The sequence below is a fragment of the Natrinema versiforme JCM 10478 genome, from assembly GCF_000337195.1.
Lineage (GTDB): Archaea > Halobacteriota > Halobacteria > Halobacteriales > Natrialbaceae > Natrinema > Natrinema versiforme.
Genome location: NZ_AOID01000029.1, coordinates 111,874 through 167,438, shown reverse-complemented (window position 1 = coordinate 167,438; position 55,565 = coordinate 111,874). Strand labels below are relative to the sequence as shown.

General features: G+C 65.3%; 58 protein-coding genes (2 of these 58 only partly in view). 32 read left to right on the top strand and 26 right to left on the bottom strand.

Annotated elements, in window-relative coordinates:
* The 7 genes from C489_RS10585 to C489_RS10555 all read right to left on the bottom strand — a co-directional run.
* Positions 1–865: the 5' portion of a phosphate ABC transporter substrate-binding protein PstS family protein gene (locus tag C489_RS10585; RefSeq protein ID WP_006431242.1), read on the bottom strand. It extends 104 nt beyond the left edge of the window; the window shows 865 of its 969 coding nt (coding positions 1–865); the start codon lies at positions 863–865; its stop codon lies off the left edge, out of view.
* A 465-nt stretch (positions 866–1,330) separates the two neighbouring features.
* Positions 1,331–2,341: a phosphate ABC transporter substrate-binding protein PstS family protein gene (locus C489_RS10580; protein ID WP_006431241.1), complete on the bottom strand. Its 1,011-nt coding sequence runs from the start codon at positions 2,339–2,341 to the stop codon at positions 1,331–1,333.
* A 231-nt stretch (positions 2,342–2,572) separates the two neighbouring features.
* The gene (gene phoU / locus C489_RS10575; protein ID WP_006431240.1) at positions 2,573–3,292 is read right to left on the bottom strand and encodes a phosphate signaling complex protein PhoU; all 720 of its coding nucleotides are present in this window, start codon (positions 3,290–3,292) and stop codon (positions 2,573–2,575) included.
* Positions 3,292–4,224: a phosphate ABC transporter ATP-binding protein PstB gene (gene pstB / locus C489_RS10570; protein WP_006431239.1), complete on the bottom strand. Its 933-nt coding sequence runs from the start codon at positions 4,222–4,224 to the stop codon at positions 3,292–3,294. The genes phoU and pstB overlap by 1 nt, the downstream gene beginning before the upstream one ends.
* On the bottom strand, positions 4,221–5,792 hold the full coding sequence (pstA, locus tag C489_RS10565) for a phosphate ABC transporter permease PstA (RefSeq protein ID WP_006431238.1): 1,572 nt from the start codon (positions 5,790–5,792) through the stop codon (positions 4,221–4,223). Before pstA ends, pstB begins: the two co-directional genes overlap by 4 nt.
* On the bottom strand, positions 5,789–6,856 hold the full coding sequence (gene pstC, locus C489_RS10560; protein WP_049890776.1) for a phosphate ABC transporter permease subunit PstC: 1,068 nt from the start codon (positions 6,854–6,856) through the stop codon (positions 5,789–5,791). Before pstC ends, pstA begins: the two co-directional genes overlap by 4 nt.
* A gap of 46 nt (positions 6,857–6,902) precedes the next feature.
* On the bottom strand, positions 6,903–7,961 hold the full coding sequence (locus tag C489_RS10555) for a substrate-binding domain-containing protein (protein ID WP_006431236.1): 1,059 nt from the start codon (positions 7,959–7,961) through the stop codon (positions 6,903–6,905).
* 514 nt (positions 7,962–8,475) lie between these two features.
* On the opposite strand from C489_RS10555, the gene C489_RS10550 reads away from it, so the two are divergent.
* The 5 genes from C489_RS10550 to C489_RS10530 all read left to right on the top strand — a co-directional run bounded on the left by C489_RS10550 (position 8,476) and on the right by C489_RS10530 (position 14,970).
* Positions 8,476–9,471: a PhoU domain-containing protein gene (locus C489_RS10550; RefSeq protein ID WP_006431235.1), complete on the top strand. Its 996-nt coding sequence runs from the start codon at positions 8,476–8,478 to the stop codon at positions 9,469–9,471.
* 632 nt (positions 9,472–10,103) lie between these two features.
* Positions 10,104–11,378, top strand: a complete 1,275-nt coding sequence (locus C489_RS10545; protein WP_006431234.1) for a Single-stranded DNA binding protein — start codon at positions 10,104–10,106, stop codon at positions 11,376–11,378.
* The gene (locus tag C489_RS10540) at positions 11,375–13,183 is read left to right on the top strand and encodes a hypothetical protein (RefSeq protein ID WP_006431233.1); all 1,809 of its coding nucleotides are present in this window, start codon (positions 11,375–11,377) and stop codon (positions 13,181–13,183) included. Before C489_RS10545 ends, C489_RS10540 begins: the two co-directional genes overlap by 4 nt.
* A 10-nt stretch (positions 13,184–13,193) precedes the next feature.
* Entirely contained in the window at positions 13,194–14,033 is an 840-nt protein-coding gene (locus tag C489_RS10535) for a metallophosphoesterase (protein ID WP_006431232.1), read from the top strand.
* Between the two features lie 109 nt (positions 14,034–14,142).
* A complete protein-coding gene (locus tag C489_RS10530) occupies positions 14,143–14,970 on the top strand; it encodes a hypothetical protein (protein WP_049890782.1) in 828 nt (275 codons plus the stop codon).
* A gap of 83 nt (positions 14,971–15,053) precedes the next feature.
* On the opposite strand, the gene C489_RS10525 is transcribed toward C489_RS10530, so the two are convergent.
* On the bottom strand, positions 15,054–15,359 hold the full coding sequence (locus C489_RS10525; protein ID WP_006431230.1) for a hypothetical protein: 306 nt from the start codon (positions 15,357–15,359) through the stop codon (positions 15,054–15,056).
* Between the two features lie 187 nt (positions 15,360–15,546).
* Here C489_RS10525 and C489_RS10520 point away from each other — a divergent pair, with 187 nt between their 5' ends.
* Positions 15,547–15,777, top strand: coding sequence for a hypothetical protein (locus tag C489_RS10520; RefSeq protein ID WP_006431229.1), 231 nt, complete (start codon positions 15,547–15,549; stop codon positions 15,775–15,777).
* A gap of 135 nt (positions 15,778–15,912) precedes the next feature.
* Here the strand turns inward: C489_RS10520 and glnA are convergent, their stop codons facing one another.
* Together glnA and C489_RS10510 are read right to left on the bottom strand one after the other, a co-directional pair.
* On the bottom strand, positions 15,913–17,265 hold the full coding sequence (gene glnA / locus C489_RS10515) for a type I glutamate--ammonia ligase (protein ID WP_006431228.1): 1,353 nt from the start codon (positions 17,263–17,265) through the stop codon (positions 15,913–15,915).
* 240 nt (positions 17,266–17,505) lie between these two features.
* The gene (locus C489_RS10510; RefSeq protein WP_006431227.1) at positions 17,506–17,859 is read right to left on the bottom strand and encodes a hypothetical protein; all 354 of its coding nucleotides are present in this window, start codon (positions 17,857–17,859) and stop codon (positions 17,506–17,508) included.
* A gap of 210 nt (positions 17,860–18,069) precedes the next feature.
* Here C489_RS10510 and C489_RS10505 point away from each other — a divergent pair, with 210 nt between their 5' ends.
* From C489_RS10505 to C489_RS10495, 3 genes are all read left to right on the top strand, one after another.
* Entirely contained in the window at positions 18,070–18,420 is a 351-nt protein-coding gene (locus C489_RS10505; protein WP_006431226.1) for a thioredoxin family protein, read from the top strand.
* 67 nt (positions 18,421–18,487) lie between these two features.
* Positions 18,488–19,996, top strand: coding sequence for a ribonuclease H-like domain-containing protein (locus tag C489_RS10500; protein ID WP_006431225.1), 1,509 nt, complete (start codon positions 18,488–18,490; stop codon positions 19,994–19,996).
* A 1-nt stretch (position 19,997) separates the two neighbouring features.
* Complete coding sequence (locus tag C489_RS10495) at positions 19,998–22,544, top strand: DEAD/DEAH box helicase (protein ID WP_006431224.1); 2,547 nt, start codon at positions 19,998–20,000, stop codon at positions 22,542–22,544.
* A gap of 5 nt (positions 22,545–22,549) precedes the next feature.
* On the opposite strand, the gene C489_RS10490 is transcribed toward C489_RS10495, so the two are convergent.
* From C489_RS10490 to C489_RS10475, 4 genes are all read right to left on the bottom strand, one after another.
* On the bottom strand, positions 22,550–22,954 hold the full coding sequence (locus C489_RS10490) for a hypothetical protein (protein ID WP_006431223.1): 405 nt from the start codon (positions 22,952–22,954) through the stop codon (positions 22,550–22,552).
* A 91-nt stretch (positions 22,955–23,045) separates the two neighbouring features.
* Positions 23,046–23,486 (bottom strand): hypothetical protein, encoded by a 441-nt coding sequence (locus tag C489_RS10485; protein WP_006431222.1) that lies wholly within the window; start codon positions 23,484–23,486, stop codon positions 23,046–23,048.
* A 350-nt stretch (positions 23,487–23,836) separates the two neighbouring features.
* A complete protein-coding gene (locus C489_RS10480) occupies positions 23,837–24,064 on the bottom strand; it encodes a hypothetical protein (RefSeq protein WP_006431221.1) in 228 nt (75 codons plus the stop codon).
* Positions 24,065–24,519: 455 nt separating this feature from the next.
* Entirely contained in the window at positions 24,520–25,485 is a 966-nt protein-coding gene (locus C489_RS10475; protein ID WP_006431220.1) for a PGF-CTERM sorting domain-containing protein, read from the bottom strand.
* A gap of 398 nt (positions 25,486–25,883) precedes the next feature.
* Here C489_RS10475 and C489_RS10470 point away from each other — a divergent pair, with 398 nt between their 5' ends.
* Complete coding sequence (locus tag C489_RS10470) at positions 25,884–27,281, top strand: APC family permease (protein ID WP_006431219.1); 1,398 nt, start codon at positions 25,884–25,886, stop codon at positions 27,279–27,281.
* Positions 27,282–27,361: 80 nt separating this feature from the next.
* On the opposite strand, the gene C489_RS10465 is transcribed toward C489_RS10470, so the two are convergent.
* Complete coding sequence (locus C489_RS10465; RefSeq protein ID WP_006431218.1) at positions 27,362–27,853, bottom strand: Lrp/AsnC family transcriptional regulator; 492 nt, start codon at positions 27,851–27,853, stop codon at positions 27,362–27,364.
* A 200-nt stretch (positions 27,854–28,053) separates the two neighbouring features.
* Here C489_RS10465 and C489_RS10460 point away from each other — a divergent pair, with 200 nt between their 5' ends.
* Together C489_RS10460 and C489_RS10455 are read left to right on the top strand one after the other, a co-directional pair.
* Positions 28,054–29,388 carry an aspartate aminotransferase family protein gene (locus C489_RS10460; RefSeq protein ID WP_006431217.1) on the top strand — a complete coding sequence of 445 codons (1,335 nt, stop codon included), beginning with the start codon at positions 28,054–28,056 and terminating at the stop codon, positions 29,386–29,388.
* Between the two features lie 225 nt (positions 29,389–29,613).
* Positions 29,614–30,957 (top strand): acetyl-CoA carboxylase biotin carboxylase subunit, encoded by a 1,344-nt coding sequence (locus C489_RS10455; RefSeq protein WP_049890775.1) that lies wholly within the window; start codon positions 29,614–29,616, stop codon positions 30,955–30,957.
* A gap of 54 nt (positions 30,958–31,011) precedes the next feature.
* Here the strand turns inward: C489_RS10455 and C489_RS10450 are convergent, their stop codons facing one another.
* The 5 genes from C489_RS10450 to C489_RS10430 form a co-directional block, all read right to left on the bottom strand.
* A complete protein-coding gene (locus C489_RS10450) occupies positions 31,012–31,773 on the bottom strand; it encodes a LamB/YcsF family protein (protein WP_006431215.1) in 762 nt (253 codons plus the stop codon).
* Positions 31,774–31,976: 203 nt separating this feature from the next.
* Positions 31,977–32,219, bottom strand: a complete 243-nt coding sequence (locus tag C489_RS10445) for an acetyl-CoA carboxylase (RefSeq protein WP_049890774.1) — start codon at positions 32,217–32,219, stop codon at positions 31,977–31,979.
* Between the two features lie 80 nt (positions 32,220–32,299).
* Entirely contained in the window at positions 32,300–33,277 is a 978-nt protein-coding gene (locus C489_RS10440) for a 5-oxoprolinase subunit C family protein (RefSeq protein WP_006431213.1), read from the bottom strand.
* Positions 33,274–34,176: a 5-oxoprolinase subunit B family protein gene (locus C489_RS10435; RefSeq protein ID WP_006431212.1), complete on the bottom strand. Its 903-nt coding sequence runs from the start codon at positions 34,174–34,176 to the stop codon at positions 33,274–33,276. The genes C489_RS10440 and C489_RS10435 overlap by 4 nt, the downstream gene beginning before the upstream one ends.
* Before the next feature lie 247 nt (positions 34,177–34,423).
* Entirely contained in the window at positions 34,424–34,621 is a 198-nt protein-coding gene (locus C489_RS10430; RefSeq protein ID WP_006431211.1) for a hypothetical protein, read from the bottom strand.
* Between the two features lie 201 nt (positions 34,622–34,822).
* Here C489_RS10430 and C489_RS10425 point away from each other — a divergent pair, with 201 nt between their 5' ends.
* Entirely contained in the window at positions 34,823–35,206 is a 384-nt protein-coding gene (locus C489_RS10425) for a DUF5789 family protein (protein ID WP_006431210.1), read from the top strand.
* A 104-nt stretch (positions 35,207–35,310) separates the two neighbouring features.
* Positions 35,311–35,922, top strand: a complete 612-nt coding sequence (locus tag C489_RS10420; protein WP_006431209.1) for a translation initiation factor IF-2 subunit beta — start codon at positions 35,311–35,313, stop codon at positions 35,920–35,922.
* Positions 35,923–36,062: 140 nt separating this feature from the next.
* On the opposite strand, the gene C489_RS10415 is transcribed toward C489_RS10420, so the two are convergent.
* Positions 36,063–36,590 (bottom strand): helix-turn-helix transcriptional regulator, encoded by a 528-nt coding sequence (locus tag C489_RS10415; RefSeq protein ID WP_006431208.1) that lies wholly within the window; start codon positions 36,588–36,590, stop codon positions 36,063–36,065.
* Positions 36,591–36,701: 111 nt separating this feature from the next.
* Between C489_RS10415 and C489_RS10410 the strand changes: the two genes are divergently transcribed.
* From C489_RS10410 to C489_RS10370, 9 genes are all read left to right on the top strand, one after another.
* Positions 36,702–37,337 carry an HAD family hydrolase gene (locus tag C489_RS10410; protein WP_006431207.1) on the top strand — a complete coding sequence of 212 codons (636 nt, stop codon included), beginning with the start codon at positions 36,702–36,704 and terminating at the stop codon, positions 37,335–37,337.
* Positions 37,338–37,380: 43 nt separating this feature from the next.
* Positions 37,381–38,319, top strand: a complete 939-nt coding sequence (gene cbiB / locus C489_RS10405; RefSeq protein WP_006431206.1) for an adenosylcobinamide-phosphate synthase CbiB — start codon at positions 37,381–37,383, stop codon at positions 38,317–38,319.
* Positions 38,316–39,080 carry an adenosylcobinamide-GDP ribazoletransferase gene (gene cobS, locus C489_RS10400; protein WP_006431205.1) on the top strand — a complete coding sequence of 255 codons (765 nt, stop codon included), beginning with the start codon at positions 38,316–38,318 and terminating at the stop codon, positions 39,078–39,080. The genes cbiB and cobS overlap by 4 nt, the downstream gene beginning before the upstream one ends.
* Positions 39,080–39,673 carry a GTP--adenosylcobinamide-phosphateguanylyl transferase gene (locus C489_RS10395; protein ID WP_006431204.1) on the top strand — a complete coding sequence of 198 codons (594 nt, stop codon included), beginning with the start codon at positions 39,080–39,082 and terminating at the stop codon, positions 39,671–39,673. The genes cobS and C489_RS10395 overlap by 1 nt, the downstream gene beginning before the upstream one ends.
* 1 nt (position 39,674) lies before the next feature.
* Positions 39,675–40,739 carry a nicotinate mononucleotide-dependent phosphoribosyltransferase CobT gene (gene cobT, locus C489_RS10390; protein ID WP_049890773.1) on the top strand — a complete coding sequence of 355 codons (1,065 nt, stop codon included), beginning with the start codon at positions 39,675–39,677 and terminating at the stop codon, positions 40,737–40,739.
* Positions 40,729–41,784, top strand: a complete 1,056-nt coding sequence (locus tag C489_RS10385; protein ID WP_006431202.1) for a pyridoxal phosphate-dependent aminotransferase — start codon at positions 40,729–40,731, stop codon at positions 41,782–41,784. Before cobT ends, C489_RS10385 begins: the two co-directional genes overlap by 11 nt.
* On the top strand, positions 41,784–42,563 hold the full coding sequence (locus tag C489_RS10380) for an adenosylcobinamide amidohydrolase (protein ID WP_006431201.1): 780 nt from the start codon (positions 41,784–41,786) through the stop codon (positions 42,561–42,563). Before C489_RS10385 ends, C489_RS10380 begins: the two co-directional genes overlap by 1 nt.
* A 274-nt stretch (positions 42,564–42,837) precedes the next feature.
* The gene (locus C489_RS10375) at positions 42,838–43,290 is read left to right on the top strand and encodes a hypothetical protein (protein ID WP_006431200.1); all 453 of its coding nucleotides are present in this window, start codon (positions 42,838–42,840) and stop codon (positions 43,288–43,290) included.
* 137 nt (positions 43,291–43,427) lie between these two features.
* On the top strand, positions 43,428–43,664 hold the full coding sequence (locus C489_RS10370) for a hypothetical protein (protein WP_006431199.1): 237 nt from the start codon (positions 43,428–43,430) through the stop codon (positions 43,662–43,664).
* Positions 43,665–43,847: 183 nt separating this feature from the next.
* On the opposite strand, the gene C489_RS10365 is transcribed toward C489_RS10370, so the two are convergent.
* Complete coding sequence (locus C489_RS10365; RefSeq protein ID WP_006431198.1) at positions 43,848–44,087, bottom strand: hypothetical protein; 240 nt, start codon at positions 44,085–44,087, stop codon at positions 43,848–43,850.
* Positions 44,088–44,297: 210 nt separating this feature from the next.
* Between C489_RS10365 and C489_RS10360 the strand changes: the two genes are divergently transcribed.
* The 3 genes from C489_RS10360 to C489_RS10350 all read left to right on the top strand — a co-directional run bounded on the left by C489_RS10360 (position 44,298) and on the right by C489_RS10350 (position 46,261).
* Positions 44,298–45,059 (top strand): fumarylacetoacetate hydrolase family protein, encoded by a 762-nt coding sequence (locus tag C489_RS10360; protein ID WP_006431197.1) that lies wholly within the window; start codon positions 44,298–44,300, stop codon positions 45,057–45,059.
* Positions 45,060–45,328: 269 nt separating this feature from the next.
* Positions 45,329–45,841 carry a YkgJ family cysteine cluster protein gene (locus C489_RS10355; protein ID WP_006431196.1) on the top strand — a complete coding sequence of 171 codons (513 nt, stop codon included), beginning with the start codon at positions 45,329–45,331 and terminating at the stop codon, positions 45,839–45,841.
* A gap of 135 nt (positions 45,842–45,976) precedes the next feature.
* Entirely contained in the window at positions 45,977–46,261 is a 285-nt protein-coding gene (locus tag C489_RS10350; protein WP_083902798.1) for a translation initiation factor eIF-1A, read from the top strand.
* A 116-nt stretch (positions 46,262–46,377) separates the two neighbouring features.
* Here the strand turns inward: C489_RS10350 and C489_RS10345 are convergent, their stop codons facing one another.
* A complete protein-coding gene (locus C489_RS10345) occupies positions 46,378–47,076 on the bottom strand; it encodes an SDR family NAD(P)-dependent oxidoreductase (RefSeq protein ID WP_006431195.1) in 699 nt (232 codons plus the stop codon).
* Positions 47,077–47,115: 39 nt separating this feature from the next.
* Between C489_RS10345 and C489_RS10340 the strand changes: the two genes are divergently transcribed.
* The 4 genes from C489_RS10340 (at position 47,116) to C489_RS22170 (ending at position 50,913) form a co-directional block, all read left to right on the top strand.
* Positions 47,116–48,765 carry a phytoene desaturase family protein gene (locus tag C489_RS10340; RefSeq protein ID WP_338041762.1) on the top strand — a complete coding sequence of 550 codons (1,650 nt, stop codon included), beginning with the start codon at positions 47,116–47,118 and terminating at the stop codon, positions 48,763–48,765.
* A gap of 85 nt (positions 48,766–48,850) precedes the next feature.
* Positions 48,851–49,723: a prenyltransferase gene (locus C489_RS10335; protein ID WP_006431193.1), complete on the top strand. Its 873-nt coding sequence runs from the start codon at positions 48,851–48,853 to the stop codon at positions 49,721–49,723.
* Complete coding sequence (gene cruF, locus C489_RS10330; RefSeq protein ID WP_006431192.1) at positions 49,716–50,636, top strand: bisanhydrobacterioruberin hydratase; 921 nt, start codon at positions 49,716–49,718, stop codon at positions 50,634–50,636. Before C489_RS10335 ends, cruF begins: the two co-directional genes overlap by 8 nt.
* Before the next feature lie 115 nt (positions 50,637–50,751).
* Positions 50,752–50,913: a hypothetical protein gene (locus C489_RS22170; RefSeq protein WP_006431191.1), complete on the top strand. Its 162-nt coding sequence runs from the start codon at positions 50,752–50,754 to the stop codon at positions 50,911–50,913.
* 52 nt (positions 50,914–50,965) lie between these two features.
* Here the strand turns inward: C489_RS22170 and C489_RS22165 are convergent, their stop codons facing one another.
* Positions 50,966–51,118, bottom strand: a complete 153-nt coding sequence (locus tag C489_RS22165) for a hypothetical protein (RefSeq protein WP_006431190.1) — start codon at positions 51,116–51,118, stop codon at positions 50,966–50,968.
* Positions 51,119–51,190: 72 nt separating this feature from the next.
* Positions 51,191–52,141, bottom strand: coding sequence for a phytoene/squalene synthase family protein (locus tag C489_RS10325; protein WP_006431189.1), 951 nt, complete (start codon positions 52,139–52,141; stop codon positions 51,191–51,193).
* Positions 52,142–52,642: 501 nt separating this feature from the next.
* On the opposite strand from C489_RS10325, the gene C489_RS22160 reads away from it, so the two are divergent.
* Positions 52,643–52,804: a hypothetical protein gene (locus C489_RS22160; RefSeq protein ID WP_006431188.1), complete on the top strand. Its 162-nt coding sequence runs from the start codon at positions 52,643–52,645 to the stop codon at positions 52,802–52,804.
* Positions 52,805–52,899: 95 nt separating this feature from the next.
* Positions 52,900–53,301 (top strand): peptide-methionine (R)-S-oxide reductase MsrB, encoded by a 402-nt coding sequence (msrB, locus tag C489_RS10315; protein ID WP_006431187.1) that lies wholly within the window; start codon positions 52,900–52,902, stop codon positions 53,299–53,301.
* Positions 53,302–53,322: 21 nt separating this feature from the next.
* Here the strand turns inward: msrB and C489_RS10310 are convergent, their stop codons facing one another.
* Positions 53,323–55,565 carry the 3' portion of an MEDS domain-containing protein gene (locus tag C489_RS10310; protein WP_006431186.1) on the bottom strand. The gene runs 160 nt beyond the window's last position, so 2,243 of the gene's 2,403 nt are visible here — the last part of the coding sequence; its start codon lies off the right edge, out of view; the stop codon is at positions 53,323–53,325.

The following is a 55,565-nucleotide window of genomic DNA, read 5'->3' as shown; positions in this document are numbered from 1 at the left end:
TGTAGAACTCGACGAAGTTGTAGACCGGGTCCCGATCGAGCGACTCCTGGCTGACGTATATGTACAGCGGCCGTGCCATAGGATACGTCCCCTCGCTGGCCGCGTCTAGACTAGGCGCGGTGCATTCGTCGTCCTCGCTTTCCTTGATCTCGAGTGCCTTGAGTTCGTCTTCGTTCTCCCGGTAGTACGCGTAGCCGAAGTAGCCGATCGCGTTTTCGCTCGAGGAGATTCCCTGGACGAGTTCGTTGTCGTTTTCGGTCTTTTCGTACTGGGTAACGTGGCTCCCGTTGTCGCCGATCACGTTGTTTCTGAACCAGTCGAACGTGCCGGACGTCGAGGGCGGGCCGTAGCGTTCGATTTCCTCGTCGGGCCAGTCGGAGTTGACATCGGACCACATTTCCGCACCGTCCTCGGACCAGATCTGTGCGAGTTCGTCGTAGCTGACGCAGTCGATCGGCGAATCGTTGTGGACGGCCATGGTGACTGCGTCGGCACCGATCTGGAACTCGATTGGTTCGACGCCGTTTTCATTACAGGACTCGACTTCCGCGTCCTGAATCGGACGCGACGCGCCGTTGATGTCGGAGTCGCCGGGACAGAAGTTGTTGCTGAACCCACCACCGGTTCCGGTCGAGTCGGTAGTGACGTTCACGCCGTCGTTCTCCGCCATGAACGCCTCGGCGAGCGTGTCGGAGACCGGGAACACGGTGCTGCTCCCCGTGACGATAACGCGTTCGTTGTCTCCGCCATTGCCAGTGTTTTCGGTACAGCCGGCGAGCGACAGCGCGCCTACTGCGCCCGTTGTGGCCAGGACCTTCCGTCGAGAAACCGATCGCCCCGAACGACCCATCTCGGTATCAGTCATCACCTGGAGGTTCGACCGTATATAGAAATATGATGCTATGTTAGCTATATAGTGCTACATACTCGGACGTAGGTTCCACCCCCTTCTCTTCTCTGACCCGAAACCCGCCCTACAGGACCTCTCAATGAATACTACGCCGATATGGAAATGCTTGAAATACACGTATTGATATATAACCGACCAGAGGATACGGAGACTATAGATCTGGTAAAACTATAGTGCCCGGTCCGGCCGACTACGCCCAACAGTCGAAGCATCGATACGGCGACGATCGTCTCACCGAAAGATAGTCCCGATCGAAGGCAACTCGAGAAACGTCGAACGACTACTCTGAAAACTGACGACGAACGCTCTTTTCCCGTCGGAACTGACCGACTCGCTCGAGGGCGAATCACTACAGTAGTCACTGAAATGATTTCCACGCTGATCGCAACACTGTCGTTCGATCAGGTGGTGCAATGAGTTTCAGTGGCTACTTTCGTCGACAATCGTCTCGAGCGTATCCAGATTCACGGCAGACTGCTCGTCGCTCGAGGGGACGTAGCCGATGTCGTCGGCGATCCAGTCGGCCGTCGAGTTCTCGAGGTAGAACCGGACGAACTCGGCGACCGGTTCGCGGGTCAGTGCCTCCTCGGACGGGTAGATAAACAGCGGTCGAGCCATTGGATACGTCCCGTCGCTGGCCGCCCGCAGACTCGGTTCGGTACACGCGTCGCCGGTCGTCGCGGTGATCTGAAGCGCATCGATGCGGTCCTTGTTCTGCTCGTAGTAGGAGTAGCCGAAGTAGCCGATTCCGTACTGACTCTCTTCGATTCCCTGCACGATGGTCCCGTCGTCTTCGGTACTGACGTAATCGGACCGATGGGGGCCGGCGCTACTAACGACGGTTTCGGTGAACCAGTCGTACGTCCCCGACGTCGTATCGGGGCCGTAGCGTTCGAACGGTTCGTTCGGCCACTCCGAATTGAGATCGGCCCACGTTTCGGCACCGCCCTCGCTCCAGATCTGGGCCAGTTCGTCGAACGAAAGACAGTCTGCCCACGTGTTCTCGGTGTTTACAGCCATCGTCAGCGCGTCGCCCGCGATCTGCATCTCGACCGGCGTGACCTCGTTTTCGCCACAGCGGCTTTTCTCCGCCGACTTGATTTGCCGGGACGAACCGTTGATGTCCGAATCGCCGGGACAGAAGTGGCCCTCGAATCCGCCGCCGCTTCCGGTCGATTTGACCCTCACGGTCACTTCCGGGTTCTCCGCCATGAAGCGCTCGGCCATCGTTTCGGAAATCGGATAGACCGTACTCGAGCCCGTGACGGTCACTTCCCCCGAGAGTTCCTCGTCCTCTCCGCTTTCACCCTGATCGGCGGCCTCGGACCCGAGACACCCGCCGAGCGCTGTCGCGCTTCCCACGCTCGTCGCCGTGAGAAATTGTCGCCGCGAAACCCCCCGAAGAGCACCGTCGAACTTGTCGGTCTGCATCACGTGAATGACACGGAAGCATATAAAAGTACGATGCTATGTGTCATATATATTGGTACATAGACCCCCCGTTCGTCCCTGACGGTTTCCGTGTGGCGAACGACCGAATTCTCGACTGTACGCTGGGAGAGTCGCTGAGCAACGACACAATCGGTTACCGCGAGAACAGTCCGGTAGCGCCCCTCTCATGACGGTTCCCTGATGAGCCGGAGCGATTCCGAAGATCGACGGTCACGTGAGTAGCTCCTCGCTACTCTCGAGCGCATACAGCGTCCGGGCCGCCACGTTCACCGCGTGATCGCCGACGCGCTCGAGATCACGAACGACCACGAACGTTCGCGAAACGTCCGTGAATACGTCCGCTATCGGCTGATCGACGGGTTCGTTCCGACTCGACCGATCGCCGGTTCGACTGTCGCCGTCGGTGGAGATGCCGATGAGAGTCTGGACGAGACGCTCCATCACGACGCCACACCGGTCGTCGAGTTCGTCGTCCCGCTCGGCGACCGCGAAACAGGCCGCGGTGTCGTCCGTCGCGAACGCATCGATCGCGTCCTCGATCTGCTCAAGCGCGAGTGCGGCGATCCGTTCGAAGTCGACGTCGGGGAGCGTCGGCGCGGTTTCGCTCGAATCCACCGTATACCCCGCTAAGTTGGTCGCAAGATCGCCCACCCGCTCGAGATCGGTGACGATCTGAAAGGCGGCGACGACGAACCGGAGGTCGCCGGCGACGGGCTGATACAACGCGAGGAGGTCGAGACACTCACGCTCGATGTGGAGATAGCGATCGTTGACCGTGTCATCGCCGTCGATTATCTCGTTAGCGAGCGTTCGGTCGTCGGTGAACAGCGCAGTGATCGCGTCGGCGAGTCGTTCGGCGACGAGAGTCCCCATCGCGACGACCGCCTCGCGGAGGCGTTCGAGACGCTCCCGGTAGTCCGCTCGAGTCATCACCCGAACTTACCGGTGACGTAGTCCTCGACGCGTTGGCTCTCGGGGTTCTCGAAGATCTTGTCGGTGTCGTCGAACTCGACGAGTTCGCCGCCGGTCAGGAAGACCGCCGTTTGGTCGGAGATCCGGGCGGCTTGTTGCATGTTGTGTGTCACGACGACGACCGTGTACTCTTCGGCTAACTCCTCGATCAGGTCCTCGATCTTCGCGGTCGCAATCGGATCCAATGCTGACGCCGGCTCGTCCATCAGGATGACCTCGGGATCGACGGCGAGACAGCGGGCGATACAGAGCCGCTGTTGCTGCCCGCCCGAGAGGCCCAACGCATTGTCGTCGAGTCGGTCGCTGACCTCTTCCCAGAGGGCCGCCTGTTTGAGACACCGCTCGACGAGTTTCTCTTCCCGTTCGCCTGAGTCGTCCCCGAGCAATCGTGCGAGGAGGCCGGTTTCGATGTCCCCGTGCTTGCGCGGGCCGTAGGAGATGTTGTCCCGAATCGTTTTCGGGAACGGGTTCGGTGACTGGAACACCATCCCGACGCGTTTGCGGAGCGTGACGAGGTCGAGACCGTCCTGGTAGATCTCTTCGCCCTCGAGTTCGACCGACCCGTCGACGCTGGCGCTCTTGATCCGATCGTTCATCCGGTTGAGACACCGCAGGAACGTGGACTTCCCACAGCCCGAGGGGCCGATGAGCGCGGTCACACTGTTCTCGGGAATATCCATGGTGATCCCCTGGAGCGCCCGTTCGTCGCCGTAATATACGTCCAGATCGTCGACCGAGAGCTTCGGTTCGCCTCGGAACTCGTAGTCGGTCCACTCCGTCTGTGTCTCCTCTTGAGACTCGCCGGCCGTGGTCTGCGTGACGGCGTCGGCCGATCGATCGTCTCGGTTCGATTCCGCCGGATCGTGACTCGCGTTTTGTGTGTTGCTCATGCTTGTAGTTTCTTTCTGAAGTAGATCCGCGTGGTAATTCCGATCACGTAGAACGACAGAACGACCAACAGGAGGACGAACGCAGTCGCCCATCCGTATCCCGGATCATCGCCAACGACACCGGTCGTGATCGCACCGTACAGCTGGTAGGGAAGCGCGCTCGAGCCGCTCAGCAGTGCCTCGTTGACGATAAACGGCGGCGAGGTCGTGAGTTCGAACGATCCCATGATCGCCGGTGCCGAGCTCCGCTGGGGATTGTCGGCGGTGACGATCAGGATCGGGGCCGTTTCGCCGGCGATGCGGCCGATACCGATGATGATTCCGGTGACGATTCCGGGCATCGCCGAGGGGATCGTGACGTCCTTGATGGTCTCCCACTTGGAGACTCCCAGCGCCGCGCTGGCGTCGCGGTACTCGTCTGGGACGCTCTTTATCGCCTCGCGGCTCGTGATGAGCACGAGCGGGAGCAGCATGAACCCGAGGACGATCATCCCGGCCAGCAGGCTCGTGTTGTTCCCGAGTCGCGGGACCAAGAACGCGTAGCCGAACAGGCCGAAGACGACGCTGGGCGTGCTCCAGAGTCCGTTCGTGGCGATGTCGATCACGCTCGTGAACCGTCCCTCCTCGGCGTACTCGGTCAAGAACACCGCCGCGCCGACTCCGATCGGCACGGCCATCACGAGGGCTCCGACGACGAGCCAGAACGTACCGATGATCGCCGGATAGATCCCCTTCTGATTGAGAACCACGTCGTAGCCGTCCATGACGAACGGCCAGTGGAAATTAAGCCCCGGTCCGATCTCGATACCGTCAACCGCATACCAGAACCCGTTCTTGACGATGAAGGCGATCAGCAGGAGCAAGACCAACAGGATGAGCGTGGCGTTCGCACCGATCAGGAAGAACGCCCCCGCCTGTCGGCCCGCCGCTCCGAACCCTTCGAACGCGTTCGCCGCGGCCCACGCCGTGACCAACCCAGCGACGATCGTTAGCAATGGAATGAGGACGGTCCCGTTGAACGTCACGCCGAACCCCGCCGGACTCCAGGCCCAAGCGGGCGTCAGTCCGTCGAACAAGACCAGACTGCCGATGGCGACCGAAAACAGGCCAGCAGGAACCGTCACGCCGAGATCCTCTCGCGCGAACACGATCGCGCCGGCGACCGTGAGGCCACCGATCAGCGCGAGGGGAGCCCACACGAGACGACCGAGTCCGAACGTCTGTGACATGGCCAGTCCGATCCCGCTGAACGCGACGAATCCGAACCCGCTCGCGACGCCGAGGCCGGCCGATCTGTCCGGAGTCGTCTCGATGACGCCGTATCGGGAGCCAACGCTGATGGCGAGGAGGCAGCCGCCAGCGACGAACAACAGCGCCGTCAGCACGGTTTCGATCTCGATGCCGAGAATCGTCGATCCGAGGGACCGTTGTCCGGCTAGCGTGAGGCCGCCGACGACGAACGCCGCGAAGAACGTCGCGATCGGGACGACCGAAAGTCCGGCCAGCGCGGCCGAATACTCGACAGCTAACGGGTCCCGCGACTGATTTCGTAGCGTGCGTTCGCTCATAGTTCACCTCCGAGGTTCTGTTTGACGCGTGCCTCGATAAGCTGGGCAGTGATACTCAACGCCATCACGGTCAGGAACAGGATCACGCCGGCAGCGAACAGCGCCTGCATGTGGAGGCCGTGTGCGTTGCCGTACTGACTGGCGATGAGGCTGGTCAGCGTGACCGTGTTGCCGAAGACGTTGTACAGCGGCTCCGGTAACTGCATCACGTTCCCCAGAATGACGGTCGCGGCCATCGTCTCGCCGACGGCGCGGCCGACACCGAGCAACACCGCGGCCGAAATCCCAGAGAAGGACGCGGGAAGGGTGACGCTCTTGATCGTCTGCCACTCCGTCGCGCCGATCGCGACGGCCCCGTCTTTCATGTGATCGGGGACGCTCGAGATGGCGTCCTCGGCGACCGATGCGACCGTTGGAAGCGCCATTAACCCGACGACGACGCCGACGACGACGATGCTGCCACTCGAAGTGAGGCCGAAGTTGTCCATCATGTAGCCGTTGATGATCGTAAACCCGATGAACCCGTAGACGATCGAGGGGATTCCGGCGAGCGTTTCGACGGCCGGTTTCACGATCTCGTGTGCCCACGACGGTGCGATTTCGCTGATGAAGATCGCCGAAGCGACTCCGAGCGGGGCAGCGACGAGCGTCGCCAGGATGGTCGTCAGGACGGTGCCCCAAATGGCGGGATATAGCGAGTATCTGTCGTCACCGCGGCTCCAGTAATCCCCGTTCGTATAGAGGATCTCGAGCCCCATCTGTTCGAACGCGGGAAACGAGCGGAGAAACAGGTACGCAGTGATGAGCACGAGTACGAGCGCCGTGGAAATTGTTGCGAGGAACATCAGTCCCTTCGCGGTCGCCTCTTGGTGGACGAACCAGCCGTACACGGCCACCCCGAGAAATGCGAGGACGAAAAACACTGTCACCCCCGGAACGAACAGAAAGCTCAGAAGCGCACCCGCCAGCGTAGCACCACCCGCGACGAGGACGGGCGATCGCCCATCGCCTGCGGTAGGGTTCTCGATATCCGACGAATCACTCGTTCGTAATGAATTTGACATTGGTGAATCAGTTCGTACAGTTTCAAAAGCGGTGCCGTTCGGACGCTCAGTTACTCGGCTCCGGGAGCTTGTCCATTTGGGTCTGCTGGCGCTCGTCGGTCAGTCCGAGGTAGTCCGCGTTTTCGACGAAGTTCTCCTGGCCGTAATCGTGGAGGATCATCCGAATGAAAGCGGCCTCCTTCTCCGAGGTGTCCTCCCACGTGTAACAGTGGAGGTCACGCGCGAGCGGATACGACGGATCGGCCATCTTCTCGCGCGTGTACTCGGTGCCGTCGATCACGAGGTTGACCATCGGTGCACCGTCCGAAATGAACGCGAGGCCGGCGTAGCCGATCGCGTTGTCCGAGTTCTCCAGGACCGTCTGGACCTGCTGGTTTTCGCCGTGACGGGCGTCGACGGTCATGTCGGCGTTCGGGTCGCCGAGGACGTTGTTCCGGAACGAGGTGTCGGTTCCCGAGCCCTCGGCTCGACCGATAACCTGAATCTCCTTGGAACTCCCGCCGTAGGCCTCGACCTCGGACCAGTTACTGATCTCTCCCTGATAGATTCCCCTGACCTCCTCGAGCGTGATCGTCTCGAGGCCGGCGTCTTTGACCTCGCTGCTGACCATGATCGGCTGCGCGTCGACGCCGACGACGTGGTCGACAAAGTCCGAGAGTTCGTCCTCGCTCCGATCGGGGAACTCGGCCGCGACGGGGGCACTCGCGTCACCGATATCGACCTGCTCGTTCTCGAGTTTTTCGAGGCCGACGCCGGTGTGATTCAGCCCGATGGAGGTCTCGAACGGCGGGCCGTCGCCGTCGGATTCGAAGCCGTAGAGGCCGCCCCAGTATTCCGCGAGGTTCTGATCGGTGTCGACGTCGTAGTCGCTTGGCATCCAGTAGTCCTCATCACCGGCGGGCGGATTCGAGTTCCAGAGCGACCCGGCCCTGCTCGTGATCGGGTAGACCGTCGACGAACCGTCGGCCGAAAGCGACCCGCTGCTACTTCCATCGTCGCTCCCGAGACAGCCGGCAGCCGTCACCGCACCGATCGCACCGGTCGCTGCGATGAACTTTCGTCGCGATACCCCGTCGACAGAGCGTCCGAACTGGTTGTCTGCCATCACGTGATCAATTCGAGAGGGTATAAAAATACGATGCTATGAACCGTATATATCACTCAGAGCGGACATACTCCTATATAGATCTCAATTGGTGCGCCGAAAACGGTCCAACCGGGCCCGCTATCGATCGCGTGACGGATAGAAGCACGATCCGCCGGCGACGATCAGCTGGCAAGTCGTCCGCGGACTGCCGCCACCACCGCCGGGTATGACACGCTCCGGCCACCGTCTCGGTTAGTGATTGAACGCAATTCCTCGTTCGCCGACTCTCACCGTGTGCGTGCCCAGGATCGTGGTCGTTCGCGCCCAGTTCCGACACGGCAGTACACGTATCAGAAACCGACCTATATCTATATACGAGTATAGTTATCATCGTCTGCAAGGGTATTACTACGGATTCGATAGCTCCCGAAAGCGGCCCGAACGACCGACTATACGGCGAATGTTCCCAGGTCAGAGCACGCCTCTATAGACACATGTATATTTATATCCGGCCGGTCGAAACCCCCGCAACATGGAGACGCGCAAAGTCCAGGTGACCGGCGGATCGACGTACACCGTCTCGCTGCCGAAGACGTGGGCGACCGAAAACGACGTCAGCGCCGGGACGACCGTCGAGTTCTACCCGGAAGACGACGCGCTCTTGCTCACGCCGCGGGACGAAACCGGCCGTCAGGAAGGGGTCCTCGATATCTCGAGTCTCGAGGGCGAGCGCCTGACCCGGGCCGTGATGACGATGTACGTCAGCGGCTTCGACATCATCAGGCTCGAGGCGGGTCGGATCACGACGGACCAGCGCCGGGCGATCCGCGACGCTACCCAGGGGCTGGTCGGCGTTGAAGTCTTAGAGGAGACGACCGACAGCGTGGTCATTCAGGACCTGCTCGACTCCTCGGAGCTGTCGATCGTCAATGCTGTTACGCGCATGCGCCTGATCGCTCAATCGATGCTCGAGGACGCGGTGACCGCGCTGATCGAGGACGACGACGACATCGCTCACGACGTGATCGAGCGCGACGACGACGTCGACCGGCTCTGGCTGGTCGTCTCGCGGATCTTTCGCGCGACGCTTCGCTCGCCCCGGGCCGCCGAGGAACTCGGCGTGCCCCGCGAGGACTGTTTCGACTTCCACTCGAGTGCCCGCCAGCTCGAGCGCGTGGCCGACCACGCGGCCAAGATCAGCAACATCGCGCTCAAACTCGGGGAGATCCCCGAGCCGGTCGCCGAGGGCCTCGAGGAGTTGCAGGCCGATGCCTCGACAGTTCTCGAGAAGTCGATGGACGCGCTGTTTGCCGACGACACCGACGAGGCCAACCGGCTCGGCCACGACGCCCGGGAGAACGTCCTCGAGATCGACGAGCACACGCGCCAGATCGACGATATGCTGCGGGACCTCGAGCCGGTCCAAGCCCAGTCGCTTGGACTGATCGTCGACTCGCTGTCCAGAAGCGCCGACTACGGCGGCAACATCGCCGAGACGGCGCTGCAGAAGGCGGCACCGCGGCCCTGAGACCGATTTTCCGTCGATTGCGGTCCACGGAGACAGGACGAGTCGGCTCTCCGATCCGTGTACCGGAGGGGTTTTATGCCGATAGCGGTGAGTAGGAGGTAGACGGCACGGTCAGACAGTTACCTTTCAGCACGCGTGGTTTCCACGGGTGTTCACCTGACTGACCTACCCCGTCTTTCCAACAACCCTGAGCGGTTGCTATAGCGGTCCTCTGTAGACTACTGCTATCGTTCGTTAGCGGTGCAAACGTCAATCTCGAGTGCGATGTTTTCCGCTCGAGGTGATCTCTGTCTGCCGAAATTAGTGCCCCCTCTATGCTGGAAATAGGAAGAAGAGATGGAGCGTCCTGCTCAGACTGGCAGCAGGGAAATTCCACGCCCTCCCCAGCCGATTCGTTCGCTCACTTCGATCGCTCACTCATCCCTCGCACAGCGTTGTGCTGCGGTTCGCCGATGGCTCACCGCATCACAGCGCGCGCCACCGCAATATCGGTTGCGCAGTTCGGAGTGAGTGGAAGATTCCATCAGTCCAGCGACCGATTTACGAGACGAACGTCTCGAGTGAGTCCTCGATCGGTTTACTTTCGCCCTCCTCCGGGAACGCTTTTTATGCCCCAACTCGAAAGGCAAGTGATGGAACTCGACGATCATGCCGAGGATCTCGCCTCCGACCTCGGTGTTGACAAAGAGGAGGTCAAAGACGACCTGCAGAACTTGGTGGAGTACAGCGTCCCGGTCGACGAGGCAAAACAGAGCCTCCGACGGAAGTACGGCGACGATTCCGGCGGCGGTGGCGGCACACCGTCGGCGAAGGATATCGGCGAAATCACGCCCGACGATAGCAACGTCACCGTCACGGGCGTCGTCCTGACGGCGGGCGAGCGATCGATCCGCTATCAGGGCTCCGATCACGTCATCGTGGAGGGCCGGCTGGCCGACGAGACCGGCGTCATCGACTACACGGCGTGGGAGGACTTCGGCCTCGAGCCCGGCGACACGATCACCGCGGGCAACGCGGGCGTCCGCGAGTGGGACGGCGACCCCGAACTCAACCTCGGCGAGAGCACCTCGTTGTCGTTCGACGACGACTCGCTTGAGGTGCCGTACGAAATCGGCGGCGACGCCCAGCTGGCCGACCTCCAGACCGGCGACCGCGCGGTCACCATCGAGGTCTCGGTCCTCGAGTGCGAGCGCAAGACGATCGACGGCCGCGACGGCGAAACGGACATCCTGAGCGGCGTCTTCGGTGACGAGAGCGGCCGACTGCCGTTCACGAACTGGGACCCCGCGCCGGAGATCGAAGACGGCGGCTCGGTCCGCATCGAGAACGCCTACGTCCAGGAGTTCCGCGGGGTGCCCGAAGTCAACGTCTCCGAGTTCTCGAGGGTCAGCGCGCTCGATCGAGAGATCGACGTCGGCAGTAACACCTCGACGATGGACGTCGGCGACGCCGTCGGTACCGGCGGCATCTACGACGTCGAAGTCGTCGGCAACCTGCTGGCGGTCCGGGACGGGTCCGGACTCATCCAGCGCTGTCCGGAGTGCTACCGCGTCATCCAGAAGGGGCAGTGTCGAACCCACGGCGATGTCGACGGAATCGACGACATGCGCGTCAAGGGAATCCTCGATGACGGCACCGGCACCGTCACCGTCGTCCTCGACGACGAACTCACCGAGCGCGTCTACGGCGGGTCCCTCGAGGACGCCTTAGAGCAGGCCCGCGAGGCGATGGACCAAGAGGTCGTCGCGGACCGGATCCGCGAGCGAATCGTCGGTCGTGAATACCGCATCCGCGGTCACCTCTCGGTCGACGAGTACGGCGCGAACCTCGATGCCGAAACCTTCGAGGAGAGCGACGACGATCCGGCCGCCCGTGCGATGGCCTTCTTAGAGGAGGTGGACGCATGAGCGCGAACGGCAACGGAAACGGCGATGGCGACGACGAGGTGCCGGGGCGAGAGCTCGCCTACCGGCTCTTCGCGGCGGAGTACGACGACGCCTCGCTCTCCTACGCCGAGAGCGACGAGGAGCGGGCACCGAACTACGTGATCACGCCGACCGGCGCGCGACTCAACCGCGTCTTCGCCGTCGGTACCCTCACGGAGGTCACGTCGGTCAACGACGAGATGGTCCGGGCCCGCATCGTCGACCCGACCGGCGCGTTCGTCGTCTACGCCGGCCAGTACCAGCCCGACGAACTCGCCTTCTTAGAGCAGGCCGAACCGCCGGCCTTCGTCGCGGTGACGGGCAAGGCCCGCACCTTCCAGCCCGACGATTCGGACCAGGTCTACACCTCGATCCGTCCGGAAAGCATCGCGACGGTCGACGCCGACACCCGGGATCGGTGGGTCGTCAGCGCGGCCGAGCAAACGCTCGAGCGGATCGGTACCTTCGCGGGAGCCGCGGAACTCGGTGTGACTGACGAGGCGCTGACCGACGCCCTGCTTAAGGCCGGCATCGAATCCGGTCTGGCAGCGGGGATTCCGATCGCGCAGGACCACTACGGAACGACGCCGTCGTATCTCGCCGCGCTGCGCGAGTGCGCGCTCGAGGCCGTCGAGGTCGTCGCCGGCGAGCGCGATCAGGTGAGCGGACTCACCATCGCACCCGACGCGACGAGCCCCGACTACGACGCGTCCTTTGCGTCGCTCGCGGATCTCGAGGGCGTCGACACCGAGGCGCTCGCAGCCGAGACGGACGCGGAGCCCGAACCCGAAGCGGAGCCGGAGCCGGTCGCAGCGGCGGCTGGCGGCAGCGGGGCGGCAACCGATCCGGCGGACGCACACTCCGGCTCGGCGGCCGGAACGGCGACGAGCGACGGCGCAGACGCTACCGAAAGCACCGAGATCGACGCCGACCTCGAGAGCGAACCCGCCACGACCGGGACCGAGAGCGACACCGGCGAGGCCGACCCCGGCGCGGATCCAACCGAGACTTCGGAACCGGAGACGGAACCCGAGACCGCCGAGGCGACACCCGACGACCCGGCGAGCGACGACCCAGTGGCCGTCGATGGCGAATCCGATGGCGAGCGCGAACCGGCGGCGACGGCCGCCGACGAACCCGCTGCTGTCGAGGCGTCATCCGCCGACGATGCTGACGACGCCGACGACGATTTCGGCGACTTCGACGCCGGCGACATCGACGACAGCATGTACGAGATGGACGAAGAGGAGCGCGAACAGCTCGAGGAAGAGTTCGGCGCGGAGTTCACGACCGGGAGCGAGGTCGACGAACCCGGCGAAGCCGACATCGACGTTCCTGAGCCGGAAGACGTCGAGGCGGGCGACGAGTCCGAATCGGACGACGCCACGGGCGAAGCCGAAACCGCGGCAGAGTCCGCGGAGGATGATACCACCGCCACCGAATCGACCGAGCCCGACGACGACCTCGGCGCACCGCCGGAATCCGGACTCGAGGCCGACAAGACCGACGAATCGGACGCTACCGAGTCCGAACCCGCAGCCGACGAGGAGCCCGAAGCCGACGCTGACAGCGACGACGAACCGGCCGCGGACGTCGACCTCGAGGACTACGTCGTCGAGACCATGGAGGAACTCGACGACGGCGACGGTGCCGACCGGACGGCGCTGATCGAGGCGGTCGCCGACGACACCGGCGCGTCCGCCGACGAGGTCGAAGACGCGATTCAGGACGCCCTGATGGGCGGCCAGTGTTACGAGCCCGACGACGAGACGCTGAAAGCGATCTGATCGGGCGACGATGCGAGATGATTCCCGTCGCGGCGCGGCCGAAGCCGGGTCGCGGCCGCCTCGAGTCGACCCCCTCCCCGGCGACCCGGCCGCGACCGCGGCGATCGGGGACGACCGCGCCTTGCTCGTCGCCGACTACCACGCCGGCTACGAGGCGGGGCTGCGCTACGAGCGCGGCGTCGACGTTCCCAGTCGGGCTCCCGACCGCCGGGAGCGACTCGTGTCCCTGCTCGAGCGCACCGATCCCGATCGGCTAGTCGTTTGCGGCGATCTGATGCACTCGATCGGCGATCCGGGCGGAGCCGAACGCGGCGAACTCGAGGTGCTGTTCGAATCCTTCCAAGCCGATCTCACAGTAACGGTCGTCAAAGGCAACCACGACGGCCGTATCGAGACGTGGCTGGCGGACGGCGACGACATCGAGGCGACGGTCGACATCGTCCCCGGCGAGGGCGTCGCGCTCGGCGATATCGGCGTCTGTCACGGCCACACGTGGCCCTCGCGAGCCGCCCTCGAGAGCGATGTGCTCTGTCTGGGCCACGAACACCCCTGCGTGCGACTCGAGGACGAGGTCGGCGGTAGTCGCGTCGAGCGCGCGTGGCTGCGCGGCCGCCTCGATCCCGAGTCGTTTCGCGACCGCCCCGACTACGAGGGCGTTTCGTGGCTCGAGGATACGGACGAATCACCCCCGCGCGTGGTCGTGATGCCGGCGTTCAACGACCTCGTGGGCGGGACGTGGATCAACGTGACCGGGCAGTCGTTTCTCTCGCCGTTTCTCCCGGCGGGGCTGGCCGAGGCCGAGGCCTACCTGTTGGACGGGACGCGGCTCGGGCCGTACGAATCGGTGTAGGGAAACGAGTGATAGTCGGCCGTAACAACCGGGATCGCCAGACACTATATTTTCACGCCACCGAATTTAATCCCAAGATAATTCAATACAGACTACATGAATGGTGAATGTGTCATTCAGGCAACCCTCAGCGGCGTTCTTCTCGGTCGTTGCTGGGAGTTATGTCGGCCTCCTCGCGCTGGGCGGTACGGGCCTCGTCCACGGAACGGGGTACGTTACGCCGTGGTCCGTGGCCGCTGGTGGGTGTGCCGGTCTTCTCGTGGCACTCCGTAGCTATCTGTCGACGGCTCCTGCCACTGCACTCGTCCGAACGCGGCTGTACCTTCTCCCGTTCATAGCCGTATTCATCCCGATTTTTGCGGTTCTGGTTCTCCAGCTAGCCGACATCCCTGGCTACGAAACGTGGGTAACGGCCTGGCTCGGCGAATACCTCGTCTTCGCCCTCGCGGGGACGATCTTCTATTTCGTCACCGTGAATCGACACGTGGCGTCCCTTCGTGAACGGGAATCGATCTTAGCCGAGTGGACCTCGTACCCGGACACCAGATATCGGCGACTCGTCCACGGACTCGGGTTCGCTCTCGGCTGTGTCTGTATCGTCGGCGGCCTGCTTCTCGCGCTCTCGGACCATCTAGTCATCAATCCGCTTCCCGCGGTCGGCGGTGCGATGATCGGCCAGGCGATCACCGGCGGCAGACAGCGAACGTACACGCTTTTCGAGAGCGGGCTATGCGTTCGCCGCTCGAAGACGTTCAACTACCAGTTCGTCCCCTGCACGCAGTTGCGGTCACTCGATCTTACGGATGACCGTCTCGAGATCCGTCGTGGACTGCCGTGGCCGCTTCCGATCCGGTGTGCCACGACACCGATGACACAGCCCCAGCAGGTAGCGGCTGCAATCGAACGGGCACTCGAGTCCGGTGGAGACATCGATTAGCCCCGTTCGTGTGACGGCTCTCGGTGCGTGAACGCCGAATCGCGATCGCTAGCTGAGCAACGTCGACCGTGATCCGTCCGAGATTACCGCGCTCTCGTTTCGGACCTGATTTCGTCACCGTCTCGCCACTGATAATAGTAGTACTCGGTCCCGGCGATCTCCGTCACCGAGACGGTCGCTCGCTCCGGGATATCGTCGGGGTAGGTCTCCGGATCGGCTGTTGTCGTCCCCTCTTCCTCGTCGTCTCGCGCTTTCCACGACGCCATCTCCTCGAGATAGGCACTCGCCTCGCGGAGCGTCGCCGGCTCTCGCGTCGCGAGTTCTCGTAGCGCCTCGCGACCCGTGCGATCGAGTTCCGTCGGCACGCTCGGCCGCTCGTCTGCGCTCATGTCTCCCGGTGGTGGGCTGAGGACCGTAAACTATCGCCTTTCCGTTCGGAACTTGTCGATCGATTCGAGACCGACTCGCCGTCTCAATTCGGTGCCTGTTGACGCACCTCGTATTGAGTCCTAGTATTCATTAGTACGCCAACCACGTGTAGATTTATATACCGGAACGAGGTCGACACTGATGACCATGGTCTCACAAACACACCGCCACGACACTCGGCTCGAGCCCGTTCCCCGCGACATCGAATCAGCCAGCGCGAAACTCGTCTATCTCTATCTCGAGGCGACCGACGGCGCGACGGTCGGCGAACTGGGGGAGCGACTGGCGATGCAGAAACTCGACGTGCTGAGCGTGCTGAGTTCGCTCTCGAGTGCCGGCCACGTCGAGCAAGCGGATTCGGCGTACGTTGCGAACTGATCGCAGCGACGGTCGGAGGAGAGGGTCGCAGTTCTCGCGTCGGTCTCGATGAATCAGTGAAAACGGAAGCGGTCTCAGTGAGCCGCGGCGGTCGCAGGAATCGTCGCCGCCGGTGTGGCGGTCGGAGACGGCCGGTTAGAACGTCTCGAGGTAGCGGTCGAGTTCCCAGTCGGAGACGTCGACGAGGTAGTCCTCGAACTCTTGGCTCTTGGCTTCGACGAACTTCGGCCCGACGTGCTCGCCGAGTGCGTTGTAGATGACCTCGTCCTCTTCAAGGGCGTCGACGGCCTCGCCGAGGTTCGTCGGCAGCGTGTCGATGCCGTACTCTTCGCGCTTCTGCTCGTCGAACTCGTAGATGTTCTCCCGGACCGGGTCCGGACAGTCGAGGTCGCGCTCGACCCCGTCGAGGCCGGCGTGGATGAGCGCCGCGAGCGCGAGGTACGGGTTACAGGACGGGTCGGGGAAGCGGGCCTCGATGCGCGAGGCCGCCGGGACGCGGGCGGCCGGTTTGCGGATCAGCGCCGAGCGGTTGCGGTCGGACCACGCGACGTAGACGGGTGCCTCGTAGCCGGGCACCAGGCGCTTGTAGCTGTTGACCGTGGGGTTCGAGACCGCCGTGATCGCCGGCGCGTGCTCGAGGATACCGGCGATAAAGGAGTGAGCCGTCTCCGAGAGGTCGAACTCGTCGTCCTCGTCGTGGAAGGCGTTCTCGCCGTCCTCGAACAGGGAGAGGTGGGTGTGCATCCCCGAGCCGTTGATGCGCGGGATCGGCTTCGGCATGAACGTCGCGTGCTGGTCGTGTTGGGCGGCGATGGCACGGACGACGGTTCGGAAGGTCGCGACGTTGTCAGCCGTCGAGAGCGCGTCGTCGTACTCGAAGTTGATCTCGTGTTGGCCCTTCGCGACCTCGTGGTGGCTCGCCTCGATCTCGAAGCCCATCTCCTCGAGGCCGTAGATGATGTCGCGGCGGACATCGCTGGCGAGGTCTTTCGGCGCGAGGTCGAAGTAGCCGCCGTGGTCGCCCGTCTCCGTCGTGGCGCGGCCGTCCTCGTCCTCCTCGAAGAGGAAGAACTCCGGCTCGGGCGCGGCGTTGACCGTGTACCCGAGGTCGTCGGCGCGCTCGAGCGCGTTCTTGAGCACGCGGCGCGGGTCGCCCTCGAAGGGTTCGCCCGTGGAGGTGTCGATGACGTCACAGATCATGCGGGCCGACGCGCCGTCCTCGCGGTCCTGCCACGGGAGGATCGCGAACGTCTCGGGGTCGGGCTTGAGCCGCATGTCCGACTCCTGAATGCGAACGAAGCCTTCGATCGAGGAACCGTCGAAATAGATCCCCTCGGTGAACGCCTTCTCGGCCTGTCGGGCCGGCACGGAGACGTTCTTGACCGTTCCCAGAATGTCGGTAAACTGCAGTCGCAGGAAGTCGATGTTCTCCTCGTCGATCTCGTCCAGTACGTCTTCTTCCGCGGCGGTTAAGTTTCCGTTCGTCATCTTCTGCTCGCGTAAGCCAACGGATTCTACTATTAAAGTTCTACTGTTGTTGGCGAATATCCGTAAATAGAGATGGAAGTGATCGAACGTAAGTTATAATATGGGATATTCGGAGTGAGGATGACATTAGCTGAAAAATACCGTCGGAATTGAATAGTCGTGGAGAGGGGGTACGACCACGCGGTTCACCGGGCCGATCGAGCAGCGCGTTACCGCCGCCGTTACCGCCCGGCGGATCGGTTACTCCGTTTCGGAGCGGTACTGCGAGCCGGCGACCACACCGACACCGACCAGTGCGGTCAGACTCGAGAGACCGATATCGATGCTCGCCCGCCAGACGGTCGCCGAGGTTCGGAGCGCGCGCCGCCACGCCGCCAGCGGGGTCGGCGCTCGAGCGGGCGAGGGGTCGGTGTGTCGCGGCCGCTTCGAGAGCGTGGTCTCACAGGACGGGCAGACGTACGCGACGTGGCGCTCCCGCGAGCGCACCTGCCAGTCGCCGTCGATCGGACTCGCGTGATCACACTCCCAGCAGAACAGCGTGGCTTTCCGTCGTTCCGGCACGCCGTCGCCGCGGGTGGATGCGGGCTGGGTCATCGAGCGCGGCTACGCCGGCTACGTATAAAGTCGCACTCCGAAACCCGTTCACACAATACAGTTCACCGGGGAATCTCCGCGACGACACCGTCAATCGATCCGAGGGGAACGGTGTCGACAGGGTATCGTCTCTCGAATAGATCGCCCCCGTCCCGGCCGAACACCGCACCGTCCGTCACAGGTTTCCGCGGCGAGACCATCCATTCACTCATGGCCGCGACCACTAAACCGAGCCGGTTCGAGAACGGCGACGACCTCGAGACCTTCGTGGAACGCCACGACGTGGCGCTCGTCGAGTTCTACACCAGCGGCTGTGCGCTGTGTCAGGCGATGGAGCCGGTACTGGGGAACGTCGCCCGCGCGACCGACGTCGCGATCGGGATGGTCAACCCCGGCGACGATATCGAACTCGTCGACCGGTTCGACATCCGGTCGGTGCCGACGCTGATCCTGTTCGAAGACGGCGAAGAAACCGCGCGACTGGCTGAGGGCTTCCAGGGCGGCGACGCCGTTACCGACTTCCTCGAGACCCACGTGCCGAACGCCGTCGACGCCGACTGAGTGACGGGGTCGCGGACATCGCTCGGGTCCACGAACCCTTATGACCGCCCGCTGCTAGGCCCCGTCTATGTCCGCCGAGGGTGCCGAGCTGTTGGCGTTGCGCTGTGACGCCGTCGCCGACCTGGGCGAGCCGGCACTGCGCGACGTGGTCGACCACTTCGATCCGGCCCTCGTCTACGTCGTTCGCGACGCCTCGGACGTCCGCGTCGTGAGTCGTCTCCGGCGTCTGTTCGACGGCCCGGTCGTCTCCGCCACCGGTCCCGCAGCGGTCCGGACCGAGACCGTCGCGGACGTTTCGTTTCTCTTCGCGGGCTCGACCGCGCTGCTCGAGGACGCGGCCGAAACCCACCCGAACGCCGACTACGTCGTCTGCGACGACCTCGAGCCGAGGACCGACGCCGTCTCGCTTGATGCGACCCTCGCCGGCCGCGAGGCCGCCGCCCGCTACCGGGCTCGAGCGAACGGGGAGCCGACGTTTCTCACCGGCGCGCTCGAGGCGAGTTACGACCACGTCTGGGAGGCGACCGTCGACGGCGAGGCGGTCCGGCTGCCGGTTCGGGGAGTCGCCCCGCTCCGCCGGTCCGGTGGGGCGGAACTCGCGGCTCTCACCTGCGATCGAGCGGGATCGGTCGCGGTCTCGTCGGTCCCGGCGGACCGGTTCGGGCTGCAAGCGCTGACCGGCGTCGGGCCGACGACGGCGGAGCGACTTCGAACGAACGGATACGACACGCGCGCGGCCGTCGCCGAGGCGACGGAGACGGCGCTGTGTTCGATCGACGGCATCGGTGCGTCGACCGCTCGAGAGATCGTCGCCAGCGCGCGGGCGCTCGCCGACTCTCGCGTGGTTCGACGGACGGCCGACCCGGTCCCACCGGCAAGCGACGCGGCGACGCCCCTGTTCGTCGACATCGAAACCGACGGGCTTCAGCCGACGATCATCTGGTTAATCGGCGTCTACGATCCCGAACGCGACGCCTACGTCGACTTCGTCGACACCGAGCCGACCCGCGACGACCCGGGCGCGGCGACCCGCGAGTTCGTCTCGTGGCTGGCCGCCAAGTACGAGACCCCGTCGCTGCTGGCGTGGAACGGCCACTCGTTCGACTACGAGCACCTCGAGCGGTTCATCGCCCGCGACGCGCCCGAATTTCACGAGTATTGGCGCGAACACGTGTCCACCTACGACCCCTACGACTGGGCAGTCCGGCGGGACAACGCCGTTTTGCCGGGGCGAACGAACCGACTCGAGGACGTGGCCCACGCGCTCGGCTGCGACCGCTCGGGTGCCGCGGCGGCGCTCGACGGGAAGACCCTCGCCGAGCGGATCCGGCGGTTGCTCGAGGGCTCGAACGGTCCCGGTTCCGGCGCGAACGGCGGCTCGGACGCCGCGATCAGTCCCGGTATCGACTGGGACGCGGCGCGTCGGTACTGCGAGGCGGACGTTCGCGAGTTGGCCGCGGTCTACGACGCGATCGTCGCCGCCCCGCCCGCGACCGAGGAGCCGACCGAGCACGGCGCAAACGGAGATCGAGCGACGGACGATTCGACGACCCAGACCGGACTCGCCGACTTTTGATATGCCACCTGACGACACCGAGAACCCGATGGCGAACCGAGAGAGCACCCCGACAGATGGCCTCGCGCTGACCGCCGCGGAACTGGTCGAGACGTATCCCTCGAGTCGCTACGGCGGCCAGGACCGCGAGCGGTTTACGCTACCGGCCGAGTCCGCCAGCCACGTACCGGCCCGCGAGGTGTTACCGTCCGAACTCGCGGCGAAACTCGCGGTCGATCCGTGGAGCCATCAGGCCGACGCACTCGAGGCGCTGTCCGCGGGCGAGAACGTCTGCGTCGCGACCTCGACGTCCTCCGGGAAGACCTACGTCTACGGACTCGACATCGCGCGGCGGTTTCGGGAGAACCCCAACGTGCGGGCGTTGCTCGTCTACCCGACGAAGGCGCTCAGCCGCGATCAGGAGCGGGAACTCAACGACCTCTTCGACGCGCTCGGACTCGAGGTCACCGTCGGCGTCTACGACGGCGACACGAAACGGCAGGAGAAGGTCCGAATCCGCGAGGAGGCGAACGTCGTCATCACGAACTTCGCGGGGGTCAACCAGTACCTCGAGGGCCATCACCGCTGGGCCGACTTCCACGCGAACTGCGACCTGCTGGTGATCGACGAGGCCCACGCGTGGACGGGGATCAGCGGGATGCACGCGGCGTGGATCCTCCGGCGGGCACGCCGGCTGATCGACTGGTACGGCGGCGACCCGCAGTACGTGCTGACGACGGCGACGATCGGCAACCCGGCCGAACACGCGGAGGCGCTGACCGGCGAGCCGGCGACGGTGATCGACGAGGACGGCTCGCCCAGCGGCCGCCGCCATCTCGTGTTCTGGGACCCGCCGGCGGACGGCGACGGAAGCGGTTCCGGAGGCGGTGCCGATACCGGCGACGGTGACAGAGGCGGCGACAGCGCGTGGACGCCGAGCAAGCGCCCCGCGACCGTCGAGGCCCCCGAGGTCTGGGCGCACTGCTGCGATCGCGGCGTCCCCTCGCTGCTGTTCTGTGACTCCCGCAAACAGACCGAACTGGCCGTCGGGCGCGCACGGGAGTACCTTGAGATCCCGAGCCTACCCTCCCGCGGCGGGACCGAACTCGCCGCGTACAACGCGGGCCACGGGAAGCAATCTCGCAGAGGGACCGAGAACCGGCTCAAGAGCGGCGACCTCGACGGCGTCGCGACGACCAGCGCGCTCGAGGTGGGCATCGACGTCGGCGGCATCGACGGCACCGTCCTGCTGGGCTATCCCGGCTCTCGCCAGTCGTTCTGGCAGCGGATCGGCCGCTCGGGGCGCGACGAGCGCGAGGCGCTCTCGGTGTTCGTCCCCAGCCACGCGACCCTCGACCAGTACATCCTTCGCCATCCCGAGTACCTCCTCGAGGAGGAGCCCGAGAGCGCGGTCGTCGATCTCGAGAACAATCCGGTCTACCTGCAGCATCTGCAGTGTGCCGCCCAAGAGCTACCGCTGCGCCGCGAGGACGCAGACCGATTCGGCGGGCTCGACCGCCTCGAGCGAGCCGTCGAGTACGGGCGACGAACCGGCGATCTCGAGGGGTCGCTCGCGGGCGGGGTCACTTACGCTCACCGCGATCGACCACAGGACGAGATCAGCCTCTACGCCTCCGGCGGGAATGCCTTCGAAGTCCGACTGGCCGGGGAGGAGTCGATCGACCACCAGCCGATCGGTCGCGCCCGCGCGTACCGAGACTATCACGAGGGCGCGACGGTGCTGTACCGGGGCGACCAGTACGAGGTAGTCGACCTGCGGGAGGATCGTCCCCAGCCCTACGTCGAACTCGAGGCCGTCGATGTCGACTACTACACCCAATCCCAGCGCCAGACGACGATCTACGACACCGAGGTCCGCGAGTCCCGCGACGTCGGCCCGTTCCGGCTCAACTGGGGCTACGGCACCGTTACTGTCCACCACGACACCTTCATGAAACGGGAGATCGGCTCGGGCGACGTTCGCGCCGTCGGGCTCGAGACCGGCGTTCCGCCCCTGGAGATGCGCACGCAACTGTGCTGGGCCGAGGTGCCCCACGACGTCGAACGCGCGGTGACGGCCGCCCACAGCGACTACCACAACGACGAGTGCGAGGACCTCCCGCCGCGGCTCCACGGCTACCTCGGCGGCATCCACGCCGTCGAACACGCCATGATCGCCGTCGCGCCCCTCGAGTTGACCGTGGACGCGGCCGACCTCGGCGGACTCGCGACCAACCGGCTGCCCGACACCCCCGGGACGAGCGGCTGGTTCATCTACGACGGCGTCGAGGGCGGACTGGGCTTTTCCCGGCGCATCTACGAGGAGTACGAGGCGGTCACCCGGCGGGCTCGCGACCTGATGGTCGATTGTGCGTGCGGGCGCGACGAGGGGTGTCCCGCCTGCCTGATGGACGACCGCTGTGGCAATGACAACCGCCCGCTGTACGCGCCCGCGGCGACGGACGTGATCGACGCGCTGCTGGGCGATTTCGATGTCGAAGGAAGCACCGTACTCGAGACGAACGAAGAAACAGACGGCGAACGTCGGCCGCCCGCGTCGATTTCCTAACGCGGTCAGCTCTCGGGCTCGAGTTCGCTCGGGTCGAGTTCGCCGGCGAGGTAGCGGTCGCCCGCCTCGGAGACCTCGTACAAGCCGGGCATGTGGCGATTCAGGAGACCGTACTTGGCCAGTTCGCGACACCGATAGGCCGCGTACTTCGCCGGACAGATGCCTTCCTCGTCCATCTGGGTCGGCTCGAAGGCGTCTTCTTCCTGCATGAACTCGAGGATGCGGCGGTCGGCGGCCTCCATCCATCTGGCATCGATTTCCGAACCGGCGTCGGCGTAGATCGGGACGCCGGCTTTCGTCTCGACGGTGATGCCGCCCTCGAGATGGCCCTCGGTGTCGACCCGTATCTCGGGGTGTGCCTCGACACCGGTGTCGCTCTCCGCGTCGGCGTCGGGAGTGTCGTCGTCCATACGGGGACGTTCGGACCCCGTCCGGGAGTATGTTTATACTGCTGGCCGCCGGTCTCGAACGACGAACCACACTGTACCGTGAGACAGCCGGTTACGACTGAACGCCGTCGGGCGCGTCGTAATCGACGTGGACGTTCGGCGTGGTCGCCGGTTCCTGTCCCGTGATCCCGCGGTCGACAAACGTGACGTCGGTCAGGTCGCCCGTAAACCGGAACGTCACCGTGTCGGACTCGATCGTCCCCTCGACCGTGGTCCCCGACACGACGGTCGCATCGGCGTCTCGCGGGTCGTCGGCCAGATCGATCTCGCCGTCGACGGTGATCTCGAAACTCGAGGGCGTCCCCTGCCCGATGATCGTCAACGTGTTCGGCAGCGCGTCCTCGGCATCGCCGGCGTCCGCGGTGGTCGTCCGCGTCGCCGCGACCGTCGCCGTCGCGGTCGGTTCGACGGTGATCGGCGACGCCGCCTGGTCGTCCGCATCGGCCGTGAGTCCGCTACTGTCGTGGTCGACTGTCGCGTTCTTCCGCGTCATCTACTGGACACAGTCGGGTATGCCAGTATAAGCCTTCTCACTGAACTAACGGTACGAGGAAGTGAAATATAAGCGCTCGAGCCGGATATCGGCGGAATTTTCGGAACGGTCGGAGTCGCGGCCGTCGGCAGGTGACGATTGCAGGGTTAATACGTGTCTCGACGATCGCCGTAGTCGATCAGTATGGATTCGAAGCGACCGGACGGTCGACTCGACGAGACGGGATCGTCACCAAACGAGAGCGCACCGAGCAGTCCTCCCGCTCGGTCATCGGTTGACTCCGCAACTACCTCGGCCGATGACCCGCCGGTAAACGGCCGGTCAGGGGTAACCAGCGGTCAGTCACTTCGTCACTCGTCGTCCTCGAGCAGCCCGAGGTCGGTCGCGGCGAGGTCCGCGATGCGGTCGGCGATGTCGGGATCGACTTCGGCGACGTCGTCGCCGTCGTGGAGTTGGTCGTTGTGGCGTTCGATGGCGTCCGCGAGGTCGGAGAGCGGAACGCGGGAGGTCGTCTCACAGGCCGGGCAGACGACGGGGACGCGGGGCACGTCGTCGTCGGACTCGTTCGTGGTCGTCATCTGTCGGGCATCTCGCGCCAACCGTCAAAACCTAATTGGTTCGAACGGCACGCCGAATTGCCCGGCCGCGTGCGCACAGAACTGCGCCGACGGAGCAACACTGACTGCTCAGCCCCTGATACAGATCACCAATCAGGGTCCGTAATTCCATGAGTCTTCTGGTCGTTTCATCGCGTTTTGACCCGATTGGCCAGCAGTATTATTGTGATCCAATCGAATTATCGGATAGACGGGGGTACGACAGTCTGTCGGTGGGTACACCACCCGATCTTTGCCCCGTCATGACGTGCGAAGAGCTCCATGGTTCCCGGCTACAACTCGTAGCCGTTCCCTGTCTTTCGTCTCGGTTCGTCGATACGGTAACCTCGAGCGGTCGCTATTACTCGAGGGGCTGTACCGCGTGTCTCCTCGATCGCTATGAGTCAGCCTCGAGCGGCTGTGACTTGCGGACCGACTTAGCCGCGGCGTCGAGCGAGGACGGCGACCGAGAGCGCAACGAGAGCCCCGAGGACGCCGAATCCGGGCATTTCGTCGTTATCGCCGGACTCGGTTCCCTCGAGTTGCTGGTCGCCTCCGTTCGGCGACTCACTCGTCTCGTTCGCTCCCGGATCCGATCCGCTCGAGCCGTCGGGATCGGACCGATCGCCGGTCGCCCCGTCGAGTTGCAAGACGACGACGACCTGTCCGTGTGAAGCGTTGGTTTCGTAGGTCCAGCCGCCGCCGGCTTCCTCGTAGGATTCCGCGGCGGTCAGCGGGTCGATGTCGGTGTCCCAGCCGTCGCCTTCGGGAACCTGTTGGATGTACCCGGCGACCTCAATCTGGTCAGCGTTCTCGCCGCTGATCTGTGCTTCGCCGTACTCGATCGTCGCGTCCTCGGGATTGCCGTGCAGTTCGATACAGTGGGAATCCATGTAGCCGTCGCCCTGTGCGACATCCGGACTCGTGCCGAACTGGTCGGCATCCAGCGGCCGATCGTAGTGGTCGGTCATGGGGAACTGCACGGTCATCGGATCGGCCTTGGAGTGCCAGCTCGTGACGTCGTTCGTGGGAATCGTCACGGACGTATTGGGGACCGACTCGCCGACGACGGTGTCGCCGTTTTCGTTGACCAGCGTGACGCAGACTTTCCCGGAGCCGTCGCCGAGATACGGGTTCCGATACTCGTCGCGCGGGTTCTCGTAGCTGACCCAGCTGCCGTCGCTGGCCGCTGCCTCGAAGTAGGGATCGCCCGGTTCCGGGGCCGGCTCCACGTACGCCTCCTCCGAGACGGACTCGTTCGAATCGGGATCGACGACGCCCGCAGACGCACCCGCGGCACCCGTCGCGACGAGGCTCGCGATGACGGCCAGTCCAAACCCGATCGCGAGGAGTCGCTGCCGGTCGCCCGGCACCAGTTTTCGGACCGTCTCTACTCCGACCATGACTACGCTCCCCACCCGGCCGTGGCTGTCGATTGGTCGTTTTTGTGACTGTTCCGCGACGACGACTGTCGCCTGACAGTACTAGTCATCGAGCTGAGGTACTGGATTACCCGACCTATATATGAGCGGCGTACTCGAGGGGTAGACGGCTTCTACGGTGAGTAGACAGCCGTTTCCGAGACAGGCGAGTGTCGAAATCGATCCGTACCAGTTCCGCTCCGGGGTACTCGTCGAGGAAGGTCCGCGCTCACCGGTGACATGCCGCCGCCTGCTATCGTTCTAGTCGGTCAGTAATCACAATCTTTGAACAGCATCCAGTCAATGACAGGTAGAAAGAACATGGTCCCAATGAATAGCGTTTAGTTAAACTTAACACTCGGTATTCGACAGAGAGTGGTATGGCAGAAGATGGCAATACCTTCGAGCGGGTACTGACGAAGAAAGATCTCTTCGTGCTCGCGTTCGGCGCGATGATCGGCTGGGGATGGATCATCCAGACTGGGGTCTGGATCGACGAAGCGGGGGTGGCCGGATCGGTACTCGGCTTCGTCGCGGGCGCGATCATGGTGGGCGTCGTCGGACTGATATACGGGGAACTCACGTCCGCGATGCCGTTCGTCGGCGGCGAACACGTGTACAGTTTCCGCGCGCTCGGCCCGCTCTGGTCGTTCGTCTGTACGTGGTCGCTCGTCCTCGGGTACGTCGGCGTCGTCGTCTTCGAGGTCGTGGCGCTGCCGTCCGCGATGGCATACATCGTGCCCGGCTTCAACGTCTTCGAACTCTGGTCGGTGGCCGGCGAACCGGTGTACGCGTCCTGGATCCTCGTCGGCGGGATCGGTGCGATCGTGATGACGGCGCTCAACTACCGCGGCGTGAAACCCGCGGCACAGTTCCAGACCCTCCTGACGGTGATCATCGCCCTCGCCGGCGTCATGCTCGTCGTCGGTGCCCTGTTCAACGGCGAGACGCAGGGCCATCCGCCGCTCTCGGACGTGGGCGCTGCGGGCGTCGCCTCGGTCGCGATCATGACGCCGTTCATGTTCGTCGGCTTCGACGTCATTCCCCAGTCCGCCGAGGAGGCAGACGTCTCGCCTCGCCTCATCGGACTCCTCATTCCGGCCGCGGTCTCGCTGGCCGCGGTGTTCTACATCGCCGTCATCTGGGGCTCCGGACAGGCAATGCCCGGTGCCGAACTCGCCGAGAGTAATCTGCCGGCGGCCACGGCCATGGAGGCGATCTTCAGCAGTCAACTGATCGGCCGTATCATGGCGCTTGCCGGCATCGCGGGTATCCTCACGAGTTGGAACTCCTTCCTCCTCGGTGCCAGTCGCGCCGTCTTCGCGCTCGCCGACTCCGGTATGATCCCACGGCGGATCAACACGCTTCACCCTGAATACAACACGCCCTCGACGGCCGTCGCCCTCATCGGCGGCCTCTCGGTCTTCGCGCCGCTGTTCGGCGAACAGATGCTGGTCTGGATCGTCAACGCGAGCAGCCTCGGCCTCGTCGTCGCGTGGTTCCTCGTCGCGATCTCGTTCCTCGTCCTCCGGTACCGAGAGCCCAACCTGAACCGCCCGCTGAAGCTCCCGTTCGGATACGCGTTCGGGGCGGCCGGGCTGGTCCTGACCCTCGGCTTCATCGGCCTCTACCTGCCCGGCGGCCCGTCGGCGCTCGTCTGGCCCTACGAGTGGGCGATCGTCCTGCTCTGGGCGCTGCTCGGCGTGGTCCTGTACAGCGTCTCCTCGACCGACTCCGACCTCGAGCTAGCGGATCTCGAACTCGAGGAACTCGAGTAACCCGCGAGTGACGGCCTCGGTCGGCCGAGGGTCGTCACCGTCGACCGGAGCTGTTTTCGCGGAGAACAGTGCGCTGGTGCTTACTCGTCGTCGGCGACGGTCTCGACTAACGTCTCGAGTTCGAAGTCGTTCAGCGGGTAGGACTCGTTTTTGACCGTTTCGACGACGAACTGCGAACTCGTTCGGACGACCTCGTCGATCGCCTCGTAGTCGCTGATGAGCCGGTGGACCATCTCGCGGCCCGAGAGGTGGGCGATGACGACGAAATCGGTGTCGCCCATCGTGAAGTACACCTGATTGACCCCCTCGATGGCGGCGAGTTTCTCACCGACCTCCTCGTGGTACTGCTCTTCGTACTCCGCGATGACCTCCGTGATCACCGTGATCTCGAGGCCGAACTCCTCGAGGTCGACGTCGAAGAGATCGTCGGTGACGACGCCGCTTTCCCTGAGCTTCGTGAGTCGATAGTGAACCGTCGATTTCGGGATGTCGGTGTACTCCGAGATCTCGTCCGGGCTCCCCGTTCCGAGTTCCGCGATGGCTTGCAGAATGCGAACGTTTCGCTCGTCCATACGCGGGGAACGGAGTACACGGATAAACAACATTCGAACGTGAGTCGCGTCGTTGGGAAAACGTTGGATGTAGTTCGGAGTCCTGGGTGATCGAGAGGTCGTGCCGCAACCGGTTGGCGAGTCCCCGGGCCGGAAACATTACATATGGATAGGATTCTTGAAGACATATTTTATTAGGATGTAGTTCGACTCTTTGGATAATGGCTGAACAACAAACCGATCCATCCGTCGGACGGGAGTCGAACGCGGCCGTCCTGTCGGCGTACGACGACCACATGATGCCCATCTGGAAATCGCTCGACGTACCGGTCAAACGAGCTTCGGGCTGTACGCTCGAGGACTTCGAGGGCAACGAGTACCTCGACGTGTTCTCCGGGATTTCGGTGGTGAACGTCGGCCACGGAAACGACGCCGTCGTCGACGCCGCGAAAGACCAACTCGACGAGTTCGTCCATGGCTGTTCGTACGTCCACCCCAACGAACCGGTCGCCGACCTCGCCGAGCGGATCGCCGAGGTGACGCCGGGCGATCTGCAGAAGAGCTTCTTCTGTAACTCCGGGACCGAGGCCGTGGAGGGCGCGGTCAAGCTCGCGCGGAAGTACACCGGCTCGAAGGAAGTCATCGCCCTCGAGATGGGCTTTCACGGCCGCACCCTCGGCAGTCTGGCGCTGACGGGGAACAAGGCCTACAAGAAGGGCATGGCCCCGACGCTCAACGATGTTGCCCACACCGCGCCGCCGTACGGCTACCGCTGTCCGCGCTGTGACGGCGACCAGTGCGACGCCGACTGCGCCGAGGAACTCGAGCGGATCATCGGCTCGCACACGAGCGGGGACCTCGCGGCGGTCGTCGTCGAACCCGTCATGGGTGAGGCCGGGATCATCGTGCCGCCGGCGGGGTGGCTCGAGCGGGTCCAGGAAATCGCCCACGACCACGGCGCGTTGCTCATCGCCGACGAGGTCCAGACCGGCTACGGCCGGACCGGCGAACTGTTCGCGAGCAGCCACTTCGACGTCGAACCCGACATCCTCACGCAGGCGAAAGGCATCGCCAACGGGCTGCCGCTGGGTGCCTTCACCGCCTCCGCGGAGGTCGCCGACGCCTTCGAGTCCGGCGACCACCTCTCGACGTTCGGCGGCAACCCCGTCGCTTGCGCCGCCGCGCTGGCGACGATCGACGAACTGCAGGACGGCATCGTCGACAACGCCAGCCAGCAGGGCGCGTGGCTCGAGTCCGAACTCCAGACCCTCGAGGACGAGTACGACGTCGTCGGGCAGACTCGCGGGCTCGGGCTCATGCACGGCGTCGAACTCGTCGATCCGAGCGAGACGGGGCCACAGAACGTCGCGCCGAAACCGGACAAAGACCTCGCGTCCGCGGTGAGCGAGTACCTCCGCGAGGAGTCGAACGTCGTGATGGGCGTCGGGGGCTACTACAAGAACGTCATGCGCTTCCAGCCGCCGCTGACCATCTCGCGCGACCAACTCGAACGCGCCGTCGACGAACTGGAGGCGGCCCTCGAGACGGTCGCCTGAAAGCACCGTCGCGAGAACGGAATCGGCTCGAGCGGGGAGCGACTGCGACTTCTCCCCTCACTCACTGCAGATCGGCCGCGATTCCGCACCGGCGTGAATCGAACGACACGCCCCCGCTCTCGGGAAAACGGATCGGAAGTCGAGATACTCTGGTTTCGTCGAACCCCGTTCAACACACGAAAGTAGGTTAGCTTTATCTGGAGATAGAAGCCATATCACGACACTGTGTTCGAAAGAGTGTTGATCGCGAACCGAGAGGAGATCGCCGTTCGAATCATTCAGGCGTGCGCGGACCTGGATATCGACGCGATAGCCGTCTACAGCGATGCGGACGAGGACGCCAAACACGTCCGCATGGCCGACGAGGCCTACCACATCGGCGGCTCGAAGGCCAAAGACAGCTACCTCGATCAGGACGCGCTGATCGAGGCGGCGCGAGCCGCCGACGCCGACGCGATTCACCCGGGGTACGGGTTCCTCGCCGAGAACGAGTCGTTCGCGGCGAACGTCGAAGACAGCGAGTTCGCGTGGATCGGCCCGCCAAGCGACGTGATGGTCGATTTCGGCGAGAAGACGAAGGCTCGCAAAATCATGGAGTCGGCGGACGTCCCCATCGTGCCCGGCACGACCGACCCGGTCACGTCCGCCGACGAAGTCGAGGCCTTCGCCGAGGAACACGGCTATCCCGTCGCGATCAAAGCCGACGGCGGCGGCGGCGGCCGCGGGCTCAAGATCGTCTACGAATCGTCCCAGATCGACGCGAAGCTCCAGGAAGCGATTCGAGAGGGCGACGCGTACTTCGACAATCCGACCGTCTACCTCGAGAAGTTCCTCGAGAGCCCGCGTCACATCGAGGTCCAGATCATCGGCGACGACCACGGGAACGTCCGCCACCTCGGCGAACGGGACTGCAGCATTCAGCGACGCCAGCAGAAACTCCTCGAGGAGTCGCCCTCGCCGGTACTGAACGACGACACGCGCGCCGAACTCTGCGAGGCCGCCTGCCGCGGCGCGGCGGCAGCGGACTACGTCAACGCCGGCACCGTCGAGTTCCTCTACGAGGGCGGCGAGTTCTACTTCATCGAAGTCAACGCGCGGATTCAGGTCGAACACGCGGTGACCGAGGAACTCACCGGGATCGATCTGGTCAAGTGGCAGCTCCGGGTCGCCGCCGGCGAGGAACTGTCGTTCACCCAAGACGAGGTCGACCCGCGCGGGGCCGCCATGGAGTTCCGCATCAACGCGGAGGACCCCGACAACGACTTCACGCCGTTGCCGGGGACGCTGTCGACGTACGAACCGCCGCGGGGCATCGGCGTCCGCGTCGACGACGGCGTCGACGAGGGCGACTCGATCGCCCCGTTCTACGACTCGATGTTCGCGAAACTGATCGTTACCGGGCAGGACAGAGACGAGGTCCTCGCCCGCAGCAAACGGGCACTCGACGAGACGACGATCGAGGGCGTCCCGACGACGATTCCGTTCCACCGGCGGCTCCTCGAGGACGACGGGTTCGTCTCGAACGAGCACACGACGAAGTACGTCGAGCGGGAACTGCTCGACGAGTGAGCCTCGATCGGCGACGGGAGGAGAGTCGTTTCGCTCTCGGCCTTTCGATCCGCCTCAGACGGTCTGGGGCAGCGATGTGAGTTCGATATCGTGTTCCTCGACCCGGTCGTGGATCGCCTCGAGGATCGCGGCGGCGTTTGGATTGTCGCCGTGGATACAGATGCTCTCGGCGGGGATCGAGATCTCCTCACCGTTTGCGGCCTCCACGACGCCCTCGGTGGCGATCGAGACGAACCGATCGGCGACGAGTTCGGGGTCGCGATCGGCGAGTTCCTGCTCGACGATCAGGGAGCGGTCGGCCCGATAATCGATGTCGACGTAGCCCTCGAACACGGCCCGGAGCCCGTCGATCTCCTGTGCGACCTCGTAGATGTTCATATCGGTCGCGAGGTAGATGAGATCGTCGTCGACCTCGAGCATGCCGTTCATGACCGCGCGGGCGTGGTCGGGGCTTTCCGAGAGCATCGAGTACATCGCCCCGTGGGGTTTGACGTGCTGGACGGTGGCACCGTGGCGGCGCGCGAACGCCGTGAGAGCGCCGAGTTGGTAGACGACGTAGTCGCGTACTTCTTCCGGCGTGGCGTCGATCTTGCGGCGACCGAAGCCGGTCCGGTCCGGGAGACCGGGGTGAACACCGATACCGACATCGTGTTCGGCCGCCAGCTCGACCGTCTCCCGCATGACGTGCGGGTCGCCGGCGTGATACCCGCCGGCGATGTTCGCGGACGTGATGTAGGGCATGACTGCCTCGTCGTTGCCCATCGTCCAGTTGCCGAAGCTCTCGCCCATATCGCAGTTGATGTCGATCGCCGTCATGGGTGAGAGTCTAGCACAATCCAGCATATAGCTTACGTCGGTTCGTCCAACAGTAGCCGGGACCGTCAAATATCGTCTCACGTAGACCGCAGAGACTAGCTCCTGTTCGGACGACTACCAGAAAATCCGTCTCGAGTGGAGTCGAATCGCTACCGGCTGATAGCGGCCGAAACCCGCGATGCCGGCGAGTCGGTTCGACGCCGTTACTCGAGTTCGACGATCGCCTGATCGGCTTCGACTTCGGCCTCGTTCTCGACGAGGAACTCGCTGACCGTCCCCGAACTGTCGGCCTCGATGTCGTGGAAGTTCTTCATCACTTCAACGAGGCCGATAGTATCGCCCGCTTCGACGGTGTCTCCCGGTTCGACGAAAGGCGGGTCGTCGGGGTCGGGTTGTCGGTAGAAGATGCCCGGCATCGGTGACTTGATCGTGGTTTTCTCTGTCATAGTGTGTGGTTGTGTTGGATTCAGTCCCGAATCTATTCTTTGTTTTGGTTACGGTTCTGTCTGTTAGCGTATCGTTGACTCTACTCCTCGCCCTCGATGTCCGCTCGGATCTCCTCGAGGCGGGCGTTCTGGTCTCTGCGGGCGTCGATCGCCTCGTCGACGTCGACCGACTCGAAGGTGACCGTCTTGTGGGTCTGGCGCTGTGCGAGCAGCCCGCGGTCGGCGCTGATCACGGTCCCGACGGTCGCGTAGCCGCCGCCCGTGACCGCGTCCTGCATGAGGACGATCGGCTTCTGGGGCACCTGAATCGACCCGAGCGGGTAGCCGAGGTCGACGACGTTCGAGGGGTCGGTCCCCGCGCCGAAGGGCTGCTCGCGCTCCTCGAACTCGAGGTCCGGCCCCTCGAGGCGGTAGCCGACGCGGTCCGCTTCCGGCGAGACGGTCCACTCGGAGTCACAAAGCGTCTCTTTGGCCTCGTCCGTGAGCCGGTGGCTCATCAGTCCGAGCACGATCCGGACGGTGTCCTCGTCCGCGTAATCGGGTACGTCCTCGTTGTCGATCCGCGTCCCGACCAACTCGCGCCGTTCGGCCGGCGCGTCTCCGATCGAAAGCCGGTCGCCCTCCTCGAGACCGCGGCCCTCGTGACCGCCGATCCCGACGAGCGTGTACGTCGAGCGACTGTCCATCACCTCGGCGACGTCGATGCCGCCGGCCACCGCGAGGTAGGCTCGCGCCCCCTCGGTCGCGAACGCCAACTCGAGTTCGTCGCCGGCGTCGACGGCAACGGTTGCCCACGTATCGATCGGCTCGCCGTTGAGGCTGGGCGACATGTCGGCACCGGTGACCGCGATCACGGCGTCGTCTCGGAACGTCGCCGTGATGCCCTGATAGGTCATTTCGACGGTCGCGGCGTCGGCGTCGTTCCCGACGAGGTAGTTCGCGACCGTGTGGGCGTAGCGGTCCATCGCACCTGATGGCGGCATACCGATGTGATAGTGGCCGGTTCGCCCGAGGTCCTGTACCGTACTGGCGATGCCCCCCTCCTCGATTTCGATCATTCTAACACCTCCATGAGCTGCTCGTTGTATTCGGCCGGCGACTCGAAGAACTCCTCCGGTGAGAAACTGACATTTTCGTAATTATACTCGTAGGTGCCCGCCTCGACCTCCTCGCGGATCGCGTCGTACTCCTCGCGATCGATCCGTCTGTAGTTCAAGATGTCACCGGGGTTCGGGAACACCATCGAATCGCGGAAGTCGGGGAGGGTCTGCTCGGTGTCGAGCACTTCGATCGGCGTCCGCCCGTATAGCTGGTAGCCGCCGGCCCCCTGTACCGGATAAATGACCGAGAACGCGCCACCGAAGCCGACCGCGCGACTCGGCGTGTCGGTCCGTGGCTCGACGTACTTGGGAACCTCCAACTGCTGGTTCCGCGGCACCATCTGGAAACACCACGGAAGTCCCGGGACGAATCCGACCATCGTGACCAGGTGGGGCGCGCCGACGAAGGCGTCGATAAAGGATTCGACGCCGTCGAAGCCGTTGAGTTCCGCCGAGTACTCGAGGTCCGTCCCGTCGGGGTCTTGGTGGCGCTCCCGGAACTCCATGAGCGTCTCGTGGGTCCACGGATCCTCGAACAGGACGGGAACGTCGATGATACGCGTCTCCCAGTCGTAGTTCTCGAGATCGATCTCGGACTCGATTTCTTTGAGCTCCGCGATCAGGTCGTCCGGGTGGATGATCTCCGGATCGATGCGGAGCATGTAGGAGGCGTTTGCCGGGCAGTTTTCGACGACGCCGTCGATATCTCGCTCGGCGACCTGCTGGGTAATCGCCATCGCCTTGAAATTGGCGGTGAAACTCATCTCCTCCGCGAGTTCGACGAACACGTGATCGTCCGCCCCGTACTCGTAGCGCGGTTCGGGAAGGTCGACGGGTGTGATCCGTTCGTTGTCCATGCTGTACGATGACAATCAGACTTCAACTATGAATAGATATTGGTGGCTGATCAATATTACCATAGTTTCCTGAACCAAATCCGACTGGAATACGAGAGAGGGAACGAGATGCGATATGTTTGAACGCGACAACCACGCGCTGGCTTCACTAGCCAGTACGGTCGGTTCGTCTCGCCTGGCGACCTCCCGCGACTGAGAATCGATTTCAGTAGCGACGGGAAACGCTCCAACGGCTCCGCGAGGTGAGTCAGTCGCCCGAACCGTCCTCGAGAGAGACCCCTGAGAGCGAGTCGTCGACGGCGGAAAAGGCCGTACTGCCACAGCGACAGCCCTCTCGGCGGCCGATCGGGCGGAGTTTGTCGTCTGCCAACTCGAGTGCTGCATAGAGCGCACCGCACTGCTCGCAGGCGGCGATCGTTCGTCGATTGCCATCGGATTCGTCCATTGTCGCAGTGGCCCGTCATCAAAGCGGACACAAATAGTCGCTGTGAGGACGCGAGCGAACGCAGGCTCGTTGCTACGGCCGTAACAACACCGACGCTCGTACGATAGCGGAGCCGCGACGTGGCGAAAGGGTCGAACCGACCGGCGACTCCCCGCGAGCGCCGGCCGGCCGCTTTTCCGACGGCTGATGATAGCTCCGGCTATGAGCGACGAACCGAGCCGCGACCGCGTCCAGGACCGGGCCGAACAACGCAAGGCAGAGCGGGCCGACCACACCGAATCCATCCTCGAGGATGTCGAACGCCACCTCGGCGAGATGGAGTATCCGATCACTAGCGAGGAGATCGCCGCGGAGTACGGCAACGAGCCGATCGACATGCCAAACGAGACGGAGTCGCTGGGGAGCGTCTTCGACCGGCTGGCCGGCGAGCAGTATGATTCGCCCGAGGAGGTCCGCGAAGCAGTCTACGGCGAAATCACCGGCGAGGCGGGCAGCCCCAACGAGGCCAACGCCGAACGCGACCTCGACGAACTGGACGACGAGGCACAGGGCTCGCTCAGCGAGAGCGGCGGCGGCACGTACTGAGTCGACGGCAGCGGCCGTCGACGTCGCTCGCCCGCCGGTCGGCGCGCCGTCGGGCGGAACGTGATAGCAGAACGGATTTACGTTCGCGTCGCCTGTTCTCGCGTATGGATTACGAATCGAGTCTCGACCGAGCGATGGAGGACGTCCCCGATATCGGGGGCGACGAACAGCGGCTACAGATTCCCGACCCGGAGCCACAGAAAGACGGCGCGTTCACGCGAGTGACGAACCTCGACGAGATCGCCGACGTGCTCTCCCGGGACACCGAGCACCTCCACCGGTTCATCCAGCGCGAACTGGGGACCAGCGGCAAACTCGAGAACGGCCGCGGCCGGTACAACGGGACCTTCTCGCAGACGGACCTCGACGCGGCGATCGACGCCTACGTCGACGAATACGTCCTCTGTTCGGAGTGTGGCCTGCCCGACACTCGCCTCGTCCGCGAGGACCGCACCCCGATGTTGCGCTGTGACGCCTGCGGTGCGTTCCGTCCCGTCACCAAGCGCTCGACCAGCAGTCAGCAGCAACAACAGCAAGACGCCGTCGAAGAGGGCCAGACCTACACGGTCGAAATCACCGGCACCGGCCGAAAGGGCGACGGCGTCGCGGAGAAGGGCAGCTACACGATCTTCGTCCCCGGTGCGGACGAGGGCGACGTCGTCGACATCTACATCAAGAACATCTCGGGCAACCTCGCGTTCGCCCGCCTGGACTGAGACGGGTTGCGGTACCGATTTCCCGGCGCAACCCCAGAGCGTCGGGGTTGCGCCGGGAACGACGTACAGGAGACCGTCTGAGACCCGCGGTTCGATTCGTTTTATTTTCGACGACGACTCGAGCGTGCCACGACGAGGAGTCAGCACACCGAGTCGGGAACCGCAGCCGGGAGACAGACGACCTTCTCGCGACCGATCCGATAGCGCTCGACCACGTCGCGGTCCTCGAGATCCGAGAGGAGGCGACTGAGCGTCGCGCGCGACCAGCCGTAGCGGTCGATAAAGCGCTGCTGTTTGAGCCGACCGCCGTGTTCGACGAGCACCGCGCGAACGTACTCCTCGGGCGTGAGGCCGTACTCGAGGATCTCGGCCCTGCTCGTCGGGCCGTCGTCCGGATCGACGGCCCCGTTGGCGAGCGACGATCCGCCGTCCGATCCGTCGCCAGCCGATCCTGTGTCCTCCCCATCGCCGGAGGCCTCGCTATTTGCAGATCGGCTCGTGACCTCGAGTCGTCCCGCTCGTTCTTCGCGTCGCTGCTTGGCTCGGTTCGTCGCACTCTCGTCGCGTCGACCCGCGCCCGCGGAGCCGACCGCGTCGGCGCAGGTCCGAACCGCCCGTCCAACGGCGGTTACGTGTCGGGAACCGATCGGGGCGTGTCGTCGAATCATCGTACCCGTTGCTGGCGGCTCGGTCCGAAAAGGGGTATGCACAAAACCGTCCAAACAACCCCGCGCCCTGAGACCGCGAAATTAAAGTCGAGTTGTGCTAGTCACACTGTTGTGGGAGTATCGTTCGATCTCTTCGGGACGCTGGTGACCGCCGACCGTCCGGACGACCCGGCCGCGGCCGTCGCGGCCGAACTCGCAAAGCGAGACGTCGCGATCCCGGACGACTGGGACGTGGCCTACACGGAACCCCACGTCGACCCGCCCGACGGCGCGGAAGTACCGCTCCCGGCCCACGTCTCCCGTGCCCTCGCGAGCCGCGGCGTCGACTACGACCGAAACGCGGCCAGACGGGCGGTCGTCGCGGCGTTCGATCCAGTCGTCGAGACCAGAGACGGCGCGCTCGAGGCGGTCGCGGCTGCCCGCGAGCGGGGTCCGGTCGCGATCTGTTCGAACTGCAGCGTCCCGGAGTTGGTCGGTCGCACTCTCGTCAGGTCGGCCTTCGAGCGCGACGATTTCGACGCGATCGTCACGAGCGTCGGCTGTGGCTGGCGCAAGCCCGCGCCGGAAATCTTCGAACTGACCGCCGACGAACTCGGCGTTTCCCCCGCCGATCTCATCCACGTCGGCGACGATCCGCACACCGACGGCGGGATCGAGGATCTCAGCGGCACGGCGCTGCTGCTCGAGGACGTGTCCCTCGCGGATGTGCCGGCACAGTTGCACACCGGCGAACAACAGCAGTCATGACGGCGCGGCTCCATTCCGAGGACAGCATGGAGGCGAGGAGGGCGTGCTGACGACGCTTTCGGTCATCGGTCTCGCGTTCAGTCTCGATCTGCTGCTCGGCGAGCCGCCGACCGCCGTCCATCCGGTCGCGTGGTTCGGCCGCCTCGTCGGGGCCGTGGATCGTGCGTGGAGCGACGACGAGCGCCGCCAGCGACTGGTCGGCGGTGCGATCGCCGCCGTCGCTCCGCTCGTTCCGGCCGCCGTCGCCGGCGGGGTCGTCCTCGTCGCGGGGCTCGTCCACCCGATGGGCGGCGGCATCGCCGCCGCACTCGTGCTCTTTCTGACGACCAGTCTGCGCTCGCTGCTCGAGCTCACCGAGGACGTCGTCGGAGCGACCGCAGACGAAGCCGATCTCGAGCGCGCCCGCGAGCGAGTTCGCGGATTGGTCGGCCGGGACACGGCGACGCTCCCGGCCGGCGAACTCCGCAGTGCGGCCGTTGAAAGTGCGGCCGAGAACCTCGCTGACGGGCTGGTCGCGACACTGCTGCCGTTCGCGATCCTCGCGCCGATCTCGCTGCCGGCCGCCGCGGCGGCCGCCGCGTGGGTCAAGGGCGTCAACACGCTCGACTCGATGCTGGGCTACCCCTCGAAACCGATCGGCACCGCGAGCGCGCGGCTGGACGACCTCGTAATGCTCCTGCCCGCCAGAGTCGCGGCCGTCTCGATCGCGGTCGCCGCGGCCGACCCGCTCGCGCTCGCTCGCGCCTGGCAATGGGCGCGGGTGCCGCCGTCGCCCAACTCCGGCTGGCCGATGGCGACGCTCGCCTGCGCGCTCTCGGTCCGCCTCGAGAAGGCGGGCGTCTACGTCCTCAATCCCGACGCGGACCTCCCGTCGCTGGCGGATGGGGAGCACGCTGTTACTGTGGTCGGCCGGGGCGCTGTCGTCTCGCTTGTCCTTGCGATCGGGCTGGCGGTTGCCACCTCCGGGGTGGTGACACCGTGACCGCGATCGGTCGCTGGATCGGGGCCGTCCGCGGCGCGCTCGGGTTCCTGACGCGCCTGCCGGTCGGGTTCCGCGACGGCGACTGGGAGGCCTTCCGAGCGACGCCGGCGGCGTTTCCGATCGTCGGCCTCGTCGCGGGCGCGCTGGCTGCGGTGCCGCTGCTCGCCGCCGGGACGCTTCCAGCGCCGACCGTCGCGCTCGGCTACCTGCTGTCGGTGTACGTTGTCACGGGAATCCACCACCTCGACGGGGTCGCGGATCTGGGCGACGCGCTGGTCGTCCACGGCGACGCGGAGCGCCGCCGCGAGGTGCTCAAGGACACGACGACCGGCGTCGGCGCGCTGCTTGCGGTCTCGATCACCGTCGCCGGACTGGCGCTCGGGGGGCTCGGACTGGCCGGTCTCCCCGTCGGAACGGCGATCGGCGTCGCTGTCGGAGCCGAAATCGGGACGAAATTCGGGATGGGGCTGATGGCCAGCTACGGACGGGCGGCGTACGACGGCACGGGGAAACAGTTCACCGACGGGGCGAGCAGCGGCTCGGTTTTCGTCCCCGTGGTCGTCGTGCTCGCCGCGGCGACGCTCGTCTGGCCCCATCCCGGCGCGGTCGCCCTCTGCGGAGCCGTCGCCGGCATCGGTCTCCCGTGGTACTGGGCGAACCGGTATCTCGGCGGGCTCAACGGGGATATCTTCGGAGCCGCGAACGAGATCGGCCGCGTCGCCGGCGTCCACCTGGGGGTGATCGCGTGGACGCTGTTGTGATGTGCGGCGGAAAGGGGACCCGCCTCGAGAGTTCCCACGAGAAGCCGCTGCACCCGATCGCCGGGACCGCCATGGTCGACCGCGTGCTGGCGGCCCTGCGAGAGAGCGCGATCGAGACGGTGTACGCCGCCGTTTCGCCGAACGCGCCGGCGACGCGAGCACAGCTCGAGGCGACCGACGGCGTCGCGGCGATCGAAACGGCCGGCGAGGGTTACGTGACCGACCTGCTGAGCGTCCTCGAGGACCCACAAATCTCACCGCCGGTGCTGACCGTCGCCGCGGACCTGCCGCTGCTCGAGGCCCCCGTCGTCGACCGGATACTCGCGGCCCACGGCGACGGCAACGCCTCGCGGACCGTCTGTGTCCCGGTGGCGCTCAAGCGGCGACTCGGGGTCAGTATCGATACGCGACTCGAGGCCGCCGACCACCTCGCGCCGACCGGGGTCAACGTTGTCGGCACGACCGACGATTCAACGACTATGACCGACGTGTACTACGACTCGCGACTGGCGACGAACGTGAACCGACTGGAAGACGCCCGTCTCGCGGCCGGACTGCTGCGGGACCGCGATCATGACGGGGAGGGCCGCTGAGATGCGGCTGCTCCTCCCCGCCGGAACGACCGAGACGGCCCTGATCGACGGCATCAGCGCCGCCGGAGCCGCCCCCGAACTAATGGAACACACACCCTCGGCGGACGTCGAGATCCTCGAGTACGGGGAGCCCGTCATGTCCCCGGTGACGCCGGTGAGCCCGAACGGCTGTCCGACGCCCGCGGCCGTGACCCGCGCGGTGCGGGAGGTCGTCGACTTCGACGTGTCCGTGATCGATGCGGGACTCACCCGGTCGACGGCCGCGCCGACGGTCGACCTCGGCGGGAGTCCCGGCACCGATATCCGCGACGAAGCGGCCGTGCCGGACGCACACGCCGCCTTCGACCGCGCCTACGACTACGGCGCGGGCCTGCCGGACGACCGGGTCATGATCGGCGAGACCGTCCCCGGCGGGACGACGACCGCGCTCGGCGTCCTCACCGCGCTCGGCGAATCCGCCGGCGTCTCCTCGTCGCTGCCGACGAACCCGATCGAGCGCAAACGGCGGGTCGTCAACGAGGCGCTGGCCGCGAGCGACCTCGAGCCGGGCGACTGTGCGGGCGAGCCGCTCGCGGCGATCGCAGCCGTCGGCGATCCCGTCCAGCCGACGGTGGCCGGAATCGCGGCCGGTGCGCTCGAGTCCGGGACCGACGTGACGCTCGCGGGCGGGACCCAGATGGTCGCCGTCGCTGCCGCCCTGCGCCACGCCGGGATCGACGCGCCGCTGTCGATCGCGACCACCTCGTTCGTGGCCGACGAGCAGGGCGAGCGGCTCCCCGAGGCCTGCGAACGGTTCGACTGCGATCTCATCGTCACCGACCCCGGCTTCGACGACCGCGAACACGTCGCGATGGCCCGCTACTGCGCCGGCGAGGCCAAGGAGGGCGTCGGCATGGGCGGCGCGCTCTCGCTCGTCCCCGACGGCGAGATGGACGCAGTCAGGGACCGGCTCGAGGCGGTCTGTACCCGCCTCGGAATCGACGGTGACGTGGACGACGGCGAGAACGAATCGAACACCGAGCGCAACGCTGGCGACGGCGCGTCGGAGGGCGACCGTGAACCCTGACTCGATTCGAACCGGATCGCGGGTCCCCCACGGCGGCGAGACGGACCGCGACCTGCTGGACTTCTCCGCCAACACCAACCCGCGAACGCCCGACGGCGTCGGGGACGTATATGCGGCCGCACTCGAGGAATCCCGTCGCTATCCCGACGACGACTACCCCGACTACCGGGCCGCCGCGGCCGCGTTCGTCGGCTGCGATCCGGCGCGGGTGATCCCCACGCCCGGCGGGCTGGCCGCGATTCGCCTCGCGATGGAAGCCGCGCTCGAACCGGGCGACGAGGTGCTCGTTCCGTACCCGAGCTTCGGCGAGTACGCCCGCGAGGTCGAGCTACAGGGAGCCGAGCCGCGGTTCGTCCGCTACGACGACCTGTTCGAGATGGGGCCAACCGTGCTCGAGGCGTGTGCCCTCGCCGTCGTCTGCACGCCGAACAATCCGACCGGCGACGCGGTCGATCCGGACACGCTCGAGGCGTTCGCGGCTCGGTGTGCCGACGCCGACACGACGCTGCTCGTCGACGAGGCGTTCCTCGGCTTTACCGACCGCCCGTCCGCGGCCGAGTTCGAGCGGGAGAACGTCGTCGTCGCGCGCTCGCTCACCAAACTGTTCGGTCTGCCGGGGCTCCGCGCCGGCTTCGCCGTCGCGTCGGGCGAGCGCCGGGACGCGCTCGCGACGGCACGACGCGCGTGGTCGCTCGGGACGCCCGCGGCGCGGGTCGGTGCCCACTGTCTGCGACAAGCAGAGTTCGTTCGCGATACGCGCGCTCGCGTCGCGCTCGAGCGCGAGCGGATGCGCGACGCGCTTGGCGAGCGATTCGATGTCCATGAATCGGACGCGCCCTACCTCCTCTGTGACGTCGGCGACCGCGACGTGGCGACGGTGATCGATGACGCGCGGGCGGCCGGCGTCGCGATCCGCGACGCGACAACCTTCCGGGCGCTCGACTCCCACGTCCGGGTCGCGGTCAAGGACCGCGGGGCGAACGACCGGCTGCTCGCGGCGCTTGGCGTACGCAACCGCGAGGACGCTAACGGCGAGACCGAGTGATGACCGACGCGGACACGGATCGGGACCCGGAGTTCGATGTTGTCCGACGGGACGGCGTGCTCCGCGTTCGCCGGCCGAACACGGAATGGCTCTCGACCGGCTGGAACGGCGGCCGCCGCGTCACGGACTGCGCGTACAACATCTCGGTTCCTGAGGGCTGGGACCGCACGGATCTCGAGGCCTACGTCGACGACCGCCTCGAGCGAGCGGGGTTCGAGACGCCCGCTTCGGAGACGGCCAGCCCGGCACTTTTGACCGGCGTCGACGTCGCCGATGCGCGCGGCGCTCGCCGCGGTCCCGTGACGGCCTACGCGACCGCCGGGATGTCGAACCCCGCCGCGTTACCGGTCGAGTCGCGTTCCGCGGCGTCTGGCGGTGACGGACCCGAAGCCGACGAATCCGGACTCGAGCAGGGCCGAGGAACCGTCAACGTCATCGTGGGGACGACGCGGGCGCTCGCGCCGGGCGCGCTGGCGAACCTGATCGCGGTCGCCGCGGAGGCGAAGGCGGCGACGCTCCTCGCCGAAACCGGGTTTCCGGGCACGACCACCGACGCGGTCATCGTCGGCCACGACCCGGATGGACCGCAGACGGAATTTTCGGGGAGCGGCACCGAGGTCGGTGCGGCGACGCGGGCCTGCGTGCGAGACGCCGTTCGGGCGTCGCTCCGGGCCCACTACGCCGAGCGTGACTCGGATGCTCCAGACTCGGTCGTCGACGCGCCCTACGGGGTTTCGACGGCCGAGCGCGCCGACGTGTTTCGGCCCCCGCTCGAGTGACCGGCGGGAGATGGATAGCGACGGTTCGGAGGCGGCTACAAAACGCCGACGTACTGCAGGCCTGCGATCAGCAGGATAGCTACGATCAAGACGAGTTTCAGTACCCAGGGTGGAACGTCCTTCCGGATTCGGAGGGCCCAGTCCATACGGCAGCATGTCGTTTTAGTCACAATAATCTTCGGACGAGGTTCGAGTGCGAAATATCGATCACATCCGTCACACGGCGGCGGTTCGAACCAGACAGTTAACCCGCCTCGAGACCAACCGGCGGCCGATGGGAGATCCGTCAGGCACCGACGACCAGTCGGGCGAGGACGACCCGGGAGCGATTCGCTCGATCGCGCTGTCGCCGGACGACGCCGTCGACGCATTCGTCTACGGCCGGGAGAACCCCGGTGACGCCGTCCTCCGGGTAACCCCGCCGTTTCACGGCCGGATGCGCGCCCGGATCCACGTCTACCGCGTCGACGACACCGAACTGACCGGCGCGATCCACCTCTCGCCGACCGAGATCATCGCGGACGAGGTCGTCGCGGACTATCCCGACCTCGAGTCGGCGCTTGCCGACGCGGATGCGGCCGATCCGGACGCGACCGATCGCGCCCGCGACCGCCACGTCGAGGCCGTCGAGGAGTGGCAAGCGCGGGCCCGCGAGGCGATCGTCGACTCGGTCGCGCTCGAGACTGACGACGGCCCACACCGCGTCGAACTCAAACCGCTCGGGTAACGCGGGCGACGGGTCCGTGACTCGCGATCGGTCGTATCCGGACAACCGGCGTCACTTCTCGAGGCATCCGCTCTCCCGTACTTTCACTTTCACTCCAGACGGGTCAGTTTGACGTACTATCAGTCCAACTGAGAGGTATGCAACTGGCCGTCGAGGGGACCGACGAACGACGCGACCGCGATGAGGGGAGCAACCGACACGCATCTCGGTCGACCGGCGACCGCGCGGACCATCGACAGGGAGAGCGCCGGCGGATCGACGTCTCCGATCTACACGCGGCGGGAATCGACGAATTCGTGCGCTCGAACGTCGACACCGACGACGTCTCGCTCGAACACCGCGGCGGCCGAACGTACCTGTTGATCGAGGACTGACCCCGCTGTACCCGCCGTTGTGTGGCCACTCGAGTCGACCATTGCGCGAGCGGAGCGACGGCGTCGGATCGCTCTCGAGCAGGCCCGAACTCGCCCGTTCGATGGCCGTTCCGGCAGTGGCAGTGCTCTCCGTCGGTTCGGTCCGAAAAGAGGTGGCTCGTGTGTTTTCGTCGGCACCGCCGCTTAGAGGCGCTGGAGGTGGACTTCGTCGTCGGTGATCGACTCGACGTGGTCGTCCTCGAGCGGATAGGTATCCTCGTCGCTGTCGCCCCAGCCGAGTTTCGATTTGATCGTGTCTGTCATTCCGGGATCGGCATCGATGTGGGCGGTCCCGCCGCTGACAGACTGGACGATGCCGATCTCGTCGCCGTTGGCGTTGACAACTCGTTTTCCCTCGTCGTCGTCGGTGAAGTGTGCGGACATGTAGTTCCCGATCCGCCCGACAGGCGGGTATAGACTGTCCCTGCACCTGCCCGGCGGTCGCGATCCGAACCCGACGGCCCTGCTAGCCGCCGCTCGAGGCCCGTTCGAGGATCGGAACCGCCCCAGACTGACCTCCTCCGCGATGGTCCCATCGATGTCGTCTCGAACGGAATCGGTACCACTAATCCGCCGGAACCGAGACCGCCGACAATGAAACTCGCGCGGATCGCGACGGACGACGGACCGGTCGCCGGACGGTACGAGGACGGCGTCGTGCACACCGACGACGGCGTCTACGAGGTCGAATCGGACGCGGACTTTTTACCGCCCTGCGAGCCCTCGGCGCTGTACTGCGTCGGGCGCAACTTCGCCGAGACCCTCGACCAGATGGAGTACGAACGACCCGATGAACCCGATTTCTTCATCAAGCCGCCCGCGTCGCTCGTCGGCCACGAGGACCCGGTCCCCTACCCCGGGTTCAGCGACGAAGTGACCTACGCGGGCGAACTCGCGGCCGTCATCGACGAGCCCTGTCGAAACGTCTCGGAAGCCGAGGTGTCCGACGTCGTCCGCGGCTACACGATCCTGAACGATATGGACGCGCTCGACCAGGGCGGCCGCACGGCCCGCAAGGCGTTCGACGCCTCCGGCCCGCTCGGCCCGTGGATCGAAACCGCCGTGGATCCGACCGACATCGAGATGTACACCGACGTAGCCGGCGAGCGCCGCCAAGAGGCGAACACCGAACTGATGCTGTTCGAGCCCGCCGAGATCGTTTCCTTCCTCTCCCGCCGCTTTACCTTCCGTCCCGGCGACGTGATCTCCTTCGGCAGCCCCGCCAACCCCGGCCTCGTCGACCCCGGCGACACCGTCGAAATTACCTACGAGAGGGTCGGCACGCTCCGGAACACGATCGTCGACTCGAGCGAGCGGGACAGGCTGGCGCTCGAGGACGACACGGTTCGCACGTAGAACAGCGAACTGGGACGTGGAACAGCATCCTGACCGATCCACCGCCGGGCGGGACTGAAAGGGGCTGACGCTCTCGAGGAGGGTTCGCGACGCAAGCACTGGACCGGGGGAGCGAACGTGTGAGCGACCGAGGGAAGGGCGCAGCGAGCGACACGACTCGAGAGCGTCAGGGGCTTTCGAAGTGGTTATCGAGACCCCCTCGTGAACAGCGCCACTACTCGTGGAGACGGGTAGAAAGGCACTTCACGGAGACCACCCACCGACGACACGTGAGCGCTGACGCCACGCGACGCGTCGAAGTCTATCCCGACCGCGAGGTCGTCGTCGAGTTCGATCCCGAACTCACGTTCGAGTGCGTCGACGACTGCACGTGGTGTTGTCACCACGGCGTGCTCCTCTACGATCGGGATCTCCTCGAGTTGGCCCAGCGGGCGAACCTCGCCGACACGACGACGGAGTTCCGCGGTGAGAAGTTCGTCACCCGCGAGGGGAAAGACCGCGACGACCACGTCGCCGAGGACGGGTCGGCCTGTGCGTTCCTCCGGGAGGACGGCCTCTGTTCGCTGCATCTCGAGGAGGACTGGAAACCCACCCGGTGTTCGGTCTTCCCGCTGGGGGTCTGGCTCGAGGACGGCGACCTCCACGTCGATATTCGAGAGTCGGCCCACGAGCACTGTGAGGGATTGAACGTCAGCGAGCGAAGCGTTATCGACAATCTCGAGGCCTTTCTGCCGGAATTACTGTGGGAACTCGAGAACCCGGACTCGGACCGGGAACTCTAATCGGTCTGGCTGCGGTCGAGACGAGCTGGCGACCGTTCAGTCGAGATCGCTGACTGATACATAGACAAACAACACTGTGGGGAGAGATACCATGTCTCTCCAAGCGTTTAAAGGGCTGCCGCACGTAGTAAACCTGTGTCAGAAGACTCCGGGCGACGGAACCTCCGTATGCCCAACAGCGATGAAGTATTCGCCGTCGTAACCGAACACCTCGGTGGCAACCACGTTCGCCTCCGCTGTGAGGACGGCGAGGAGCGACTCGGCCGCATTCCGGGTCGCATGAAATACCGGACCTGGATCGAGCAAGACGACATCGTCGTCGCCGAGCCGTGGGACTGGCAAGACGAGAAGGCCACCATCGAATGGCGCTACACCGGCCAGGACGCAGATCAACTGCGTCGCGAAGGCCACATCGATTGATCCCCGGTAGCGGGTTCGCTTCCAACTAGATTTCTCCGCAAGACTGTTCGCGTAGTGGATACGCTCGTCGACTCCTCGAGTCCGCTTAACTGAACCCCGCTGCTAGTCGCCTCGCATCACCGGGTCGCTTGCTTCCACTCCCGAAGTCCGACGATTTCCCCGTCGAGCGTCGTCGGGTCCGCCTCGGTCGCCGCCCAGACGAACATCGGCGCGACGGAGTCCGGGCCGCGGCCGATCTCGCCCGAGAGCGCCGTCGCGACGGTACCGGGATCCAGACAGCCCACAACGAACTCGGTGTCCGCGGCGAATCCGCGAGCCACCGCCTTCGCCGTCGCCTTCGAGATCGCGTAGGAGCCGTACCCCTCGGTTCCGTCTCGAGCGACCGAGCCCGTCGGCACGAGCACTCGCGCGTCGTCGGTCAGGTGCGGCAGGGATTCCCTGATCGTCGCGTACACGCCGCGGCCGTTCGTCCGCCAGTGGTCGTCGAAGGCCGAATACGATTCGCCGTCGGTCGGGGTCTGCCCCGGCTCGCCGTGGTAGATACCCGCTGCGGGGACGACGACGTCGATACCGGACTCGGGTCCCGCCCGCGAGGCGGTCTCGGTCAGCCGTTCCACGTCGTACTCGTCCCGTACATCGGTCCGATGGCCGCCCGCCGTTCCGCCCGCGTGCTCGAGGGCATCGACGGTCGTTGCGACCGCGTCGGCGTCTCGAGCGCCGACGACGACGGTAGCACCTTCGGTCGCGAACGCCTCGGCGACGGCGCGGCCGATGCCGCGTGTGCCGCCGGTCACGACGACTGTCGTTTCGTCCATAGGAGCCCTACGGGTCCGAGCTACAGGAAGCCACCGGGGATGGCGGGGCTTCGACTCCGACCGACGAACCGCCGCTTCGATCGCCCCACGGACGGCAGCCGAGCCGACGCCGTGACCCTCCCCGATAACCGGTCGGATCCCCTACCTATGTATGAGACATGTTTAACAGCGGCCCGATACTCACGGTCGACCATGGAATCGCTGGCCGGTGAGTCGGTCGTCGTAATCGGTGGCGGCATCGGTGGGCTCTCGACGGCCTGTTATCTCGCGGACGCGGGTGCCGACGTGCGCGTCATCGAGAAGAACGAACAGGTCGGCGGCCGGGCGAGCCGCCTCGAGAAGGACGGTTTTCGGTTCGACATGGGGCCCTCGTGGTATCTGATGCCCGATGTCTTCGAGCGGTTTTTCGCCGATTTCGGCCGGACGCCGAGCGAGTACTACGACCTCGAGCACCTCGATCCACACTATCGGATCTTCTTCAAAGACGGGGATCAGGTAGACGTGACGCCGGACCTCGAGCGCACGAAAGCCGTCTTCGAGGAGTACGAGGACGGCGCGGGCGACGCCTTAGAGCGCTACCTCGAGAAGTCAAAGGAGAACTACGAGGTGGGGATGGAACACTTCGTCTACGAGGACCGCGAGCGCCTGCGGGACTACATCGACCTCGACGTGGCCCGACAGGTCCGCGGCCTCTCGCTTCTGGGGTCGATGCAGGGCCACGTCGAGGGTTACTTCGACCATCCGAAACTCCAGCAGATCATGCAGTACACGCTGGTGTTTCTGGGCGGCTCGCCGACGAACACGCCGGCGCTGTACAACCTGATGAGCCACGTCGATTTCAACCTCGGCGTCTGGTATCCCGACGGCGGCATCGGTGCGGTCATCGACGGTATCTCGGAGTTAGGGGGCGAACTCGGCGTCGAGTACGACACCGATCGCCCGGCGACGGAAATCAAGGGCCGCACGGGCGGGTTCGAAGTCGAGACCGCAACGGGGCCCGTGCAGGCCGATCTGGTCGTCAGCAACGCCGATTACGCCCACACCGAGCAGGAACTGCTGACCCCCGAACGGCGCGGCTACGACGCCGACTACTGGGACGAGCGGACCTACGCCCCCTCCGCGTTCCTGCTCTATCTGGGCGTCGAGGGCGACATCGACGACCTCGCCCACCACACGCTCGTCCTGCCGACCGACTGGGAAGCCCACTTCGACCAGATCTTCGAGGACCCGCAGTGGCCCGACGATCCCGCCTACTACTGCTGTGTCCCCTCCGAAACCGACGACGACGTCGCGCCCGACGGCCACAGCGCCCTGTTCGTCCTCGTGCCGATCGCGCCCGGCCTCGAGGACACGCCCGAAATCCGCGACGAGTACCGCGACCGCGTCCTCGCCGACATCGCCGCAAACACCGGGACCGATCTGCGGGACCGGATCGTCCTCGAGGAGCGGTTCTCCGTCGCGGACTTCGCCGATCGGTACAACAGCTACGGCGGCACGGCGCTGGGACTGGCCCACACTCTCCGCCAGACCTCCCTCTTCCGGCCGCCGCATCGATCGACGGAGGTCGACGGGCTCTACTTCGCGGGCGGCGACACCACGCCCGGGATCGGCGTCCCGATGTGTCTCATCAGCGGCGAACTGACCGCCGAGAAAGTGCTCGCGGACCACGGGGACGGGAGCCGACCGTGACTGAGCTGCGACGGGACGGTCGGGACGAATGGACCGATCGACCGGCCCATCGAACCGACCGCACCGTACGCTCGAGCCCCCATCGATGACCCCGTCGCCGCCAACCGAGGGGGAGGCGAGCGTCGGCGGGCGACTGTCGTACCTGCTGACGCTCTCGCGGCCGCGATTCTGGCTGTACCTCGCGGGCCCCGTTCTCGTGGGGGCGGCCTACGCCGCGACGACGGTCGGCGACCTGCTCGCGCCCGCCGCGATCGCGCTGTTCGCCTACTTCCTCCTGCCGGCGAACGTCTTCCTCTATGGCATCAACGATATCTACGACCAGGAGATCGACGCGGCGAATCCGAAGAAAGAGGATCGGGAGGCGCGCTATCGGGGACAGCGATACGTTCCTGCGGCCGTCGGGCTCTGTGCCGCGCTTCCGTTGCTCTTTGCCCCCCTCGTCGGAACGGCCGCGATCCCGTGGCTCGTCGCCTTCCTCGTCCTCGGGGCGGCCTACAGCGCCCCGCCGGTCCGGTTCAAGACGACGCCGCTGCTGGACTCGGTGTCGAACGGGCTCTACATCACGCCGGGCGCGGCCGCCTACGCCGCCGTCACCGGCGCGCAGCCGCCGGTTCTGACCCTCGCAGGCGGCTGGCTGTGGGCCATGGGGATGCACACCTTCTCGGCGATCCCTGATATCGCACCCGACCGCGAGACGGGGATTCGAACGACCGCGACGGTGCTCGGCGAGCGACGAACCTACGCCTACTGCGGTGCGTGCTGGCTCGCGAGTGCGGCTGCCTTCGGCGCGCTTGATGTCCGGCTGGGCGCGCTCATGCTCGTATACCCCGCGCTCGTGGCCGCGATCGCCACCGCGAGCGTCGCCGTCGACCGCGCCTACTGGTGGTTCCCCGCGATCAATACCGTCGTGGGGGCGTTCCTGACGATGGGCGGCCTCTGGAGGCTGTTCTATGGCTAGAGAGCCGGATCGCTCGTCCTCGAGTACGAATTCAAATCGGGGACTCGAGGGGGACGATCTCGACGCAGACGGCACCCGAGCCGCGGTGCAGCGTCGACTCGAGGCGCTCGTCCGCGAGAACCGATTCACGATCGCGGTCGTCTTCCCGATCGTCGGCGCGGTGACGCTGGTCGGGAGCGCCGAGGGATGGCTCCCCGACCCGCTGGCGTACAACCCGCTGTTGATCCTGTTCGGGACGCTGGTGATGCGCTCGCCGCTCGTGGTCGCCCTGCTGCCGCGGATCGACCGCCGGGCGGTCGCCGTTCTCGCCGTCTTGACCGGCTACACCTACGCCATCGAATTCGTGGGCGTGCAGACGGGCTGGCCCTACGGCGTGTTCGAGTACGGAATCCGGCTCGGGCCGATGGTCGGCGGCGACGTGCCCCTCGCGCTGCCGCTGTTTTTCGTCCCGCTGGTGTTGAACGCCTACCTGCTCACGCTGCTGGTCCTCCGCGAGCGGGTCGGACACGTCGTCCCTCGATTGCTCGCCGCTATCGCTACTGTCATCGCAGTCGACCTGGTGCTCGATCCCGCGGCCGTCGCGATCGGGTTCTGGACGTACGTCCCGCCGGGGGGCTACTACGGCGTTCCCGCCTCGAACTACTGGGGCTGGCTCCTCTCGGGAACCGTCGCCGTCGTCCTCGTCGAGCTGGCGTTCGACCGCGCCCCGTTGCTCGAGCGCGTTCGGACCTGCGAGTTCGCGCTGGACGATCTGGTGAGTTTCGTCCTGCTTTGGGGCGCGATCAACGCCCTCTACGGCAACTGGCTGCCCGCCGGCGTCGCCGGCCTGTTCTGTCTCGGCCTCCTCCGGACCGAGCGGTACGATCTCGAGGCGATTCGGACGGCGCTGCCGACGGGACGGTCCCGGCGGTGAGGGGAGTCGAGTCGGTCGCGCTCGGGAGGGACAAGCGCGACGCCGAAGGTCTCGGAAACTGACGGGAGGAACATGCCGGCGGTCCGTTTTTCCACTCAAGGCGTGTTATCAACCTATGGCTACCAGAGAACCGATCGAGTGCCCGGTCTGCCGGGAACCGCCGGCCGCCGATCAGCAACTCGAGGAGCACCTGTTCGCCGACCACTCAAAGCGCAAACTGGCGAAGTTCATCGTCGCCGAGACGACTGCGCTGACCACCGACGACATCTCCGAGTAGCCCGCGGCGGCGACCCGCACGGTCTGGGCCGCGGGCGGGGATCGACGGTCGATCAGACGAACAGACTCGAGATGACGTCGCCGAAGAGGAGCAACAACACCACGGCGGCGACCGTCAGCGCGAGCCACACGCCGAGGCCGACTGCCGTCGTTTTCGCCATCTGTCGTTCCTCGTCGAGTGCGTCGGAGTTCGCTTTCGTGGACATAGCTCGACGTTCGGTCGCGGGGACAACGAACGGATAGCCACTATATCGTGGGGATTGATATGCGGCCGATCGCTACCGGGTCGGAACGCCGTCGCCGTGTTCCGGACCCAGTCGATCGCGCTCGCCGGCCGGCACCGCCGAGACCCGCTGAAACACCGCCTCGGGGTCGCGGTTCCAGTGCCAGTGCCAGCGCGTCTTGGCGAGACACCACAGCTTCCGAGCCGTCGATAACGACGGCTCCTGGGAGAGCACGTCGTACTCCTGTGCGCGGATGACGGCGTGGTGTTCCGCGTAGAGGACCGCGGCCAGCAAGACCGGGAGCTGGCAGTCCTCGGGCAGATACCGGATGCCGGCCACGCCCTCGCGGTAGAGTTCCTCTGTCCGCTGGAGTTCGGCAGCCATCGCCGCCGCGAACGACTCGGAGTGCTCGAGCCGTTCGATCTGGGCGGGGTCGACCCCGTGGTCTCGGAGCGTCTCCAGCGGAACGTAGATCCGATCGCGCTCGATGACGTCCTCGCGAACGTCCCGGAGGAAGTTCGTCATCTGGAACGCTTCACCGAGTTTGACCGCGTGGGGCAGGGCGGTCTCCGCTTCCTCCGGCTCCATGATCGCGGTCATCATCACGCCGACCGAAGCGGCCGAGCCCCGCATGTACGACTCGAGCTCGCCGTAGGTGTCATACCGGCTCGTCTCGATGTCCGTCGCCATCGCGTCGATGAACGTCTCGATCTCTGCGTCATCGATCCCGTATTGTTCCCGGAGTTCTTGGAACGCCTCGAGCACCGGATCGTCGGGCTCGCGCTCGCCGAGCGCCTGTGCTCGGAGGTCCTCGAGCTGGGCCCGCTGTGTCTCCGGCGAGACGTCGTCGGCGTCGTCGACGACTTCGTCCGCGATCCGGAAGAACGCGTAGAGGACGTGGGTTGCGTGTCGCACTCGCTCGGGAAGAAACCGCGTTGCGAGATAGAACGTCTTCCCGGTTCGTTTCTGTATCGCCTTGCCCGCGTCGATGTGTTCCTGTTGCATTCTCTCCTCGTTGACCCTGCCGATGGCGACCGGATGTCTCTCATACGACAGACGCATATAAAATAACATCCCCTCACTATGTTCAGTCGGCCGCTATCGGCGGTGACAACCGCGGTGACCGTCGCTGAAGCGGCCACAGGTGCCGATCGCGAACCTGTCGTTCTATATAACTATAACGCCAGCAAACATTTATATAGCCCTTCGTGGACCATCCCCACGGAGATCAGGCGTGCCGGGATACTGAGCCGCTCCGGCGACGATCCGAGCGCCGGTTCCGGCGGTAACGAGACCGATCCGGCCGGCGGCGGGCGCTCGGAGACGGCGGTACTCGACGAGGAGATCTCCGATCGAAACCGGATCGCACAGTCCACGTCCCTGTCACCCGTGGTTGTGTTCGCGATCGGTCGTCTCGCAGCGACCGGTCGCGGAACCCGTTGGGATCGGCGACGGTCGTCCGCAGCCGAACAAATACCTATGTGTGATTATAACATAGTTCGAGCCATGGTGAGCGATCAAATCACCCACGGACGGTCGCGGTGTCGGAACTGCGGGTTCGAAGCGCCGGGCGGGGACGACGAGTGGCGGCGGATCGAGGTCCCGAAACTGGGCCGGATGACCCAGTGTCCGAACTGCGAGAGCACAGACATCATTACCAGCCGGTGATAGCGACGACGGCGGCGACAGCGACGGGACGATACAGCCAGAGCACGGGGGTCCGTGCAGACAGACTCTTGAGTGTCTCGACCCTATCGAAACTCATGAGCAACGAGTCAGATCACGCCCCGACGAGCGACGACGAGTGGCGCGAGCGACTGAGCGACGAGGAGTACCGCATCCTCCGCGAGGCGGGCACCGAAGCCCCGTTCAGCGGCGAGTACGTCGACCACAAAGAAGACGGCTCCTACGCGTGTGCCGGCTGTGGCACCGAACTGTTCGAATCCGGGACGAAGTTCGAATCCGACTGTGGCTGGCCGAGTTTCTACGACGTCGACGACGATCGAGTCGAAACCCGGACCGACACCAGCCACGGCATGCGCCGGACCGAGGTGGTCTGTGCGAACTGCGGTGGCCACCTCGGCCACGTCTTCGAGGACGGCCCCGAACCGACCGGCAAGCGCTACTGCATCAACTCCGTCGCCCTCGAGTTCGACGACGAGTAACGGCGACGGTCGCGGCCGCGATCACGCGACGGGAAGCGTAAACGAAAACGTCGCACCCTCGCCGGGCTCGGAGTCGACCCAGATGTCGCCGCCGTGGCGCTCGACGATGCGCTGGCAAAGCGCGAGGCCGATCCCCGTCCCTTCGTACTCCTCGCGACCGTGGAGTCGGTCGAAGACGGTAAACACCCGCTCGTGATCCTCGGAATCGATCCCGATCCCCTCGTCCTGGACCGAGATCACCCACTCCCGACTTCGCCGTTTGGCGCTAACCCGAACCCGCGGCGGCTCCTCGCCCGAGTACGTGATCGCGTTACACAACAGGTTCTGGAACACCTGCCGCAACTGGCTGGCGTCGCCCTTGACCCGAGGGAGCTGTTCGGTCTCGATTTTCGCGTCGCTTTCCTCGATGTGGAACTGCAGATCCGCACGGACATCCTCGAGCACCACCTCTAACTCGACCGATTCGAACGGATTGCCCCGCGTCGAAACGCGAGAGTACTCGAGAAGGCTATCGATCATCTCGCGCATGCGCTCGGCCCCGTCGACGGCGAACTCGAGGAACTCCTCGCCGTCCTCGTCGAAGGCGTCGCCGTACCGGGCCTCGAGCAGTTGGAGGTAGCTCGTGACCATCCGCAGGGGCTCTTGGAGGTCGTGGGAAGCGGCGTGGGCGAACTGCTCTAAGCGCTCGTTCGACTCCTCGAGGGCTCGTTCGCGCTGCTTTCGCTCGAGTTCGTATTGGACCCACTGGGACATCAGGTGGTGGAACGTCCGCTCGGCGTCGGTAAACGCTCGGTCGTGGGCGTCCGAGGCGACGAAGAAGAACGTCCGATCGGGTTCGTTCTCGAGTTCGATCCGCGATCCGAGGTACGTTTCGACGCCGAACTCGTCGTAGGCGATCGCGTCGCCGAAGCCGGCGCGGACGGGGTCGGTTACGCCGGCGGTCGGCTCGTCGCCGACGGTCAACCGGCAGTAGGTCTCCGAGAGCGGTGCCTGCGCGCCGGGCGTGAAATGGGCTTGATTGTCGCTGACGGCCTCGACTTCGAACGAGTCGGTCGCCGGATCGATGCGCGCCAGCCCGCCGAGGTCGAGGTCGAACCGTTCGCAGCCCAGTTCGAACATGGCCTGTAGCTTCTCGTCGAACGAGCGGTCGGGGTCGGCCGCGATCTCGTACAGCGTCCGCTCGTGGAACTCCCGCTGTTCCTGCTCGAGTTGATACTTGACCCACTGGCCCAGCAGACGGTGGAAGGTCCGCTCGTCGTCCGTAAACGGCTCCGATCGCGGCTCCGGGGAGACGAAGAAGAACGTCCGATCGTCCCCGCCCTCGACGGGGACGTAGGTGCCGAGGTACGCTTGCAGCCCGAACTCGTCGTAAACGGTGCTGTCGCCGTAGCCGTCCGCACACGGCTCCGTTACGCTCTCGGCGCTCTCGATTTCGGTGACTGCGGTACAGTAGGTCTCCGAGAGCGGGAGTTCGATTCCGGGTCGGAACTGCCCGTACTCGTCGCTGACGGACTCGAGTTCGAACCGGTCCTCGTCGGCGTCGACGCGGGCCATCGCTCCGATCTCGAGGTCGAAGCGATCACAGCCGAGATCGAAGAGGGCCTGTAGCTTCTCGTCGAACGAGCGGTCTGGATCGGCCGTGATCTCGTTTTGCCGCTCGAGGTGGTGCTGGTTGTGCTGTAACTCGGCGCGGGCTTCGGTGCGATCGAGCAGCGTGCCCATCATCCGGTCGATTTCGCGCGCCGGCTGATCGGGCCCGAAGAACTCCTCTGGCGGCGTGTAATAGAAGTTCTGACAGACCGTCTGGTCGTAGATCAGGTGGGGGTGGGTCTTGATCACGTCGCGGACGGTTTCCGCGGGAAACTGCTCGCGGTTGTACTGACAGAGCGCGATCCCGTTTTCCTCCGGGAGGACGCGGTTGAGTTTTCCCTCGTACTCGATGAGCGCCTCGAGTGGCGGGTCGTCGCCGAACACCCACGTCATCTCGCCGGCGATCCGGAGTCCGGCGTACTCGTGTTCGGCCTCTTCGATCGCGTCGGCGAGGAACGCGATCATGTCGTCGGGATCGAATTCGCCGTGTCGGAGGTAGGAGTCCTGTGCGGTGTGCATCGTGAGCGCGCCCGACTCGAGCGCGCCGTCGACGTCGACACCGGCGTCGCGAAGCGCCGCGAGGACCGCGCCGGTCTCGTTTTCGTCGGCAATGTAGAGACAGCGCTCGCCGCGCTCGAGCCCCTGTTTGACGTACGGAATCACCGTCGCGAACT

What these genes read in the sequence shown, in the direction of transcription:
- C489_RS10580 (WP_006431241.1), bottom strand. Translation starts at nt 2,341, where the DNA reads ATGCAGACCGACAAGTTCGACGGTGCTCTTCGGGGGGTTTCGCGGCGA.
- phoU (WP_006431240.1), bottom strand. Translation starts at nt 3,292, where the DNA reads ATGACTCGAGCGGACTACCGGGAGCGTCTCGAACGCCTCCGCGAGGCG.
- pstB (WP_006431239.1), bottom strand. Translation starts at nt 4,224, where the DNA reads ATGAGCAACACACAAAACGCGAGTCACGATCCGGCGGAATCGAACCGA.
- pstA (WP_006431238.1), bottom strand. Translation starts at nt 5,792, where the DNA reads ATGAGCGAACGCACGCTACGAAATCAGTCGCGGGACCCGTTAGCTGTC.
- pstC (WP_049890776.1), bottom strand. Translation starts at nt 6,856, where the DNA reads ATGTCAAATTCATTACGAACGAGTGATTCGTCGGATATCGAGAACCCT.
- C489_RS10555 (WP_006431236.1), bottom strand. Translation starts at nt 7,961, where the DNA reads ATGGCAGACAACCAGTTCGGACGCTCTGTCGACGGGGTATCGCGACGA.
- C489_RS10550 (WP_006431235.1), top strand. Translation starts at nt 8,476, where the DNA reads ATGGAGACGCGCAAAGTCCAGGTGACCGGCGGATCGACGTACACCGTC.
- C489_RS10545 (WP_006431234.1), top strand. Translation starts at nt 10,104, where the DNA reads ATGGAACTCGACGATCATGCCGAGGATCTCGCCTCCGACCTCGGTGTT.
- C489_RS10540 (WP_006431233.1), top strand. Translation starts at nt 11,375, where the DNA reads ATGAGCGCGAACGGCAACGGAAACGGCGATGGCGACGACGAGGTGCCG.
- C489_RS10535 (WP_006431232.1), top strand. Translation starts at nt 13,194, where the DNA reads ATGCGAGATGATTCCCGTCGCGGCGCGGCCGAAGCCGGGTCGCGGCCG.
- C489_RS10525 (WP_006431230.1), bottom strand. Translation starts at nt 15,359, where the DNA reads ATGAGCGCAGACGAGCGGCCGAGCGTGCCGACGGAACTCGATCGCACG.
- C489_RS10520 (WP_006431229.1), top strand. Translation starts at nt 15,547, where the DNA reads ATGGTCTCACAAACACACCGCCACGACACTCGGCTCGAGCCCGTTCCC.
- glnA (WP_006431228.1), bottom strand. Translation starts at nt 17,265, where the DNA reads ATGACGAACGGAAACTTAACCGCCGCGGAAGAAGACGTACTGGACGAG.
- C489_RS10510 (WP_006431227.1), bottom strand. Translation starts at nt 17,859, where the DNA reads ATGACCCAGCCCGCATCCACCCGCGGCGACGGCGTGCCGGAACGACGG.
- C489_RS10505 (WP_006431226.1), top strand. Translation starts at nt 18,070, where the DNA reads ATGGCCGCGACCACTAAACCGAGCCGGTTCGAGAACGGCGACGACCTC.
- C489_RS10500 (WP_006431225.1), top strand. Translation starts at nt 18,488, where the DNA reads ATGTCCGCCGAGGGTGCCGAGCTGTTGGCGTTGCGCTGTGACGCCGTC.
- C489_RS10495 (WP_006431224.1), top strand. Translation starts at nt 19,998, where the DNA reads ATGCCACCTGACGACACCGAGAACCCGATGGCGAACCGAGAGAGCACC.
- C489_RS10490 (WP_006431223.1), bottom strand. Translation starts at nt 22,954, where the DNA reads ATGGACGACGACACTCCCGACGCCGACGCGGAGAGCGACACCGGTGTC.
- C489_RS10485 (WP_006431222.1), bottom strand. Translation starts at nt 23,486, where the DNA reads ATGACGCGGAAGAACGCGACAGTCGACCACGACAGTAGCGGACTCACG.
- C489_RS10480 (WP_006431221.1), bottom strand. Translation starts at nt 24,064, where the DNA reads ATGACGACCACGAACGAGTCCGACGACGACGTGCCCCGCGTCCCCGTC.
- C489_RS10475 (WP_006431220.1), bottom strand. Translation starts at nt 25,485, where the DNA reads ATGGTCGGAGTAGAGACGGTCCGAAAACTGGTGCCGGGCGACCGGCAG.
- C489_RS10470 (WP_006431219.1), top strand. Translation starts at nt 25,884, where the DNA reads ATGGCAGAAGATGGCAATACCTTCGAGCGGGTACTGACGAAGAAAGAT.
- C489_RS10465 (WP_006431218.1), bottom strand. Translation starts at nt 27,853, where the DNA reads ATGGACGAGCGAAACGTTCGCATTCTGCAAGCCATCGCGGAACTCGGA.
- C489_RS10460 (WP_006431217.1), top strand. Translation starts at nt 28,054, where the DNA reads ATGGCTGAACAACAAACCGATCCATCCGTCGGACGGGAGTCGAACGCG.
- C489_RS10450 (WP_006431215.1), bottom strand. Translation starts at nt 31,773, where the DNA reads ATGACGGCGATCGACATCAACTGCGATATGGGCGAGAGCTTCGGCAAC.
- C489_RS10445 (WP_049890774.1), bottom strand. Translation starts at nt 32,219, where the DNA reads ATGACAGAGAAAACCACGATCAAGTCACCGATGCCGGGCATCTTCTAC.
- C489_RS10440 (WP_006431213.1), bottom strand. Translation starts at nt 33,277, where the DNA reads ATGATCGAAATCGAGGAGGGGGGCATCGCCAGTACGGTACAGGACCTC.
- C489_RS10435 (WP_006431212.1), bottom strand. Translation starts at nt 34,176, where the DNA reads ATGGACAACGAACGGATCACACCCGTCGACCTTCCCGAACCGCGCTAC.
- C489_RS10430 (WP_006431211.1), bottom strand. Translation starts at nt 34,621, where the DNA reads ATGGACGAATCCGATGGCAATCGACGAACGATCGCCGCCTGCGAGCAG.
- C489_RS10425 (WP_006431210.1), top strand. Translation starts at nt 34,823, where the DNA reads ATGAGCGACGAACCGAGCCGCGACCGCGTCCAGGACCGGGCCGAACAA.
- C489_RS10420 (WP_006431209.1), top strand. Translation starts at nt 35,311, where the DNA reads ATGGATTACGAATCGAGTCTCGACCGAGCGATGGAGGACGTCCCCGAT.
- C489_RS10415 (WP_006431208.1), bottom strand. Translation starts at nt 36,590, where the DNA reads ATGATTCGACGACACGCCCCGATCGGTTCCCGACACGTAACCGCCGTT.
- C489_RS10395 (WP_006431204.1), top strand. Translation starts at nt 39,080, where the DNA reads ATGTGCGGCGGAAAGGGGACCCGCCTCGAGAGTTCCCACGAGAAGCCG.
- cobT (WP_049890773.1), top strand. Translation starts at nt 39,675, where the DNA reads ATGCGGCTGCTCCTCCCCGCCGGAACGACCGAGACGGCCCTGATCGAC.
- C489_RS10380 (WP_006431201.1), top strand. Translation starts at nt 41,784, where the DNA reads ATGACCGACGCGGACACGGATCGGGACCCGGAGTTCGATGTTGTCCGA.
- C489_RS10375 (WP_006431200.1), top strand. Translation starts at nt 42,838, where the DNA reads ATGGGAGATCCGTCAGGCACCGACGACCAGTCGGGCGAGGACGACCCG.
- C489_RS10370 (WP_006431199.1), top strand. Translation starts at nt 43,428, where the DNA reads ATGCAACTGGCCGTCGAGGGGACCGACGAACGACGCGACCGCGATGAG.
- C489_RS10365 (WP_006431198.1), bottom strand. Translation starts at nt 44,087, where the DNA reads ATGTCCGCACACTTCACCGACGACGACGAGGGAAAACGAGTTGTCAAC.
- C489_RS10360 (WP_006431197.1), top strand. Translation starts at nt 44,298, where the DNA reads ATGAAACTCGCGCGGATCGCGACGGACGACGGACCGGTCGCCGGACGG.
- C489_RS10345 (WP_006431195.1), bottom strand. Translation starts at nt 47,076, where the DNA reads ATGGACGAAACGACAGTCGTCGTGACCGGCGGCACACGCGGCATCGGC.
- C489_RS10340 (WP_338041762.1), top strand. Translation starts at nt 47,116, where the DNA reads ATGGCGGGGCTTCGACTCCGACCGACGAACCGCCGCTTCGATCGCCCC.
- C489_RS10335 (WP_006431193.1), top strand. Translation starts at nt 48,851, where the DNA reads ATGACCCCGTCGCCGCCAACCGAGGGGGAGGCGAGCGTCGGCGGGCGA.
- cruF (WP_006431192.1), top strand. Translation starts at nt 49,716, where the DNA reads ATGGCTAGAGAGCCGGATCGCTCGTCCTCGAGTACGAATTCAAATCGG.
- C489_RS22170 (WP_006431191.1), top strand. Translation starts at nt 50,752, where the DNA reads ATGGCTACCAGAGAACCGATCGAGTGCCCGGTCTGCCGGGAACCGCCG.
- C489_RS22165 (WP_006431190.1), bottom strand. Translation starts at nt 51,118, where the DNA reads ATGTCCACGAAAGCGAACTCCGACGCACTCGACGAGGAACGACAGATG.
- C489_RS10325 (WP_006431189.1), bottom strand. Translation starts at nt 52,141, where the DNA reads ATGCAACAGGAACACATCGACGCGGGCAAGGCGATACAGAAACGAACC.
- C489_RS22160 (WP_006431188.1), top strand. Translation starts at nt 52,643, where the DNA reads ATGGTGAGCGATCAAATCACCCACGGACGGTCGCGGTGTCGGAACTGC.
- msrB (WP_006431187.1), top strand. Translation starts at nt 52,900, where the DNA reads ATGAGCAACGAGTCAGATCACGCCCCGACGAGCGACGACGAGTGGCGC.